This is a genomic window from Streptomyces sp. NPDC015220, assembly GCF_043079345.1.
In the GTDB taxonomy this organism is placed as follows: Bacteria; Actinomycetota; Actinomycetes; order Streptomycetales; family Streptomycetaceae; genus Streptomyces.
On sequence record NZ_JBIBUK010000016.1, the window covers coordinates 114,591 to 170,246 of the forward strand.

Consider the following 55,656-nt stretch of genomic DNA (forward strand, 5'->3'; position numbering starts at 1 on the left):
TCCCGGCCCCGGGCCCCGGTGTCGGCCGCGCCGCCCCCGTCGTCTCCCTCGCCGCTGGTTCCGCTCTCCAGGATGGAGACGATGGAGAACAGCGAGAAGCAGATGCCGCCGAGCCCGATCAGGACTCGGGCCGCGACGAGCACCGCGGGGTCGCCCGACTCGAAGAGGAAGGCCGCGAGGAAGAGGCAGACCAGGGCCGTACCGACCGGGATCAGCGGGACCCGGTTCGCCAGGGGAGCCGTCCGCCGCCAGACGAGTGCGAGCAGCAGTACCTTGCTGAGGATGCTCCAGCAGATGAGCCCGAGCCCGATCACCACGTATCCCGCGGAGAGCTGGGCGGGTCCGCTGTGCACGAAGACGACGATCAGGCCCCACACGACGCCGACGGCTCCGAGGACCGCGGCCGATCCGGTCCACAGGGTGCGTTCCCGCGGCGTGTAGGTGTTCTGGATCTGCCGCAGAATGCCGGCCACCAGTCCGATCAGGCAGGTGCAGACGAGCGCCAGACCGATCATCACGTGTCCGGAGGTGAAACGTCCGTCCGCGGCTCCGCCGCCTCCGCCGGCCAGCAGGGTGATGGCCCACGCCCAGGTGGCCAGCGCCGCGAGGGCGGGAAGTGTCAGCAGGACTCGTACGGCGAGCGTTCCGAACGGCGCGGGCGAGCGCGGTGGTGACCCCTCGGGCAACGCCGAGTTCTCGGTGATCAGGAGGAACCGGGTGGAACTCGTGGCCACGCACGAGACGCACACGCAGACCATGCCGACACCGAAGACCACGTGCCCGGCGATGAAGTCGGGCGGCGGTCGCGGGCTCTCGGTCAGCAGGGAGAGTCCGTAGCCCACGGTGACACCGCTGACCGCGAATCCGAACACCGGGTAGAGCCACCGGTCCAGCGTGGTGTAACGGCCGATGAGCTGCCTGATGATCGTCGCCGCGGTGGCGAACAGACACAGGCAGATGGCCGCCAGGAAGACGAGCACCAGGCCCGCGACTCGCGCGCTCGGCCCCGAGGCGTGGGTGAGTACGTAGCCGCCCAGTGCGGCTGATACGGCGCCCATCAGTACGGGTATGGCGCGGAACAGGACGCTGATTCCGTGGTTCACCGGGCCCCCTGGGACATCGCGTGTCACACCATCATCGGGTCGTCCCGGGCAAGCCGCCACAGGAAGGCCCGGCCGGGGCTGCCACTGCGGCCCCGACAGGGGCTGCACTGCGGCCCGGCACGGGACCGCGGGCGGAGGCCCCGCGCCGTGCGGGGAGGTGAACGTTCCGTCTGGGTGTCGTCGGTCGGGGCGCAACGGGTGGGCGAGGAGCCGCCACCGTGCCGGCAGGTGCCGGCCGGCGGCACGTCGTGGCGGTGCGCCGAGCAGCCGCGCCTCGTCCGCCGACCGGCTCCAGGACGACTCGTCCCCGCGCGGAACCCGGTGCCGCGGCAGGCACCGTACGCCCGTCAGGGGGACTCAGCGGCATCGAACGGCACGCGTTCGTCCCGGTTCACCGCGTCACCGCGGGTCACGACGGGTCAGGGAATCGGGTTCGATTCCCGTCCGCCCGCGTCCCGTTCCTCCGGCCGGCAGCGTCGGCGCTGGTCGTCCACCCGTTCGGTGAGTCGGCGGGCGTCGAGGTACTCCAGCAGTGGCACGGCCACCCGGCGCGTGGTGCCGAGTGCCTTGCGGGCCTCGCTCAGCGTGAACGGCTGCGGCAGCCGGCGGAGCACGGCGGCGGCCCGGACGTCCGCTCCCGGCAGCAGCACGATGGCATCGCTGATCCGCAGCAGTGCGCCGGCCGCGACGGCGGCGGCCAACGCCTTGCGGTGCAGGCCGAGTTCGGCGAGGCGGTCGGCCTCGGGTGCGCGGAACGGCGTTTCGGAGAGCTCCCGCCGTACGGTGTCGACGGCGGCCCGCAGCGGCGGCGGCAGGGTGGGGCCGGCGCCGTCCGGGCCGTACAACCGCCCCTGGCGGAGGTGCAGTTCCGTACCGCCCCGAGTGCGGGCGAGGGCGTCCACCAGGGTGCGGTCGGGCAGGTTCAGCAGCCGTCGGGCCGCCTCGGTGGGCAGGCCGGGCTCCATGGGGTGCTCCCCCGCGTGCCGTTCGACCTCGGCTGCCAGCCGTTCGCGCAGCCTCGTCCAGTGCGCCGTATCGGCCAGCCACTGCCCGGCGACCGGCTTGGCGGGCACCGGCACGCCCATCGCCAGCAGGTCCGGGCGGCGGACGAGTCCTCGGCGGCGCAGTTCCGCCGCGCCGTCGGGGTGCCCGGTCATCGTCGCCAGTTCCGCCGCTCTGGCCCGGCCGGCGCCCCGCCGGGCCAGTCGCGGGGGACGTACGTCGAGCACGGTCACGGCGCAGGGCGGGCGCGAGCCGCCCGGTTCGCGCAGGACCGCCCGGTCCCCGACGCGCAGCGGCAGCCGCCGTTCCAGGCCGAGCCTGGCGGTGTCCTCGCCCAGGGGGCGGACGCTCACCGGGACGGCCGCCGTGCCGATGTGCAGGACGGCCCGGCGGGGCAGTTCGGCGGCCGGCTCGCCGGTGACGCGGGCATCGGCGAGGCCGGTGAGCAGCCAGCGGTCCGGGGTGAGCAGCACCTCCCCGCGGCGCAGCTCGCCGTCCGGGGAACCGTGCACGTTCACGGCCACCCGCGCCACCGCCCGCACGGCCGTCCGCTCCTGCTGGAGGCACTGCAATCCGCGGACCCGCAGCACCGTCGTGCCGTCCCCGGTCACCAGCCGGTCGCCGACGCGCAGGGCGCCGGCCCCGAGCGTGCCGGTCACGACGGTGCCGTGGCCGCGCACGGTGAAGGCGCGGTCCAGCCACAGGCGTACGTCGGCGTCGGCGGGCGGCACCGGCAGCGAGCGGGCCAGCATGGTCAACTCGGCGCGTAGAGCGTCCAGTCCGGCCCCGGTCACCGCGCTCACCGCGACCGACGGGACGGCGCCCAGCGAGGTCCCGGCCAGCCGCCGCAGGGCGTCGGCGCGCACCGGTTCGGGGTCGGCGAGGTCACTGCGGGTCACGGCGAGAACGGCGTGCCGCACACCGAGGGCGTGCAGGATCGCCAGGTGCTCCTGCGACTGGGGCTGCCAGCCCTGGTCGGCGGCCACCACGAACAGCACGGCCGGCACGGGCCCGGCCCCGGCCAGCATGGTGGCCACGAACCTCTCGTGTCCCGGCACGTCCACGAAGGCGAGGTGCTCGCCGTCGGCGTCGGGTCCCGTCCACACGAAGCCGAGGTCGAGGGTGAGCCCGCGGCGCCGTTCCTCCTCGTAGCGGTCGGGTTCCATCCCGGTCAGTGCCCTCACCAGGGCGGACTTGCCGTGGTCGACGTGTCCCGCGGTCGCCAGGACCCGCATGGCGCTCACGGCCGCCCTCCCGCCGACCGGGTGTCCCGCACGGCCGACGGCGGCCGCCCTCCCGCCGACCGGGCGTCCCGCACGGCCGACGGCGGTGTGCTCTTCCCGGCCGCACTTACGTCCGCCGCCGCCGACCGTACGGCCTCCGCCAGCCGTTCGTCGTCCTCCGCCGGAACCGCCCGCAGGTCGAGCAGGCACCGGCCGGCCTCCAGACGCCCGACCACGGGGACCGGGCCGGTGCGCAGTGCGGCGGCGTAGGGCTCCGGCAGGGAGAGCGCCGCGCTGGGCAGGGTCACTCCGGGGGCGCCGCCGCCGCCCACCGTGGCGGCGCAGGCGACGGGCCGGGCGTCGACGCCGACGGCGCTCAGGGCGGCGGCGAGCCGTTCGGCGCGGCGTGTGAGGCCGCGCGGATCGGCGGTCAGCGCCGCGGCGGTCGGTGTCCCGGGGCCGGTGAGGGTCGCCTCCAGGGCGGCCAGGGTGAGTTTGTCCACCCGCAGCGCGCGGGCCAGGGGGTGCCGGGCCAGGGAGCGGACCAGGTCCCCGGCGCCCAGGAGGAGTCCGCACTGGGGTCCGCCGAGCAGCTTGTCGCCGCTCGCGGTCACCAGCGACGCTCCCGCCCGCAACTCGGTGCCGGCGTCGGGCTCCTGGGGCAGCAGCGGGTGGGGGGCGAGCAGCCCGGAGCCGATGTCGACGACCAACGGCACGCCCAGCGCCGCCAGTTCCCGCGTCCCGGGAGTACGGGTGAAGCCGGTGATGAGGAAGTTGGAGGGGTGGACCTTCAGGACGAACGCCGTCCGCGGTCCGATCGCGTCGGCGTAGTCCTCGACGCTCGTACGGTTAGTGGTGCCGACCTCCCGGAGCCGGGCGCCGGTGGAGACCAGCAGGTCCGGCAGCCGGAAGCCGTCGCCGATCTCCACCATCTCGCCCCGGCTGATGAGGATCTCGCGGCCGGCGGCGAGGGCGGTGGCGGCCAGGACGAGGGCGGCGGCGCCGTTGTTGACGACGTGCGCCGCGGCGGCGGACGGCACCCGGGCGCGCAGCGCGTCCAGGGCGGACCGGCCGCGCCGGGCCCGCACACCGGTGCTCAGGTCGAGTTCGACATCGGTCGGTCCCGCCGCGTCCTGCACCGCCCGCCGGGCCGCCGTCGACAGCGAGGCCCGGCCCAGATTGGTGTGCAGCAGGACCCCGGTGGCGTTGATCACCGGGCGCAGCCCGCCGGCCGAGCCCGGCAGCAGCGCCACCGCCGTGTCCGCGACGTCCTCGGGAGCGACGTCCCCTTGGCGCGCCCGCTCCTGCGCCCGCCGGACCGCGTCCTTGACCGGTCCCGGCCCCAGTCGTGCCAGCGCCGCCGCCAGGCGCGGATCCCGCAGGACGGCGTCGGTGCGGGGGACGCGCCGACGGGCGTCGTGCGCCTCCCGGGCGCGCGCCGGACCGTGGCCGGTGTCGCGGGCCCCCGGCGTGTCGTCGCCTTCGGGCGGTTCACCGACGCCGTGCCCGGCGCCCGCTGTGGGCGCCGCCCCGTGGGCCTTGTCCTCCGTCCGCCGGCCCGCGACCCGCTGGTCCACGCAGCTCCTCCGTTCCGAGCCCTGCCCCATGGCCGTCCGGGCGCGTCCCATCGTCTCGCAGTGCCCGCGGCGGTCCGCACGACACGCCGGTACCCCGGCGCTGTCGGCCGATGCGTCATCGCGCCGCCCGCCGTCGTTTCGGGGCCGCCGGGGCGGGAACCCGCCCGGGCGCCGTCCGGCGCGCCGCCACCCGCGGTCCCGGCGCCGACCGCGGTCGCGGTCGGGGCTCCCGACGCGACGGCGGCGACAGCGACGGCGGGGACGAGAGAGGTGCCGGATGAACCGTTGCCGCCGTTCGCCGGGCGGGTCCGGCGGGACCCGCTCCGGTCGCACGCGCTGGGTCTTCGACGGCTTCATCGCGGGGATGGGCACGGCCTCCGGCACCCGCATCGTGCTGGGCCACTGGACCGCTTCGCCGTTCGGGCCGGTCAGCGACGTGATGGTCGAGCGCCCCGACGGCCACCGCGTGCTGCTCGCCCCGGACCCGGAGGCTGCCGACTTCATCGCGCGTACCTACGCCTTCGACGAGGTGCGCGTCGAACCGGTCGTGGTGCGGGCCGCGGCGGGTTCGTGGACCGTCGCCGCGGATTCGCTGAGCCTGCGGTTCACCACCGGCCGGCGGGGGCTGCTGGGCCTGCTGCTGAGCGCCGTGCCGCGGGCGCTCGCGGTCAGTCCGCGCTGGATCGCCCTGGTCGACCGGCCCGCGCGCGTGCTGCGCGGCGTGCGCACCCGCGGCACCGCCGGCGGCGGCCGTCACGAGTGGTACGGAGCACGGGACCTCCGTCCGGTCGTCGCCGCCACGGCCGCCTACGAGGGCGCGGACCTCGGCCCGTTGGCCCCGGTCGCGCCCGCGGTGCGCTTCGGCTTCGGTTCGACTCCGCGCAGGCCCTGCGTCGTCCGGGTCACCACCACGGTGGAGGGATAGCGGACGGTGGCGGCCGGATGCGGTCGGTCACCGTGCGGGCGGCCACGAGGGGACCGGCGGCGCGACACCCCGGCGCGGGTCGTCGGCGCCGGCCCGCCCCGGCGGGCGTCCTGGTGCCGCTCGTGCCGGGCTGATACGGCGAACGGGGCCCGCGTGACGTCGGCAACCGGCGTGTCGGCGCTGCGCCGGGTCTCTTCGGGATTCGACGGCGCCGTCTTCCCCGCCCCGTGGGCCTGGCGCGATTCCCGGTCGCGGCACCGGTGTTGCCGCGGACGCCCGCTCAAGATGCCGACCGGCCAAGCGGCGACTAGCGTCTACCAGTGAGAGCCGCAACCGGGGCACGCCCCGTCCGGCGAGGTCTCCCGAAGGGGGCCGTTGCCGCAGCGTCGGCCCGTGGAAGCGCACGCGGGTCACGTGGCGGCGTCGGAGACCGGGACGTGCTCCCCACTTCCAGCGGCGACGCCTCAGACCGCGCCGCGCGTTCTCATCCGGCGAGCGCGGCCATCATTCTCGCGCTGTCCCGATCGCGCGAGACGATGGAAGGAAAGGTAGACCCATGCGAGCACAGCGCGTAAAGCGCCTCTTCGCCGTGTCCGCGGCCGGCATCATGCTGGCCGGCGGTGCCGCGATCGGCGCAGCGGGGACCGCGTCGGCCCATGAGGGGTCGGGCTACGACTCCAACCACCACTCCGGCTACAGCCAGGGCTACGACGGGCGTGGCGGAGACAACGGCGGACGCGGTGGAGACCACGGCGGACGTGGCGGAGACTACGGCGGACGCGGCGGAGACTACGGCGGACGCGGTGGCGGCTACGGCGGCCACGGCGGAGGCTACGGCGGCGGCGGCCACGGCGGAGGCTACGGCGGCGGAGGCCACGGCGGCGGCTACGGCGGCGGCGGCCACGGCGGCGGCTACGGCGGCGGAGGCCACGGCGGCGGCTACGGCGGCGGCGGCCACGGCGGAGGCTACGGCGGCGGAGGCCACGGCGGCGGCTACGGCGGCGGCGGAGGCGGCCATGGCGGCGGAGGCCGCTGAGGTCACTGCCCCGACCTGAGGAAAGCACGGTGTGCGGTCCGGTCATCGGACCGCACACCGTGCCGTGTTCGTCCCCCCGCTCCCCCGGCGACCGCTCCGCGGCGGCCGCGACGGTAACTCAGCCGGCCGCGTCGTCGACGCGGATCCGTACCTGTTCCTCCAGCCGTCGCAGACTGTCCTCCAGGGCGTCGCAGGCGGCCCGCTCGCCCGGGTCGTGACTGTCGTCGAAGAACGACAGGTGGACGGTCACCTCGCTGGCGCCGCTGCCGATGCCGGCGACCTGGAGCCAGCCGGCGTAGCCGCCCTGCTCCCGGGTGCCCCATTCGATCCGCATCTGGTCGCGTTCGGCGCGCAGCAGCGCGGAGGTGTCCTGCTCGGTCCGGTCCTCGTGCACGGTGACGGCGGGGGGTTCCTCGGCGTGCACGTGCAGGGCGTCCGGCAGCCAGGTGTCCAGCCGGCCGACGTCGGCGGCCTGGTCGAAGACGTGCTCGGGCTGTGCGGGCATCGTGCGTGAACGTTCGTACTCGGACATCGCGGCACCGTTCCTCACACTCGGGGGTCGTACCAGGACCGCGTGCCCCTTCTGCCGCCGGCGAAAAGCCCGGGCCGTCGGCCGGGGACGGCTCACGGCGGACCCGAGCGCAGTGCGCGCAGCACCGCCCAGACGACCGAGACGAACGGCACCGCCACGATGGCGCCGATCACGCCCGCGACGATGCTGCCGGCGATGACGGAGACGGCGACGACGAGCGGGTGCAGACGGACCGCCCAGCTCATCACCAGGGGATGCAGTACGTGCCCTTCGAGCTGACCGATGACGACGATGAGCACGATCACGGCCAGCGCTGTGAGGGGGCCGCGCCCGGCGAGGGCGACCACCGTGGCCACGCCGAGCGCGACCGGCGATCCGATCAGCGGCACGAAGGCGGCGAAGAACTCCAGCAGCGTCAGCGGCAGCGCGAGCGGCACACGCAGCAGGGAGAGCGCCACGCCGACGAGCACGGCGTTGGTGGCGGCCACGATGATGATGCCGCGCGTGTATCCCGCGAACGCGTGCCAGGCGGCGTCCCCGGCCCGGTCCCAGGCCGACCGGGCGCCGCCGGGCAGCAGCTGGTCGCGCGTCCAGCGCCAGAGCCGTTCGCCGGAGTGGATGAAGAAGACCGAGGCGAAGAGCGCGAGCGCGCCCGCGGTGACCAGTTCGACGAGCCGGCCGAGCCCGCTGACGGCACTGTCGACGAGGCTCGCCCGGTGGGCGGAGAGGTAGGAGAGCAACTGGTCCTGGAGTCGGGAGAGCTTGCCCCGGCTGACCCGGAACGGCGGACGTTCGAGCCATTGTTCGATGCGGTGGACGCCGCCGCGGAGCTCGTTCGCCAGCCGCGCCGACTCCCCCGCCACCGTGTTGCCGACGAAGGCGAGCAGCGCCATCAGGAACAGCAGACTGCCCACCAGGGCGACGGCGACGCACAGCGGCCGGGGCAGGAAGCGGTTCAGCAGGTCGGCGAGGGGGTGCAGCACCGAGGTGACGACCAGCGCGACGAACAGGGCGACGGCGATGATCTGGAAGCGGCCCAGGACCGTGAAGACGCCGTAGACGGCGACGCCGACGAGCAGCAGGCGCCAGGCGTAGGCGGCGGCGACGCGCAGCCACGGCACGGTGCGCTCGGCGAGCGGGTGTTCGGCGGCCGGGGCCGCCCGAAGGAAGCGGGCGCGCGGCGGAAGCCGTACCGGACGCGCGGGCCGGCTGCCCAGCACCACGCCGCCCGCCCGGCGCCCGCGGCCCCGCCCGGCCGTCGGACCGCCCGCATCCGTCACCGTGCCTCCCGTTGCCGACCGACGGTCACGTCGTAAGCACGGTACGGTCCGGACCGGGCGCGCCCCGGGCACAACGCGCCCGGTCGCGGGGCATCCCCCGGGCCATGGGGCCCGTACGGCGCACGTCTCCCGGTGCCCGGCGGGTCCCGGCGTCCTCCGCTCGCGGGGCCCGGCCGCGGACGGGAGCGCCTCGGGGGCGGGTCCGTCAGGACACCCGCTCCTCCACCAGGTGCGGCCCGTTGTCGCGGACGTCGTTGACGGCCGGGAGACGGGCCGTGCGACGAGCCGGCCGACCGCCGGTGGGCTCAGCTCGCGAAGGCCGCCGGGGTCCCGGCGGCGCGGGTCGAGCCAGGCGCCGTAGTGGTCGGGGGAGGGCGAGCGACATCCGGGGGTGGACCCGGCCGGCCGCGTCGGTGGCGTCGGTGGTGATGACGGCGCAGGTCGTCAGCCGGGCGGCGGGGTCGTCGTTGCCCGGCACCGCCGGGTCGCGCCAGTAGTCGTACAGGCCGGCGAGCGCCATCACCCCGCAGTCCTCGGGATGGATGGAGTACGGCTGCTTGCGCGTCCCGAGCGCCTCGCGTCTACGCGCTCTTGCGGCCCACGCCCGCGTACACCCAGTACTGCGACGGGTTCTCCGGGATCTCCTCCGCCCGGTCGGGGCGCCACAACGGGACGTAGACGAGGCCCGGTTCGGCGAGGTCGAAGCCGTCGAAGAGGGACTTGATCAGGTCGTGGGAGCGGGCCGTGACCGGTGAGGTGGCCCGGTCGCGGTACAACTGCCCGACGGCGGCGGCCGTGTCGGGTCGGTCCTCGTCCGTGGCGTGACTGAGGGCCAGCCAGCTGCCGACGGGCAGCGCCTCCCGGAAGGCGGCCACGATGCCCGCCGGGTCCTCCTCCGCGGTGACGAAGTGCAGGATCGTTATCATCAGCACGGCGACCGGCTGGTCGAAGTCGATCAGTTTCCGCAGCCCCGGCGCGGCCAGTATGTCGGCCGGGCTCCGTATGTCGCCGGCCACGATCGTGGCGTCCGGGTTGTCGGCGAGCAGCGCCTCGCTGTGCGCGACGGCCACCGGGTCGTTGTCCACGTACACCACCCTGGCGCCGGGGCAGGCGGCCTGCGCGACCTCGTGGACGTTGCCCTGGGTGGGGATGCCCGAGCCGAGGTCGATGAACTGGCGCACGCCCGCGTCCACCAGGAACCGCACCGCACGTCCCAGGAAGGCCCGGTTGGCGCGGGCCAGGGTGCGGACCTGGGGGTCGATCGCGGTGAAGGCCGCCACCGCCTCCCGGTCTATGGCGAAGTTGTTCTCGCCGCCCAGCATGGCGTCGTACATGCGGGCCACGCTGGCCTTGCCCGGATCCACACCCCGCGGCAGACCGTCCCCGTCCGGCATGACCAACTCCCCTGATTCCCGGTGACCTTGATCAGGCATCATATAGTTGCCCACGGCATACGCCACCGCCTCGGCCCGGCCGGACCGGCCTCCTCCGCCCCGACCGGACCGCCCCCTCCGCCGCTACCGGCCCCACCCGGAAGGCAACGACCCTGCGGAACACAGAACGCAGTGAGCGCAGTGAGCAGAGCGAGCCGAGCGGTCCCGGCGAACGGCGGGACCGCGTCCGGCTCCCGGCGCCGCTCCGCCGTCGCGGGTACTTCTCCCCCGCGGCCGACGCGATCGGTTCCGAGCTCGACCTGGAGCTGACCGGCCGTCACGTCGTCCACGCCCTCGCGCCGGGCTTCTGCGACGCGGCCTCGGTCTACCTGCTGCAGCGCTGGCTCCTGGAGGAGCAGGCGCGCATGCCGGCCGATCCGCCGCAGATCGAGGCGCGCCGGCTCGCCCTGCGCATAGGAGCGGACGCCGCCGAGCACTGGGACCGTCTGCTCCCGGTCGGCGAGGTCCTGGTCTTCCCGCGCGAGACTCCGTACGCGCGTGCCATGGCGACCGGGCAGTCCCAGCTGCTCGACGGTATGGACGGACACACCTTCGAACGGCTGCGCAGGACCGGTCCGGAGGACGCGGGCGTGAACGCCCTGCTGCGCAGCGCCTCCTTCCTCATCGTCCCGCTGCGCCTGCGCGGCACGGCCGTCGGTTTCATCGCCTGCACGCGCGGCCCGGACCGGACGCCCTTCACACGCGGCGAGGCGCTGGCGGTGGAGTCGCTCGGTGCCCGGGCCTGCGTCGCCCTCGACAACGCCCGGCGCTACGAACGGGAGCACCGTACGGCACTGGCCATCCGCCGCAGCCTGCTCCCGGAGACCGGTCAGACCTTCGAGGGCTGCCGGGTCGCCCACGGCTACCGGCCGGCCGGGCAGGACACCGTCATCGGCGGGGACTGGTACGACGTGCTGCCCCGGGCCGGACGCCGTCTGGGCATGATCGTCGGCGACGCGATGGGTCACGGTCCGGAGTCCGCCGTCGCCATGATCCAGCTGCGTACCGCGGTCCGTACCCTGGCGACGCTCGACACCGGCCCGGCCGAGCTCATGCGGCGGCTGGACGCCGTCGCCGGTGACACGCCGGGCGCCTCGTTCGCCACCTGTATGTACGCGGAGTGGGACGCGGAGCTCCGCACCTGCACCTTCGTCGGGGCGGGCCACCCGCCGCCGCTGCTGCGCGGGCCCGGCGGCCCGGCGGCGCCGGTCGTCCTCGCCACCGCCGGTCTGCCCCTCGGGCTGGGCCCGGGCCGCTACGAACCCACCGTGCTGCACCTGTCCGAGCCGGCCCTCCTGCTGCTGTACAGCGACGGGCTGGTCGAGTCCCGTGCCCGTGACATCGACGAGGGCATCGCCCGGCTCGCCGCGGCTCTCGACACCGGTGCCGACGAACTGCCGGATCCCGGGGGTCCGGACGCCCTGCCGTCGCTGTGCCGTCGGCTGCTGGCGGACTCCGCGCCCGGCGACGTCTGCGACGACCGGACGCTGCTGCTGGCCGAGCTGACCCCAGGGAAGAACTGAACCGGCCGCCGACGGCCACGGCGTCGGGGCGACGGTGGGGCCGGGCCCGTCCCGCCGATCGGCCGGGTGGCCGTCCGGACCGCTTGTCGGATGAGCGGAGGCGGCCGTTCGGGCGATGTCCTCACCCGATGTGGTGAGGGGGTGGCGCATGAGGCGTACGGAGGGGGCGTGCACGCCGTTGCTCCGGCATGGACAGCACTTCGCGGGCCGTGCCGGCGCCCCCGCCCGGACGCCCCCGCGTGGACCGGGCCCCCGCCGAACCGGCCGGTGGGCCCTTGGACCGTCCGGCGGCCGCGGACGCCGGTCCGCCCGAGCCGCAGGGCCCGGCGGGGCGCGCCGCCGGGGCGCCGCTGCTGCGCCCGTGGGGCACGGGAGCGGGCGGGCTCCTGCCGTCGGCGGCGCCGGGCGGGGAACCGCCGGCCGGGACCGGGGCGGTGCCGGCGGTGCCCGTGCCCCGGGGGATCCCCCTGCGGTGAGGCCGCACGTCCCGGGGAGGCCGGCCGGCGCGGGCGCCGGGCCGGGCCGCTCGCGGCAGGCCGAGCCGCTCGTGTGGGCGTGGGCACCGCTTGCTCACGGCCCGGTGACGGCGGTGTCACGATGGCGGGCGGAGGCGTTGCCGAGGCCACGGCCCGTCGTTGAGCGCGGCATGGACGCATGGGAGGACGACGACTGTCCCTGGTGCCACTCGCTTCTCGGCCCCGGCCGCGCCCTCGCCGCGCCGGACGCCGAACGCCCCGGATACCCGGGCGCGGAGCTGTCGGCCTGGGTGGCACGCGCACACCTGGTCATCCTGCCGATGGCGACGCTCACGGTGGTGGCCGCGCTCATGATGGCCCTGACGTGACCGGCGGGGCGGCCCCACGCGGTTCCGCGTACCACGGCCTGCGGCCACCCGCCCCCGCTGCCGCGCGGGCACCGCGCCCGGCGGGGAGGCGAGCGGCCCCCGGAACTCGCCCATGCGGGCAGGCAGCGGGCCCGGGCGGGCCGGGCGGCTCAGTCGCGGAAGCCGAGGTGCAGGGGTCGTGGTGCGTGGCGTCGCCGAAGAACTGGTCGGGCGCGGCGCCGCCGGCCGGCCGTACCGGCACGGCGCCCGGCCGGCCGCGCAGCGCTCCGCGGCCCAGGGGTCATGCGCTCCAGTGTCCGTCCCCGGTGCGGCGCGCGCCCGCCGGGCGCGGCGGGCCGGGGTTGTCATGACGGTTGTCATGGACGATGCTGCTTCATGACAGTCGTCATAACCGACGGCTGTCGTACCGGGGAGCGACGGGGAGGAATCCGGGCGATGAGCGATGTCCTGGCACGGACACTGTGGGAACGGTACGAACCGGTCCATGATCTGGTGTACTTCGCGCCCGAGGCACGCCGGGCGGCGGACGGGCTCGGGCTGCGGGGCTTCTGGATGGGTTACTTCGCGCTGCGCGCCGCCCCGCTCGGCCCGGTGGCCGCGCCGGCCGTCACGAGCTCCTTCTACGTCTTCCACCCGGACCGGGTGGCGCGGGCCGTGCCGGACGCGTGGCGGTACGCCGCTCCGGCGGACGTCCTGGCGGTCCGGGAGCGGGCCATGGACGCGGCCATGACGCGCCTGTTCGGCCGGGACACCGTCACCGGCCCGGACCTGGCCGAGGCGGCCGACCTGGCATGGGAGGCGGCCTCGGCCGCCGACACCGCGGGGCGGGTCCTCGCCGCCGCCAACCAGGCCCTCGACCGCCCCCGGCAGCCGCACGTCCGGCTCTGGCAGGCCCTGACCACCCTGCGCGAGCACCGCGGCGACGGGCATGTGGCCGTCCTGGTCGCGCACGGTCTCGGACCGGTGGACGCGATGGTGCTGAAGGCGGCCGCCGAGGAGTCGGACGCGACGCTGCTGCGGGAGACCCGCGGGTGGGACCTGGGGGCCTGGCACGCGGCCGAGGCCGACCTGCGCGAGCGCGGCTGGCTCGGCGAGGACGGCGCCCTGACCGCCGCCGGTGCGGCCGTCCACGTCGAGGTGGAGGCACGCACGGACGCGGCCGCCGGCCGGCCCTGGGCGGCCCTGGGCGCGGACCGCGGCGCGCGCCTGGCCGGCCTTCTGGAGCCCCTGGCCAAGGCGGTGCTGGGCACCGGTCTGATCCCCGCGGGCAACCCGGTCGGTCTCACCGGCGCCCTGTGGCGGTCCTCTCCCGGCGTCACCGCGGCCCCCGGCGGCGCCTGACCGGCCCGGACCCGCCGGCCGGCCGACCGCGTACACCCTTCTGCCACGCATCCTCACGAACCCCTGACATCATGGTCACCGATCCGCTGGCCATGGCCAGGCATTCACGAGAAGTGAGGGAAGAGTGGCAGAGACCGAGGGAGCGCCGGTGCCCGAACGGCTGCTGATCACCCGTACCACGGTCGAGGACGGCACCCGCGTCGTGACGCTCGTGGGGGAGGCCGATCTCGACAGCAGCGCGCGGCTGCGCGAGACGCTGCTGTCCTGCCTGGCGACCGCGCCCGTCACGGTGGCCGACCTCGGCGGCCTGACCTTCATGGACTCCAGTGGCATCAACGCCCTCATCTCGGCCCACCAGGCGGCGCAGGAGTCCGGAGCACGGCTGTGCCTGGCGGCGCCCCAGGAGGCCGTCCTGCGGGTGCTGCAGCTCGTCGGCGTCGACACGCTCATCCCCTGGTACCCGAGCGTGGAGGCCGCCCTCACCGCCTGACGGCCGGCTCACGCCCTCCCGTACAGCTCCCGCGTGTTGGGGCGGGGCGCCGGCCGGTGCCGGGCGGCGGGGCCCTCGGCGAAGGCGCGCAGCAGGTTCTCGGTGGTGCGGGTGACGAAGGCGCGGGTGCGGGCGTCCATGCCGTGGTCCCGGCCCAGTTCGCCGGTGCCGGCCAGCAGCGCCTCCACCCAGCGCATCGTGCCGGTGGCGAAGACGCCCGCGCCGCCGGGGACCGTGTAGTACGCCGAGTCGCTGTGACTGCGGGCGCCCGCGCACACCAGCGGCGAGTGCGCGGTGATCTCCAGCGGTCCAGGGGTGGGCGCGCCGGGGGTGACCCGGTCGTACTCGACTCCGACCAGGTGCGCGAAGCTCTCGCCGGGACGCGCTCCGGTGCCCTCGTGCAGCCAGTGGCCGGCGGCGTGCACGACGTAGGGGGCGTCCACCGGGTAGCCCTCGTAGAGCACTCCGGTGAGGGAGGACTCGGGGTCGGCCGCGGGGGCCTGCCGGAAGTCGGTGGTGACCTGCGTCGGCCGGGACGGGTAGCACGGGTCGGTCCGGTACGCGGACTTGTAGCACACCACGGTGCGCCCGTCCCCCGTCCCGCCGTCCTCCAGACGGACGCGCCGGAAACAGGTGTTGGCGCCGAGGAAGGCGACGTTGGTGCCCGAGTCCCGGGCCTCGGCGACGCTCCGCCGCTGCTCGGGCGTCCAGTACTCGTCGTGCCCGAGACAGACCACGGCGGTGGCGCCGCGCAGCACACCTGGATCGTGGTGCACGTCCGGACCGGTGGTGTACGCCAGGGGGATGCCCAGGCGTTCGGCCAGGACCACGGCCGCCCACTCGTACACCAGGAACTTCTCGGCGCCGTCCGCGTCGTAGGGCCGGTCGAAGCTGACGGCGAGGGAGCGGGTCCCGTACGCCCCGGTGGGGCCGGCGTAGAGGCTGTGCCCGCCCCACCGGTTGTACGCCTGCCAGGTCGCCGGGGCGTGCAGCAGCACCGTGCGGCCCGCGCCGTGCGTGGAGCGCACCACCAGCGGCACGTACCGCTGGTGGCCGTCGTCGGCGTCCAGGCGCAGGAGGTACGCCCCCTCGGGCCAGCCCCGTGTGCCCAGGGTGAGCGTGCGCGGCCAGTCGGCCCGGGCGGTGCGCGTGGCGGCCAGCACCCGGGCGGCCGGCCGGCGTCGCCCCCGCACCGGTTCGGAGCGCCACACGAGCCGGGCGCACGCCCCGCCGTACCAGCCCACGCGGAAGGCCGAGACGCGGAACGAGGACGCCGTGGTCGACACGTGCAGGCCGCACTCCTGCCCCGGTGCGACGCTCACCCGGTCGGTGTACCCGGCCACCGCGTCCGGCGGGCCCGGCGAGGCGATCCGCCAGTCGCGGGCGCCGGGGCGGTCCCGTTCCGCCTCGGGCCTGGTGCTGTCCGCGGAACGGGGGGCACGGCGATCGGCCGCGTGGTCGCAGGCCGCCACGGCCGTGCCCAGCACGGTCGCCCCCGCGCACACGCCGAGGAAACCCCTGCGGCCCAGCCCGGGGCCGCCGGCACGACCGTGACCGCGGTCGCCGCCGGAGCCGCCGGCCTGTCCGCCGTGCCCGTCCCGCCCGCCGTGCGGGTCCGCCGCGCCGGCGTGCTCCGGTGGCCTTGGCTGTGGCTGTTCCTGCTGCGGGCTCACGTGAACCACCTCCCTGAGCCGCGGCCGTCCGCGGCCGCGGCGCGGGTCGGCGCCGCGCCTCCTCGCGCGGCCGACACGAGCGGGTGCGCTCGCGGGGCCGTCCGACCACCGCGGTCGGGACGGTCCCGCGAACACGGGTCCCCGGCGCCCTGTCCGCCGGCGGGGCGTCAGCCGGTCTTGCCGCGGCCGGACAGCGCGTCCCTGATCCGGTCGACCATCCCGGCGCCGGGGGCGAGGAGCTTGTTCGCGGGGGGTGTGTCCGGGGCGGCGGGGTGCGGCCGGGTCGGCGCGGTCTTCTTCGCCGTGCGCACCTTCTCGCCGAGCTTCTCCAGGTCCTCCGGGCTCGCCGCCTGCCGCAGTCGCGGGAAGAGGTTCTGCTCCTCGTCCGTGACGTGCTCGCGGATCTCCCGCATCAGCCTGCCCATCAGCTGGTCGAACCGCGGGTCGTCGGCCTGGCAGCCCTCCAGGTCCTTCATGGTCCGCTCCGCCTCGGAGTGGTCCTGGATCTCACGGTCGGCGATCGCGTCACCGTCCGGGAGGTACCGGCGCACCGCCGGGTACAGGTGCATCTCCTCGGCCACGGAATGGCGGACCAGCTCGATGGTGGCCTGGTCCGCCAGGTCCTTGCGCCTCTTGTCCCCCACCGGGAGCGCTTCGATCTGCGCGAAGATCTCCTCCACCTCGCGGTGGTCGGTGGTCAGTTCCTGGATGACGTCTCCGCCGTGTCCCATGGCAGGGCTCCTCGCTGTTCCGTCGCTGTTGCCGGCAACCGTCCGTCGAGTTCCCGTGGCGTCGAGTGCCACACCGGCGGGAGCGCGATTACGCCGAACGGACGCCTCCGGGTCGCCGTGCGCCCGCTTCCCGCGTAGCGGGGCGGTGCGCGACCCGGCGGCTCGGCATCGGCCGGCCCGCGCGCCCGGCCGGACGCCCCGCGTCGGCGTCCGCCGGCCGGTGCCCGGCTCAGTGGCCGAGGTCCGTACCCACCGCCGCCGCGGCCGGCGCCGCGCGCTGCCCGGGCGTCCGGACCCCGGTGATCACGAAGCCGCTGCGCGGTCGGGTCGGGATGCGCCGCAGCGGAATCCGGAGGTCCTGCTCGGGAACCTCGTACTCCAGGCGGGCCAGCCGCACCGCCAACGCCTCCAGCAGCCCGAGGGTCACGCCCTCGCCGGGACACCGGTGGCCGGTGCTCGGATCACCGCCGCCCTGCGGGATCAGTTCGTCGCGTTCGGCCGGGCGTTCGAGGAAACGCTGCGGACGGAAGGCGTACGGGTCGCCCCAGAGCTCCGCGTCGTGGTTCTGCCCGTGAACGTCCAGCAGCACCATCGCGCCCGCCGGGACGGACCGCCCGCGCCAGGACAGGTCCCGGGCGGCCAGGCCGCCGAGGAAGGGAGCGAACGGATAGAACCTGCGCACCTCCTGGGCGAACGCGGTGGCGTACGCCGCGTCGCCGGCCCGTAGCCGGTCCCGCAGCCCGGGCCAGCGGAGCAGGGCGTGCGCGGCGAAAGCGACGAACCAGCCGACGGCCGCCGTCGGCCGCAGGACGTTGAGCAGTTCCACCGCGGCCGTCCGCGCGTCCAGCGGTTCGCCCGCGGCGTCCCGGTGCCCGGCGATCCGCTCCAGCATGGAGCCCGGCTCGGCCCGGGCGCGGCCCGAACGCACCTCCCGCACCAGGCCTGCCAGCCGCTCCTCCTGACGGCCTCGGGCGCGCCGGGCCCGCCAGTGGCGCGGTCCGGCGGTGGCGAAGCCGTCGACCATCGCGATCAGGTCGCCGGCCACCGCCTCGGCGTCGTCGTCCGCCAGGGGCACGCCGGCCCAGCGGTGCGCGCCGCGGGTGAGCACCACGGCGGCCGCGTCGAACAGCACGACGCGCGGCCGCCGCGCCCACTCGGCGACGGCCGTGTCCCATGCCGCGGTGACCTGCTCGACCACGCCCTCGATCCGGTCCGCCCGCAGCAGGGGCAGGAACAGGGCCTTGCGCTCACGGTGGGCGGCGCCGTCCAGGGTGTGCACCGCGCCGTGGCCGAAGAGCGTGCTCTGGACGAATCCGGGGATCGCTCCGTGCCTGCGGACGTTCCGCTCGTCGTAGAAGAACCGCACGGCGTCCGGCCCGCGCACGGCGAGGGCCGGACGGCCCATCAGGCGGGTGCGGACCACCTGGTCGGTACTCTCCCGCATGCGCCGCGGCAGCCAGGCGTATCCGCCGGCGAGCAGGGCGAGGGTCTGGTCGGCCAGGTGATTCGGGGGGCGTCGATCGGCGTCCATGCCGGCCGAGTGCCCCGCGCCCGCGCCGCGCAACCACGAGGTGGCCCGGACGGCCCGGACAGTCGGGGCGGCCGGGACCGGGCGGTGCGCGGCACCTTGTCCACGGCCGGAGCCCGCCGTGCCGCCGAGGCCCGGTGCTGCGCCGGGGTGCGGCCTCCCGCCTTCCGGTTCGTGCCCTCGGCTCCCGGGGTACGCTTCCACGGCGGGCCGGCGCCGGCCCGCCGCCCTCGCTCCCCCGACGGCCGGGGCCCGCGATCGCGACGCCGTGTCCGTGCCGCGTAGGCCGCAGTGCCCCGCCGAGCAGGCGGTGGGCGGCGCACCAGGACCGCCCGCCGCCCTCGCTCCCCCGACGGCCGAGGCCCGCGATCGCGACGCCGTGTCCGTGCCGCGTAGGCCGCAGTGCCCCGCCGCCCGCCGCCCGCCGCCCGCCGCCCGCCGCCCGCACCGATTGCATCCGGCCGTCCAGGGAACCCGGCCGGAGCCGCACATTCCCACACACCTGGAGAGGGCCATGAGTCTGCTGCGCCTGGCCGGTCGTCCCCTGCTGGCCTCCATGTTCGTCGCCGGAGGCATGAGTTCCGTCCTCAGTCCCGAGAACGTGGCGCCGCTCGCCGAGCCCGTCGTACGGCCGATCAGGGAACGCGTGCCGGTGCTGCCCGACCGCACCGAGCAGGTCGTGCGGCTGAGCGGCGGCGTACAGGTCGTCGCCGGGATCATGCTCGGTCTCGGGCGCATGCCGCGGTTCGCCGCCCTGGCCCTCGCGGCGACCCTGGTGCCGACCACGATCGCCGGGCACCCCTACTGGCAGGCCGAGGATGCCGGTGACCGCGCCCAGCAGCGCATCCACTTCCTGAAGAACCTCTCCATGCTGGGCGGGCTGCTCATCGCGGCCGACGACACCGGCGGCGCCCCCTCCCTGCTGTGGCGCGGCCGGCACTCGGCGCGGGAACTCCAGCGTCACGTCGCGGTGATGGGCCACTCGGTGCGCGCGACGGCACGTCCGGCCGCCATCGCCGGCGGCATCCGGGCCAAGCTGCCCGGCTGACCGGAGCCGAGCGGCCGTACAGCTGTGCGGCCGACCGGCGACCACGCGGGGCCGCGGGGCGCGCCGCTCGCTCCTCCCCGGGCGATCCGCCGCCCCGGCACCACCGCCCTCCGCCCGGCGCCGCGGGCGACCGATCGCGCCCGACCGTGCGCCCTGACGGAGAAGGACACCGATGAACGACCAAGGACGCTCCGACACCCTGGTGGCCGGGCTCACCGGGCAGAGCGGGCACACGCTGCTCGGGACCCGCTGCCCGCTGACCGCTGGTTCGCCGCGTTCCTCGGCTTCCTCGGCGACATCCCCGTCGCGCACCCGCCCGGCCCCGGCGGGATCTTCGCGCGCCTGCCGGCGGCCCGGCGCCCGGCCCTGACCGGGCACACCTTCCCCGGCGCTCGGTGTCCGGCCCGTCCCGTCACGGCCTGACGATCGTTTCGGCGTCGCCGCCGGCACAGCCCTCGTCGCCGCGACCGCCTCCGCACCGCGGGGCCGCCACCGCCTCCCCGAGGAGCCCTTCCCCGGCGGCCCGCAGCACCACCGGACGCCCGCGGGGTCCCCGAAGACGCCGACGGGGTCCCCGCTCGCCGAGCGGGGACCCCGTCGAAAGATGGTCGGGGCGTGCTGAAGGACGCGTCAAGGCTTGAGGGTGTCCTTCGCCTTCTCCTTGGTCTGACGGGCGTCACCCTTCGACTTCTCGGCCTGTCCCTCGGCCGTCATCCGCTCGTTGCCCACCGCGCGGCCGACGGTCTCCTTGGCCTTGCCCTTCATCTGTTCCTTCTTGGCCTTGGCCTTCTGGTCACCAGCCACTGTCGCTCACTCCAAGCCCAATCGACGTCGCTGTCATCGCACCGGGTGTCCGGCGCGGCGGCCGCCAAACCCCGCGTCCCGGCGCCGTTGCCCGCACGGCGCCCCTGGGTACCCGGCGCCGAGGAGCCGGAGAAGGAGCCCAGCCATGCACGAGCCCTTGACCGTCGACGCCCGCGAGCGCGGCCTGGCCGGCGACGGGACGACCAATGACCAGCCGGCCCTGCAGCGACTGGTGGACGCGCTCGGCGCGGCCCGCGCGGCTGACGGACGTCCGCGGGTGCTGCGCGTGCCCGCGGGCCGCTACCTGATCCTGGACGAGCCCACCGTCTGGCGCAGCGGAGTCTCCCTGATCGGCGCCGGGCGGGGCGCCACCTGCTTCGTGCTGGCCAATCCCGGCGACCGCACGACGCCCGTGCCGCTGACGTGGTTCACCGCCGCCCAGCACGGAGCCGGGCGGGAGGACCGCCTCGCGGACCTCACCTTCGCCCACTTCGAGATCGACGGCTCCGGCGTGACGACCGAGGAGTACGACCCGCTGGCCAAGGGGCTCGGTCTGCAGTACGTGCTGCGCGGCCGGTTCAGCGACCTGTACATCCACGACACGGCGGCCACCGGCTTCGGCTGCGACTTCCTCCAGGACACGGTCGTGGAGGGGGTGCTGGCCGAGCGGTGCGGACGGCAGGACAGCGGCGAGCAGATGGGCGGCGCCGGAATCGGCATCGGCATCGGCGGCTGGGGCCGGGTCGAACGGCTGACCGTCACCACCTGCACCGCGACCGGCAACGGCACCAACGGGATCTTCCTGGAACTGCAGAACGAGGACTGGGCGCCGCCCAGCGGCATCCGCATCACCGCCTGCCACGCGGAGGACAACCGCTTCGGCATCTCCGACTGGGGCGCCGACGGCCTGCTGGTCACCTCCTCCACCATGCTCGGCAACCACGAGGCCGGGTTCGACGTCTCCTCCCAGGGCACCACGCGCGTCGGCGGCCGGGGCGGCATCGTGACCGGCTGTGTGATCGACGGCAACGTCCGCGACGGGGTCGGGCTGGGCAACACCCCCGGCCCCTACGCCCTGCGCGGCAACCGGATCAGCAACAACGGGCGGTACGGCTACTGGCAGCACAACCTGGTCGGCGGGGACGCCGAGCCGGCCTCGGACATCGTGCTGGAGGCGAACGACATCCGGGACAACGCCCTGGACGGCGTACGCGTCGACGCGGCCGTGCGGGACACGGCGGTCCTGACCAATCGGATCCGCAACAACGGCCGCCGGGGCGCGGGCGCGGTGCGGGGCGGCGGCGACGGGGTGCGCTTCACGGAGCTGAGCCTCACCGACGCGACGGCCGACTGGCCCACGGACGGGCACCGCGGCAAGCAGGTCTCGGTGGGAGCGCAGACGGCCGTGGTCACCTACAACACCCCCACCGAACTGTCCCTGGCGCCCCTGCGGCCCGGCGCGGGAACCGCCTGGCCGGACGGTGTCCCCGGGCCGGGCTCCTCCTACCGGCTGCCCGCCGCCCCGGACGTGCGCGCCGGGCTGACCGTGGACTCCGCCGTGGCCGGGCCGCAGATCCAGGGCAACCGGATCGGCGACGACCAGCCCGCCAAGACGCAGACCCACGGCGTGTACGTCACGCCGGACGGCGACTGGACCGGCGGCCGGGTCCTCGACAACGACTTCGGCGGGAACGCCGTCGCGGCCACCCGCTTCGACACCCCGCCCGCCGGCGGCCGGTGGCGCGACAACGACGACTGAGCCCGTGAGGCGGGCGACGTTCGCCCGTAGCCACGCCCGGTACCCCTCCTTCCCCGGCTTTTCGAGCAGCGGGGGCTCCTCGACGGGAAACGTTGCCTGCCGCGGCACTGGCCGTACCAGCCCGGCAGCAGCACCGGTTCCGCGAGAGGGGGCGCGTCCCGGTGCGTGTCACCCCCGTCCGGCCTCCCGGCAGGCGGGCGCGGGTTCGCCGGTGGATCGCCGCGGGGGGCGCGGCGGCCGGTGGACGTGGTCGCGACGCCAGTCGAGGGCAGCGACCGCCAGGGCGGCCAGCACGGCCACCAGGGCGGCGCCCACCGAGAGCGCCACCGCGCCGCGGTAGTCCCTGCCGGTCGCCCCGAGCACCGTGTAGAACAGCCCCGGCAGGGCGGCCGTGCCGATGGCTCCGCCCAGGCGCTGGCCCGTCTGGAGTGCGCCGCCGGCCGCCCCGGCCATCCGCACCGGCACGTCTCGGAGCGTCATGGTGACGTTCGGGGAGATGACGCAGCCGCTGCCCAGCCCTCCGACGAACAGGGCGGGCGCCGCGAGCCAGGTCAGCGCGCCGGTCGGGGCGGACCACAGGACCCACGCCGCCGCGCCCAGCCCCGCCACCACTCCCACCAGCCCGCACACCGTCAGCAGCCGCCCCAGCCGTTCCACCAGCCGCCCGGACACCACCGCGGCGACGGCCGAGCCGATCGCGAACGGCGTCACCGCGAGTCCGGAGCGCAGCGGCTCGTATCCGAGGCCGTTCTGGAAGAAGAGGGCGAACACCAGCCACACTCCGCTGAACCCCACGAAGTACAGCGCGCCCACCGCCGTGCCCGCCGCGTAGCCGCGGGTGCCGGTGAGCAGCCGCGGATCCAGCAGGGGCTGCCCGTCGCGGGCCGCGACCCGGCTCTCCCAGCGGGCGAAGCAGGCCAGCAGTGCCGCACCCACCGGGAACAGCCACCACAGCCGGCGCAGTCCCCCGTTCTCGGCGAACACCAGGGGCAGCATCAGGGCCAGCACCCCCGCGCCGAGCAGGGCCACGCCCGGCAGGTCGAGCCGTTCCCGGCGGCCGGGCCCCACCCGCGGCAGCAGCCGCAGCCCCAGCACGAGCGCGAGCGCCCCCACGGGCACGTTGACGTAGAAGATCCAGCGCCAGCCCTGGGCGCCGTGCGCCAGCGCCAGGATCAGGCCGCCGGTGATGGGCCCCACCGCGCTGGAGACGCCCACCGTGGCGCCGAAGAGGCCGAAGGCCCGGCCGCGTTCCGCGCCGCGGAACATCTGCTGGATCAGCGCCGAGTTCTGCGGGGCGAGACAGCCGGCGCAGGCGCCCTGCGCGAGCCGGGCGACGACGAGCCAGACGATCGTGGGCGCGGCCCCGGCAGCCGCGCTGCAGATCACGAAGCCGGCGAGCGCGCACAGGAAGATCCGGCGCCTGCCCATCGCGTCGCCCAGCCGGCCGGCGGGCACCAGGGCCAGGGCGAACGCGAGCGCGTACCCGGACACCACCCACTGCACCGAGGACGCCGAGGCGCCGAGGTCGCGCTGCATCGAGGGCAGGGCCACGGCCACGATCGTCACGTCGAGCAGGCTCATGAAACCGGTCGCCAGGGTGACCCACAGGGCCTTCCAGCGCCTGGGGTCACGGGTTCCCGCCGGCTCGCCGCCGGGTCCGCCCGGCCGCGTGTCCCTGTTCACGAACGCTCCTCCCGTCACGGCCCGAGCTCGCGGCGCACCCGCAGGCCGCCGCGGTTCCGCGCCGAAGTGGCGCGTTCCCCCCTGACGCGGGCCGGAACACCTCATCGGTACGGTCCGCGGTCCCGAGGCCGGGGCCGGCGCGGCGCGGGCCCCGTGGGTGTCGCGCTCCTCCGGGCGGCTTCGACGGCCGCACACCGGGTAGCCGTAGCGAGGCCGGAGAGCACGAACCATGACGATCAATACAAAACGGTACTCCTATGATCACCTCGTCAGGCAAGAAGGCACCGGACCAGCGGGAGCGGAGCCGCGCCGCCGCCGCGTTGCGCTACGGCGCCTCCTGGGTGACCGGGGCCGCCCGCACCGCCGACGCGCGGCGTGCCGTGCACGCCTTCCTCGTCCGGGCGGCCCGCGTCGCCCAGACCCGTGTCACCACCCGTGGCGCGCAGGACGCCCAGCTCGTCGTGAGCGAACTGGTCGCCAACGCGGTGCGGCACGCGCCGGGCCCGTGCGGCCTGGTGCTGGAGCTGTCCGCGGACCGCGCTCGGCTCGACATCACCGTCTGGGACACCTCGCCCGTGCTCCCCCGGGTCAACGAGCGCGACGGCGCGCGCGTCGGCGGGCACGGTCTGTACCTGGTACAGGCGTGCAGCCGGGCTGTGCAGGCCGTCACCCGGCCCGGCGGCAAGCAGATCACCGCGCAGGTGGCGCTGTAGCCGGGACGCGGGCGGCGCCGGGGCGCGTACCCGCATGCCCGGCGGGGTACTCCGCACAGGTCCGGACGGACCGGAACCCGGACCGGCGCCCGGAAGGGCACCCGGCGTACGGGTCCGCGCGGGCTCCGAGGAGTCCGGCCGGTACCGGCACAGCCCCCGAGACACCCCGGACGGGCCCCGTCCCGCCGGGCCGAGGAGACTCATGGCTGCCTTCGACGACGACGCCGTCGACCTGCACTTCATCGGCAACGCGACGGTCCTGCTGCGGTACGGCGACCTGACCCTGCTGACGGATCCCAACTTCCTGCACCGCGGCGAGGCGGCCCACCTCGGGTACGGCCTGGTGAGCAGACGCCTCACCGAGCCGGCCCTGGACGTCACCGAGCTGCCGCGCCTGGACGTCGTGGTCCTCTCCCATCTGCACGGCGACCACTGGGACCGGCAGGCCCGGCGGCACCTGGACCGCGGCGTCCCGATCGTCACCACCCCGCACGCCGCCCGGCGCCTGCGCGCCTGGCAGGGGTTCCGCCTGGCCGGCGGGCTGCGCACCTGGGAGAGCGGCGTCTTCCGGCACGGCGCGTCCCGGGTCCGGGTCACGGCGCTGCCCGGCCGACACTCCCTGCAGCCGGTGCTGCGCCGGATGCTGCCGCCCGTGATGGGCACCATGCTGGAGTTCGGGCCCCTGGACGGGCCGGTCCGGCAGCGGCTGTACATCTCGGGCGACACGCTCCTGTACGACGGTCTGGACGAGATCGCCCGCCGCTTCCCCACCGCCGACCTGGCCGTGCTGCACCTCGGCGGCACCCGGCTGCCCGGCGGCTTCGTCGTCACCATGGACGGGGCGCAGGGAGCCGAGCTCGCGCGCCGGCTGGACCCCCGGCGGGTCATGCCGGTGCACTACGACGACTATCCGGTCTTCCGTTCCCCGCTCAACGACTTCCAGACCGAGGTGCGCCGGCTCGGCCTCCAGGAGCGGTTGGTCCACTGCCCGCGCGGCCGGCACGCCCGGCTGCTGCCCCACGGCGACCGGCCGATGGTCCACTGACCGCCGCGGAAGCGGCCGGGCCGTCCGTCCGACGGCCCCCACCGGATCGGCAGCGGCTGCCGGACGGCCCCGAAGGTGTTTTCCTCATGGGGTGAAGGCAACCCGGCCCGCGCGTCCGCCCGGACCGTCCTCGCAGACCACCTGCCCACGGAACGGGAGTTCCGGATGACCACCTCACAGCACCGGCCGCCCCGCTCGGGGGCCCCGCGCATCGGCCTGCTGGGCTCCTACGGCGGCTACAACATCGGCGACGAAGCCATCCTCCAGTGCGTCCTGGGCTGCCTGCGCGGCCACCGGCCGCAGGCCCGGCTGACCGTCTTCAGCCGCGACGCCGAGCACACCCGCGCGCACCAGCCGATGGCGGACGAGGTGGTGGGCTGGGAGGGCGTGCCGCAGAAACAGGTCACCGACGTGCTGGCCGGTCTGGACCTGCTGGTGCTCGGCGGAGGCGGCATCCTCTACGACGGCGAGGCGCGCCGCTACCTGAAGCTGGTGCGCGCGGCGCAGATGCGCGGGGTGCGCACGTTCGCCTACGCGGTCGGCGCGGGACCGCTGCACGAGCCCGACGACCGGGAGGCGGTGCGCACCGTGCTGCCGGACATGGACGAGGTGGTGGTGCGCGACCAGGAGTCGCGGCTCGTCCTGGAGGAGGTCGGCGTCGAGCGGGACCTGGTCGTCACCGCCGACCCGGCGCTGCTGCTGCCGCCCGAGCCGTTCACCGCCGACATGATGCGGCAGGAGGGCGTGCCCGCGAACGCCCGGCTGGTGGGGATGTCGGTGCGCGAGCCGGGGCGGGCGGCGGAGAAGCTGGACGAGGGCGACTACCACGCGCTGCTCGCCGATGTCGCCGACTTCCTGGTGCGCCGCCTGGACGCCCACGTGGTCTTCATGCCGATGGAACGCCACGACGTCCGCCACGCCCACGCGGTGCTGTCCCGGATGACCGCGCCGGACCGGGGCCGGATCCTGCACAGCGCCTACACACCCGGACAGGTGCTGGGGCTGATGAGCCACCTGGACCTGGTGGTCGGCATGCGTCTGCACTTCCTGATCTTCGCGGCCCTGTCCGGGCTGCCCGTCCTGCCGCTGCCCTACGCCGGCAAGGTCTTCGACTTCGCCCGCCGGCTGGGCGCGCCGGCGCTGGTCGGCGTGGCCCGGGAGCAGGTCGGGCTGCTGCTGGCGGAGGTGGACCGGCTGTGGGACGAGTTCCCGCAGCGCCGGGTGGACCTGGGCGCCCGGGTCAGCGCCCTGCGGGAACTCGCCGCGGAGACCTGCGCACGCTGCGGGGCGCTGCTCGACGACATGGACCGGCGGGCGGACCGGGCGGAGGACACCGCCGCCGGGGCCGACCCGGTCGGCGGCCCCGCTCTGCCGGCGCCGCACGGCCTGCACCTGCTCGAAACGGGACCCGAGGACGGCGCCGTGCGCAGCGGCGGCGCCGGACAGGAGGCGTGATGCCCGTCCTGCACCGCCCCGAACAGCCCGAGACCGTCACCCTTCCGCCGCGCCCGGCCCAGCACGCGGGCCGTACGGACGTCCTCGTGGTGGGAGGCGGCCCGGCGGGCACGGCCGCGGCCTGGGCGGCCGCCGACGCCGGCGCCGACGTGGTCCTGGTCGAGCGGTACGCGTTCCTCGGCGGCAACGCCACGGTCGCGCTGGTGATGCCGCTGATGTCGTTCCACAACGAGCACAGGCAGGCGGTGTTCGGCGAGGACGGCGCACGGGACCGGCTGCTGCCGACCGACCACGGCGAGGGCGAGCCGGTGGTCGCCGGGTTCCTGTGGCGCCTGCTGGACCGGCTCACCGCGCGCGGCGGCTGCATCCCGCCGTCCCTGGAGACCGGTTACACCGTGCCGTTCGACCCGGAGATGTTCAAGCTCGTCCTGCTGGACCTGATGGACGAGGCCGGGGTGCGGATGCTGTTCCACTCCTTCGCCTCGACCGCGCTGCCGCTGGAGGACGGCTGGCGGGTGGTCTTCGAGACCAAGTCCGGCCCGGTGGTGATCGACGCGGGGGTCGTGGTGGACGGGACGGGCGACGGGGACGTCGCCGCCGCGTGCGGGGCGCCGTTCGAGGTGGGGCGTTCGGAGGACGGCCGGGTCCAGCCGATGACGCTGATGTTCCGGATGGCCGACTTCGCCAGGGAGCACTTCGCCGAGTACGTCCGCGCCCACCCCGACCAGTGGCGGGGCGTGCACGGGTTGTGGGACCTCGTGCGGGAGGCCACCGAGGCGGGGGAGCTGCGGCTGCCGCGCGAGGACATCCTGTTCTTCGGCACCCCGCACCCGCGCGAGCTCGCCGTCAACAGCACCCGGGTCACCGGGGCGCTCGGCATCGACGTGTGGGACCTCAGCCGGGCCGAGTGGACGGCCCGGCGCCAGCTCGCCGAGATCGACCGGTTCCTGCGCTCCCGCGTGCCGGGCTTCGAGGAGGCGTACGCGGTGCAGAGCGGAACCCAGATCGGGGTGCGCGAGACCCGCCGGGTCATGGGCGACTACCGCCTGACCGGCTACGACATCCTGGACGCCCGCTCCTTCCCGGACGTCGTCGCGCACGGCGCCTACCCCATCGACATCCACAACCCGGAGGGCGCCGGAACCGTGATCAGGCGCGTCCCCCGGGGCCGCTTCTACGACATCCCGCTGCGCTGTCTGCTGCCGTCCGGCACCGACCGGCTACTGGTCGCCGGCCGGTGCATCTCCGGCTCGCACGTGGCGCACTCGTCGTACCGGGTGATGCCCATCGCGATGGCCACCGGCCAGGCGGCCGGGGTCTGCGCCGCGCTGGCGGGCCGGCTGGGACGCGGCCCGCGCGAGGTGCCGTACCCCCTCGTCCAGCAGGAACTGGCGCGCCAGGGCGCCCGTCTGCGGCTGCCCGAGGGCGGTCGCGGCGCCGCTCAGCGGGTGTAGGCGTCGGTGTCCAGGTCGCACCGGCCGCCGCGCAGCTCGAACCGCGCGCGCAGCGCGGCCGCCGCCTCCTCGCGGGCCACCGCGACCAGCCCGAAGTGCTGACGGGCGTACTCCAGGACGTCGTCGACGGTCACCCGTCCCCGCAGGACGCGCTCGTCCGGGCCGTGGTACGCGGCGGTCAGCTGTTCGGCCAGTGCGCGCCGCCGCGCCGTGATGGCGATGTCGGCCGCCACTCCGAGCTGCGCCCGCTCGTGCCGGGCCTGCCGTGCCGCCCGCTCGTGCGGCGACCGGCCGCCGCGTCGCTGGACCAGACGTCTCATCCCGACCCCCTGTCGGTACGGCGCCGCGCACCCGGTCCGGGCGCGGCGTGGTGATCATGTGATGCGTGCCGGATACCCCGGGGCGCGCCGTTCAGGCCCGGTGGCGCGCCCCGGGGTGCCCGGCGGGGTCCGGCGGCGCACCGACCGGGGTTCGCGGAGGCGTTTCGCGGCCGGCCGAGAAATAATGTGTGTGAGCGCTCGGGACGGGGGTAGACGCTGCCAAGTCCGCCCGTGATCACGGGGCGGTCACGCTACGGAACAGGCTTCGGCTGAAGGAGGACCGCACGATGGCGGCGACGACAGAGGTGAAGGCGACTCGGGCTCGGACGGAGCTGCCGGAGGTGGCCGACCCCTGCCAGGTCGCGCCGACCGACGCGCGGGCACTGTCGCGGGTGTTCTTCGACCGGCTGGCGCACCTGGAAGAGGGCACGCACGAGTACCAGTACGCCCGCAACACGCTGATCGAGATGAACATGTCCCTCGTCCGCTACGCGGCCGGCCGGTTCCGCAGCCGGGGCCCGCAGGAGATGGAGGACATCGTCCAGGTCGGCATGATCGGGCTGATCAAGGCGATCGACCGGTTCGAGCTCGCCCGCGAGGTGGAGTTCACCTCCTTCGCCGTGCCGTACATCGTCGGCGAGATCAAGCGCTTCTTCCGCGACACCTCCTGGGCGGTGCACGTGCCGCGGCGGCTCCAGGAGGCCCGCGTGGAGCTGGCCAAGGCCACGGAGGAGCTGAGCAGCCGGCTGGGGCGCAAGCCCAGCACCAAGGAGCTCGCGGAGCTGATGAACCTCCCGGAGCCGGAGGTCGTGGACGCGATGGTGGCCTCCAACGGCTACACCTCCGCCTCGCTGGACGCCGCCGTCAGCGGCAGCGAGGACGGCGAGAGCGTCCTGGCCGACTTCATCGGCGCCGAGGACACGAGCATGGAGCTCGTGGAGGACGTCCACAGCCTCGCCCCGCTCCTCGCCGAGCTCGACGACCGGGACCGGCAGATCATCCACATGCGGTTCGTGGAGGAGCTCACCCAGGCGCAGATCGGCGAGCGGCTGGGGATCTCCCAGATGCACGTCTCCCGCCTGCTCAACAAGCTGCTCGCGCGGCTCCGCCAGGGTCTGCTGACCACGCGCTGAGCCCGCGGGCGAGGGCCGGACACCGCCGTCCTGGGGAGGTGGGCGGCGTCCGGCCCTCGCGTGCGTGTGCCGCGCCGGGTCAGCGGGTCACCACGTACCGTTCGTCGGGGACGCAGTGGGTCATGGTCAGGCCCTCGACGTCGCGCGGCGGGTTCTTGCCGAGGTTCGCCAGGCGCTTGCGGTCCTCGTCCGTGAGGTCCTGGCCGGCCAGGGGCTCCAGCTGGGCGACGTCCTCGGGCGAGATGCCCAGGCCCTCGCCGACCCTCAGGCCGAGCTCGTTCTCGACCAGCAGGAAGTGCCACACCATGCGTTCCCGCACCGGGCGGTCGCACTGGGAGAGCAGGGTGACGAAGTTCTTCACCAGGTCGTCGCGCTCCCACTGCTCCATCAACAGGTACCGCTGTCCGGCCTGGAGGTAGTCGTTGGCCCGCGGGATGCGCTTGCGGGTCAGCCGGCCGCGGATCTCGGGCCCCTGCTCGTCGTGCGTGGGGTACCGGCCCTCGCGCAGACCGCCGGTGATCGACGGTTCGTAGTTGACGATCGGGTTCTCGCCGCCGCCGTCCACGTGGTAGGTCATCTGGCCGTCGCGCTGGTTGGTGCGGACCTGGGCGTGCTTCGCCTGGTTGACCGGCAGTTGCAGGTAGTTGGGTCCGACGCGGTGGCGCTGGGTGTCGCTGTAGGAGAAGGTCCGGCCGACGAGCATCTTGTCGTCGGAGAAGTCGAGACCGTCCACGAGGACACCGGTGCCGAAGGAGATCTGCTCGTTCTCGGCGAAGAAGTTCTCCGGCATCCGGTCGAGCACCATCCTGCCGACCGGCCTGGGCGGGAAATCCTGCTCGGGCCAGGTCTTGGTGTCGTCCAGCGGATCGAAGTCCAGTTCCGGATGGTCGTGGTCGTCCATCATCTGCACGAGCAGTTCCCACTCGGGGTACTCACCGCGCTCCACCGCCTCGTACAGGTCCTTGGTGGCGTGGCCGAGGGACTGCGCCTGGAGTTCGGCGGCGTCCTGCTGGGTCATGCTGCGCACGCCCTGCCTGGGCATCCAGTGGTACTTCACCAGGACGGTGCGGCCCTCGTCGTTCACCCACTTGTAGGTGTTGACCCCGAAGCCCTGCATGTGCCGGTAGTCGGCGGGGATGCCACGCGGGCTGAAGAGGTTGACCAGCATGTGCATGGACTCCGGGGTCTGCGACATGAAGTCGAAGATCCGCCGGGGCTGCTGCTCGAAGGTGACCGGGTCGGGTTTGAGGGCGTGGATGACGTCCGGGAACTTGATGGCGTCCCGGATGAAGAAGACGCCGAGGTTGTTGCCGACGAGGTCCCAGTTTCCGTCCTCGGTGTAGAACTTCACCGCGAAGCCGCGCGGGTCGCGGGCCGCCTCGGAGGAGTCCCGGCCGCCGATCACGGTGGAGAAGCGGACCGCGACGTCGGTGCGCTTGCCGCGTTCCTGGAAGAGCCGGGCCCTGGTGAACCGGCCGATCGGCTCGTCTCCCCAGGCGCCGTACGCCTCGAAGAAGCCGTACGCCGTCACTCCCCTGGCGTGGACGACCCGCTCCGGGATGCGTTCGCGGTCGAAGTGGCTGATCTTCTCCAGGAACTGGTAGTTCTCCAGCGTCGCCGGCCCTCGGGCGCCCACGGTCCGCTGGTTCTGGTTGTCGTAGACAGGATGGCCCTGCCGGTTGGTGAGGACCTTCCGGTCGTCGCCCGGAGCGGGCCCCCTGCTGGATACGTCCGTCATGCCCGTGGACTCCTTCGACTTCGACTCGTCCCCGCGTCCGGACGCGGACGCGGGCCGCGCGGCGGTCGCCGTCCGGCGCGGCGGGCCGGCCGGGCCGCCGATCGTCGGATGCCCGGTTCGCCCTGTCTTATGCTGATGCGACAACCTTCGCACCGCTGAGTCGGGGCCACGGCCGGGGTTAGGCCGAACGGCGCGGCGCCTCCCGGCCCGGGTGCTCCGTCCACAGCCGCCAGGCCGACCACAGCCACAGGCCGGTGAAGGACGCCAGCAGGGCGAGCAGGAGGAGCACCTGACGCACGTCGGCGTCGTGGCCGAGGACCGCCGCGAACAGCGACACGGTCCACAGGCCCGTACCGGCCGCGTACACGTCGTGCATCCGGCGCAGCCGGTCCGCGGCCGACGCGTCCGGCGAGGAGGGAACCGCCTCAGGAGTCATGGGCAGTCACTTACCCACCACCGCCGTTCGTATGACCGTCCGACCGCTCCGGTCGCGCGAGGCCGGGTGGGCGGTCCTCGGCCGGCCGGGCCGTCCGGTCGTCGGCCCGGCCGTCGCCGACCAGGGTCTGCTGGGCGTGCGGGACGACCCGGATCAGCCGGACGACCCCCCACGCGATGAGCCCGGCGCCCAGCAGCTCCGGGACCAGCCAGACGCCGGTGCGGATGTGCTCGCCGAAGAGCATGACGCCCAGCAGCAGGCTCACCGTCGCGTCGCCGATGGTCAGCGCCGGCTGGGAGGCGGCCAGCGAACCGGCCTGCAGGGCGTTCTCCAGCAGCAGCAGCGAGCAGATCCCGAGGACGGCGAATCCGTACGTCTGCCAGGTCGCGAGGAAGGCGGCGAAGCCGTCGGACTCCAGGGTCGCGCTCGCGGACTTCAGCATGGCGGCGGTCAGGGCGTTGCCGATCGCGGCGGCGGCGGCCAGCACGGCGGCCCGGAACAGCGGGGAGCGCGCGGTGCGCGCCAGCACCACCGCCGTCGCCATCATCCCGAGGCACAGGACCAGCGCGGGCACCCACCGCACCATGGGCGCCTGCTCGTGGGATCCGGCAGGGTCGGCGGCGACCAGGACCATCGCCAGGCCCCCCACCACGCCGCCGACGGCCGCCCAGCCGGCGCCCGGCAGGTTGCGGCGCATGAGCAGGCCGGCGATGAACAGGGCGAACGGCAGCTCCATGATGAACAGCGGCTGCACCAGCGCCATCGGACCGTTGACCAGCGCGAGCGCCTGGAACATCGCGGAGCACACCACGCCGCCGATGCCGGCCAGCCACACCGGGTGCCGGGCGAGCGCGAGCAGCAGGCGCAGTCCGCCGCCGGCGGGTACGGTGGCGGCCGCCTTGCGCTGGCAGGCGGTGCCCATGGCGTTGCTGGCGGCCCCCAGGAGGGCGAAGCACGCGGCCAGTTCGATCACAGATCCACCATGCCCGACCGAACGCGTCCCGTCCTGCCGCGGCACCGCCGCCCATCACCACGCCTTTGGGAAGTCATAACTCAACCTTATGACCTCATAGACCGGACCCGCGTACCAACTTAGGCTTGCCTTAATTTAGGGTTGCCGTCGAGTCGTCCGTCATCGCTCGAAGGGAACCTGATCATGCCCCGCCCCCTGCGGGTAGCCATCGTCGGAGCCGGCCCCGCCGGTATCTACGCCGCCGACGCCCTGCTCAAGTCCGGCGTGGCCGCCGAGCCGGGCGTGTCCATCGACCTCTTCGAACGGATGCCCGCCCCGTTCGGCCTGATCCGCTACGGCGTCGCCCCCGACCACCCCCGGATCAAGGGCATCGTCACCGCGCTCCACCAGGTGCTCGACAAGCCGCAGATCCGGCTGTTCGGCAACGTCGACTACCCCAACGACATCGGCCTGGACGACCTGCGCGCGTTCTACGACGCCGTGGTCTTCTCCACCGGAGCCACGGCCGACCGGGCGCTGTCCATACCCGGCATCGAGCTGGACGGCTCCTACGGCGCCGCCGACTTCGTCTCCTGGTACGACGGCCACCCGGACGTTCCGCGCACCTGGCCCCTGGAGGCTGAGAAGGTCGCCGTCCTCGGCGTCGGCAACGTCGCCCTCGACGTGGCCCGGATCCTCGCCAAGACGGCCGACGAACTGCTGCCCACCGAGATTCCGCCGAACGTGTACGACGGCCTGAAGGCCAACAAGGCGCTGGAGATCCACGTCTTCGGCCGGCGCGGCCCCGCGCAGGCGAAGTTCAGCCCGATGGAGCTGCGGGAGCTGGACCACTCCCCCAACATCGAGGTGATCGTCGACCCCGAGGACATCGACTACGACGAGGGCTCCATCGCCACCCGGCGCGGCAACAAGCAGGCCGACATGGTCGCCAAGACACTGGAGAACTGGGCGATCCGCGACGTCGGCGACCGTCCGCACAAACTGTTCCTGCACTTCTTCGAGTCCCCCGCCGAGATCCTCGGCGAGGACGGCAGGGTGTCCGGCCTGCGCACCGAGCGCACCGAACTCGACGGCACCGGCGGCGTCAAGGGCACCGGTGTCTTCAAGGACTGGGACGTCACGGCCGTCTACCGCGCCGTGGGCTACCTCTCCGACCGGCTGCCGAAGCTGCCGTGGGACGAGGAGTCGGGCACGGTTCCCGACGAGGGCGGCCGGATCATCGGGGAGACCGGCGAGCACGTGCGGTCGGCGTACGTCACCGGCTGGATCCGCCGCGGACCGGTCGGCCTGATCGGCCACACCAAGGGCGACGCCAACGAGACGGTCGCCAACCTCCTCGACGACTACGCGGCCGGCCGGCTGCACACCCCCGCCTCACCCGCGCCGGAGGCCGTCGACGCCTTCCTCGCCGAGCGCGACGTGCGCTTCACCACCTGGGAGGGCTGGTACCGGCTGGACGCCGCGGAGAAGGCGCTGGGCGAGCCGCAGGGCCGGGAACGCGTGAAGATCGTCGAGCGCGAGGACATGCTGCGGGAGAGCGGCGCCTAGGGTCCCTCGTCAGGCGTCCGGGGCCGGCGGCCGTACGGCAGCCGGCCCCGGGTGCTGCGGCCCGTACGGACGCCGCCCACCGCACGCGGGGCGCGGTGCCCATGAGGGGCGCGCGCCCCGTGCGCGTCGCCGGGAGCGGGGGGGGGGGGGGGGGGGGGGGGCGCCGCCCCCGCCCCCCCCCCCCCCCCCGCTCCCGACGATCCGGCCCGCGCGAATACGCCCGGAGGAACACCCACGCGTGTTCGCGGGCTGCGGGGACACCCGGACAGGCATGAACCGTCTGCGCCTTCCCGGTCACCGGGACCACTCAGCCGCCAAGGACGCCCGGAAGCCCGGCGAGCACGCCGTGCGCGACGAGGTCGAGGGGCGGGAGCGCGACCCCGGTCCCGGGAAGGCGTCCGACGCGAGGCCGGCCGAGGCGGCCGGGCCGGACGCCTCGACCGAGCGGGAGGCCCCCGACTCGCCCGCCGAACTGCCCGGCCGCTCCTGGCTCGCGGTACTGCGGCGCACCGTCGCGGAGTTCCAGGACGACGAGCTGACCGACCGCGCCGCGGCGTTGACCTACTACGGGGTGCTGTCCCTGTTCCCGGCGCTGCTCGTGCTGGTCTCGCTGCTCGGTGTGGCGGGCCGGTCGGCAACCGACCAGGTGCTGGACAACCTGCGCAAACTCGCTCCCGGCCCCGCCCGGGACATCATCTTCGACGCGGTCCACCAGTTGCAGAACAGCGCCGGCCTCGGCTCGGTGCTGGCGGTGGTCGGCGTGCTCGCGGCGGTGTGGTCGGCCTCCGGCTACGTCGCGGCGTTCATCCGCGCCGCCAACGCCGTCTACGACGTCCCGGAGGGCCGCCCGGTGTGGAAGGTGCTGCCACTGCGGGTGGCGCTGACCGTGTCCCTGATGGTGCTCGCCGCGGCCAGCGCCCTGATCGTGGTCTTCACCGGCAGCCTGGCCCGCCAGGCGGGCACCGCGCTCGGTCTGGGCGATCTGGGGATGACCGTGTGGTCCATCGCGAAGTGGCCGGTCCTCGTCGTCCTGGTCACGATGATGATCGCGCTGCTGTACTGGGCCACGCCCAACGCCAAGCTGCGCGGCTTCCTGTGGGTCACCCCGGGAAGCGTGCTGGCCCTGCTGATCTGGCTGGCGGCCTCGGCGGGCTTCGCCTTCTACGTGGCGAACTTCGGCTCGTACAACAAGACGTACGGCGCGCTGGCCGGCGTCATCGTCTTCCTCGTGTGGCTGTGGGTGAGCAACCTGGCCATTCTGCTGGGGCTGGAGTTCGACGCGGAGATGGCCCGGCAGCGCGTGATCGCCGGCGGGCACCCGGAGGACGAGGAGCCCTATGTGGAGCCCCGGGACACCCGCGCCTGGGACGAGGAGGACCAGCGGCGCATGGACGAGGGCTGCTGAACCCCGAGCGGCGCGCCGCTGCCCGCGGCCCCGGCGGCACGCCTCCCGTGCGCCGCGCCGGCCGGGAGAGGCGGACCGTGTCGCGGACAGGGCGGCGGCCGGACGACGGCGCGGCCGGGCCGGCCTCGGACGCGGACCGGCGGAGCCGGGCGCGGCCGACGGGATCGGTACGGCCGACGCGATCCGTACGGCCGACGGGTACGACACGGGGCCCCCGCCAACCGATCATGATCGGTTGCGGCGATACTGTGGGCGTACGCCGTCCCCGCCCGCAGAGTGGCCCATGTCGAACTCTTCCTCCCCCCGCCCCGCGGCGCCGCCCACCGTGTGGGCGGCGCGCGGCCGCCACACCGGTACCGCCGCGGCGGACGCCGTACGGCGCAACCTGGAGAAGCTCAAGGCCGACGACGTCATCCACAGCCACCTCGAACCGGACGACGCCGACCCGGCCGACGGGCACGTGTTCGAGGCCCGCTGGTCGGCTCCCGGCGAGGTGACCGTGCGCGCCCGGCTCACCCTGCCGCCACGCCACAACGCCGCCGCGGAACAGCAGTGGGTGCTGGTGGCGGAGGCGGAGGAGCCCTGGGACCCCCGGTGGCCGTCCCCCGCCACCGTGTTCTGGCCGCCGGAGGCCGGCTCCGGCTGGGCCCACGAAGCCGGCACCGGTCTGCGGCTGGGGGAGGTCAACCCCCTCCCCGACGACGACAAGGAGCTCCGGCGGGTCCTGCGGCACGCGGTGCGGGACACCTGGTGCGTCCACCTCGTCGTGCACGAGGCCATGACGCCGGACGAACGCGGCCGCGGCACACTGGTGCGGCTGCTCCCCGAGGGACTGCGGCACCGGGTCGTGGAGCACCGGGCCGCGCCGCACCGGCTCAGGGCCGTCAACTGGGTGCTGGACGACTTCGGGACCCGGGTGCCCCGGGGCGGCGCGGTCGTGCTGCCGGGCGCTTTGGCCGCGCCCGGCTACGACGCGCAGGAGTTCTCCGTGCGCAGCGTCTTCCTGGACGGCAACGAGCCGACGGAGGTCCTCGACGCCGTCACCCGGTTCGCCGCACTGCCGCGGCCCCTGCCGGACGGCGCCGACGCGGCCCTGACCGCGCTGCGCGAGCAGTGGCACCTGATGACCCTCGAGGAGGAACTCGCCCGCGCGCGGGAGCTCGTCGCCATGTACGCCGAGGCGCTCGACGCCATGACGAAGTCGCGGGACCTGTACCGCGAGGCGGCCGAACGGGCCAACGAGGCCCTCGCCGCCTACCGCGAGACCGGGGCCGCGGGGGCGCTTCCCGCGCAGAAGCCGGGGCGCGCCGCCACGGGGTCGCCGTTCCAGCAGCTGGCACGCGGCCTCGAACGACTCAAGGGCACGGCCCTGTCGCTGCGTCCGGGTTCCGCCCCGGTGGAGGGCGTCGCGGCCACGCCCCGGGACGCCGCCCAGCCGGAAGACGGCGCCGCCCGGTCGGCCGACGGTCCCGGCGCCCCTCCCCCGGCCGGGGACTGAGCCCGGTTGGCAACCACGCCCGACGCGACGTCGCGCCCGAGCCGGAGCGGGGCGTGTTCGAGGCCGGGCGTCTCCGTGGGCGCCGGGCCCGGGTGCCCGGCCCGGCGTGCCGGGACGTGTCAGGTGCCGCAGTCTGGATACGCGGACTGCACTCAGCACCACGGCCCGTCCGGAAGGTCATCCACGCCATGGGCAGCGACACTCACCGTTCCGAGACGACGCTCCGGGTCAACGGCAAGCCATACACGCTCGTCGTGGACCACCGGCGCGTCCTGCTGGACGTACTGCGCGAGGACCTGGACCTCACCGGCGCCAAGAAGGGCTGCGACCACGGCCAGTGCGGCGCCTGCACGGTCCTGGTCGACGGGCGCCGGATGAACAGCTGCCTGCTGCTCGCGGTCGCCCTGGACGGCTGCGAGGTGACCACGGTCGAGGGCCTGGCCGGCGACGGCGAGGAACTGCACCCGCTGCAACAGGCCTTCATGGACCGGGACGCCTTCCAGTGCGGGTACTGCACCCCCGGCCAGCTCTGCTCCGCCGTCGGCGTCCTCGCCGAGGCCGGGGCCGGGCATCCCTCCCACGTCACCGACCCCGCAGCGCCGTCCGGCCGGCCCGTCCCGCTGGGGCCGGACGAGATCCGCGAGCGGCTCAGCGGCAACCTGTGCCGGTGCGGCGCCTATCCGCGTATCGTCGAGGCCGTCGAGGACGTGGTCCGGTGAAGCCCTTCGGATACGTACGGGCGACGAGCGTCGAGGAGGCGACCGAGGCCTGCGCCGCGCACCCCGGCGCCCGCTACCTCGGCGGCGGCACCAACCTCGTCGACCTGATGAAGCTTGGCGTGGAGCGGCCGGCCGTGCTCGTCGACGTCACCCGGCTGCCCCTGGGCACGGTCGAGGAGCTGCCGGACGGTTCGCTGCGCGTGGGCGCGATGGTCCGCAACAGCGATCTCGCGGCGCATCCCCTGGTCCGCGACCGCTACCCGGCGCTGTCCCAGGCGCTGCTCGCGGGCGCCTCCGGCCAGTTGCGCAACGCGGCGACGACGGGCGGCAACCTGTTGCAGCGCACCCGCTGCCCCTACTTCCAGGACCTGTCCAAGCCCTGCAACAAGCGGGAACCCGGCAGCGGCTGCGGCGCCCGGGAAGGCGTGCACCGCGACCACGCGGTCCTCGGGCACTCCGAGCAGTGCATCGCCACCAACCCCTCGGACATGGCGGTCGCCCTGGCCGCGCTCGGCGCGCGCGTGGAACTGCACGGCGAGCGGGGCGCCCGCAGCGTCCCGGCGGCCGAGTTCCACCGGCTGCCCGGGGACCACCCCGAGCAGGACACCGAGATCCGCCCGGGCGAGCTGATCACCGGGGTGGTTCTCCCGGCCGCCGCGGCCGGACTGCCCTCCGCCTACCGCAAGGCCCGCGACCGGGCCTCCTACGCGTTCGCCCTCGCCTCGGTGGCGGTGGTGCTGCGGGTGTCGGACGGCGCCGTGGCGCACGCGGGCATCGCCTTCGGCGCCCTGGCCCACCGGCCGTGGCGGGCGGTCAGGGCGGAGGAGGCGCTGCTGGGCGGGCCCGCCACGCCGGCCGCCTTCGCGCACGCCGTCGAGCTGGAACTCGCCGCGGCCCGGCCGCTGCGGGACAACGCCTACAAGGTGCCCCTCGCCCGCAACCTCGCCGTGGACGTCCTGACCCGGCTCGCGGCGCCCGCCGGCGCCTGAAACCCCGCGGGGCCCGGCCCCGCCCTACCCCGCGACCGGGCCCCGAACCGCCCGGGCCCGTCCGCCGGGCCCGAACCGTCATGTCACAGGAGGATCTCCATGGCCGGCACCGGTACCGCGCTGGGCGCTCCCGCCGAGCGCCGCGAGGGGCGCCTGAAGGTCACCGGCGGCGCCCGCTACGCCGCCGAGCACCCGCTGCCGAACCGGGCCCACGCCCGGCCCGTGCCGGCCTCGGTCGCCCGGGGCCGGGTGACGGCGGTCGACGCCGCGGCGGCCCTGGGCCTGCCGGGCGTGCTGGCCGTGCTGACCCACGAGAACGCCCCCCGGCTCGCCGAGCCGGACGACCCGACGCTGGCCGTCCTGCAGACCTCCGACGTGCCGCACCGGGGCTGGTTCGTCGCGCTGGTCGTCGCCGAGTCCCTGGAGGCGGCCCGCGCGGGCGCCGCGGCGGTCCGTGTCGAGTACGCCGAGGAGGAGCACGACGTCGTCCTGACACCGGACCATCCCGGGGCGTACGAGCCGGAGACCGCCAACGGCGGTTATCCGGGCCGTCGCGAACACGGCCACCCGGAGAGCGCCTTCGGTTCCGCCGCGGTCCGCGTCGACGTCTCCTACCGCGTCCCGCCCCTGCACAACCACCCCATGGAACCGCACACCACCACGGCGTACTGGGCGCCGGACCACCTGACCGTGTACAACTCCAGTCAGGGCGGCAGCGACGTACGCGACACGCTCGCCGCGCTGTTCGAGCTGCCCGCGGAGCGGATCACGGTCGTCGCCGACCACGTCGGCGGAGGCTTCGGCTCCAAGGGCACCGCTCGCCCCGACGTGGTGCTGGCCGCCATGGCCTCGAGGGTGACCGGCCGGCCCGTCACCGTGGCCCTGCCCCGCCGTTTCCTGCCCGCGGTGGTCGGGCACCGGGCGCCCACCCTGCACCGGCTCCGCCTCGGGGCCGAGGCGGACGGCCGCCTCACGTCCCTGACCCACGAGGTCGTCACGCACACCTCGCGCGTCAAGGAGTTCGTGGAGCAGGCGGCGGTGCCGGCCCGAGTCATGTACGCCGCGCCGCACAGCCTCACCGCCCACCGGGTGGTCCGTCTCGACGTGCCCTCCCCCTCCTGGATGCGGGCGCCCGGCGAGGCGCCGGGCATGTACGCCCTGGAGTCCGCCCTGGACGAGCTGGCGACCGAGCTCGGCATGGACCCGGTGGAGCTGCGGGTGCGCAACGAGCCGGAGCGGGAGCCCGACAGCGGCAAGCCGTTCAGCAGCCGCCACCTGGTGGAGTGCCTGCGGGAGGGGGCGCGGCGGTTCGGCTGGGCACGGCGCGACCCGCGGCCCCGGTCCCGCGCCGAGGGGCCCCTGCTCGTCGGCACCGGCGTGGCCGCGGCCACCTACCCGGTGCTGGTGCAGCCGTCCACCGCTGAGGCGCGGGCCCTGCCCGACGGCACGTTCGAGGTGCGGGTGAACGCCACCGACATCGGCACCGGGGCGCGTACGGTGCTCGCCCAGGTGGCGGCGGACGCGCTCGGGGTGCCGCTGGAGCGGGTGCGGACCGAGGTGGGCGACAGCGACCTGCCGCCGGCGTCGCTGGCCGGCGGCTCCTCCGGGACGGCGTCATGGGGCTGGGCTGTGCACGAGGCGTGCGTCCGGCTGGCGGCGCGGCTCGCCGACCACGCGGGGCCGCCGCCCGGGACCGGACTCAGCGCCCGCGCGGACACGGCCGGCCAGGCCGACGCGGAGAGCTCCTACGCGCGGCACGCGTTCGGGGCGCACTTCGCCGAGGTGACCGTGGACACCGTGACCGGCGAGGTCCGGGTACGCCGGATGCTCGGCGTGTTCGCCGCGGGACGGATCCTCAACGCCCGCACCGCGCGGTCCCAGTTCATCGGCGGCATGACCATGGGGCTGGGCATGGCGCTGACCGAGGGCAGCACGATGGACGCCGCGTTCGGCGACTTCGCGGAGTCGGACCTCGCGTCGTACCACGTGCCCGCGCACGCCGACGTGCCGAGGATCGAGGCGGACTGGATCGACGAGGCCGACACCCATCTCAACCCGATGGGGAGCAAGGGCATCGGCGAGATCGGCATCGTGGGCAGCGCGGCCGCCATCGGCAACGCCGTCCACCACGCCACCGGCGTCCGTTGCCGTGAACTGCCACTGACGCCGGACAAGGTGCTCGCGCTCCTGGGCGGCTGAGCACGGCGCGCCCGGCGGGGAGCGTCTCCCGCGCTCCGCGGCGGGGCGGCCCCGCGGGACGGGGCGACGGGGCCCGCGCCGCGGGACGGGACGACCGGGGGGTTCGCGCCGCGGCGGCGGCGGCCAGGAAGGGCGAGCGGCGAACCGGCCGGCCGGCGGTGCGTTCGCCGGCCGGCCGGTCGCGGGCCGTCCCGAGCCGTGGTGCGGTCAGTCGGTGGGCTCAGTCGGTGGCCGCCGCGCCGGGTGCCGCTCGGCCACCTGGACCATCAGCAGCAGGGAGAGGGCGGCCAGCGAGGCCAGCGAGGCGCACACCGCGGTGAGCCCGGCGCTCGCGGGCGGGGCCATGGTGATCGACAGGGTGTGGGACAGTTCCCTCGGCGCGAACCGGCCTTCGGCGTACCCGAGTCCGGCGAGCGCCGCCGGTACGACCGACCCGGCGACCAGGGCCGCGACACCGGCCCGCAGGGCCAGCGCGAGGGCCAGAGCTCCGCACAGCCCCGACGCCGCCAGGGCGAGGCCGTAGACGAGGAGGGGCGCGCCCTCCCGGCGCAGCGGGAAGTGGGCGGCGCCGCACACGACCAGTGCCGCCGCCGCGACCCAGCCGGGCCAGAAGAGGAGCCGTGCCCCCGGCGCGGCGCGGTGCTCGACGCCCGTGGCCGGGTCGGCCGCCTCCGGCGTACCGAGGCGGCCGTCGAGGCCGGCCGTGCCGGTCATCGGCTCCTCCCCCACCGGGAACGGCTCGCCGCTCGCGCCGAACGGCTCCCGGTCCGCGCCGAACGGCTGTCCGACAGCATGCTCCCCGGACAGCCGCCCGATCAGTTCCACGAGTTCCTCCACGCCCAGCGAGCCGACCGCCGCCCGGACCGCCGTCCGGGCGCAGTGCGGCCGCTGGGGCGCCCGGTGCAGCAGCGCCACCAGCCGGGTGACGTCCTCGACGCAGCGGTGCTCCACCGCGGCCCGGATCGTGTCGTCGGCGCCGTCGGCCGGGCGCGGCGGACGGGTCAGCTCGGCCACCAGGCGGGCCACGTCCTCCACGGGGCGGTCCAGCGCGACCGCGCGCAGCACCGGGCCGACGGCGTCCGCGTGCCGCGGGGACTCCTCCAGGAGGTCGACCAGCCGGAGGACCTCCTCCAGGGGCCGCTCGCCCGCGGCGGCCCGCACCGGTCCATGGGCCGGGTCGCCGTCCGGGCGCCCGCCCCCGCCGCCGCCCGCGGGCCCGCCGGGCGGACCGGCCCGGTGGACCTCCTCGGTGAGGGCGACGGCGGACCGGTTCGACCGGGGTGGTGAAGAGCGGGTGGTCATCTGGGCTCCAGGGCAGGGGTGCGGCCGCTCCGCGCCCCCGAAGGGCGGCACGCCACTTACCCTGACCATTACTGGGGCGGCCGCCGACCGCTCGCCACCCGGGGTGCGCCGCGGGAGTGACCGCCGCCACGGCGGCAAGAAGCACGGAAGGCAAGCCGGCCGGGAAGAAGGGGAAGCACAGCTGTGGACCTCACCTCCAAGACGCTCCTCGTCGCGGCCGTCCTCGCCGCGCTCGTGCTCGCGGTGGCCGCCTGGCTGCTGGTGCGGCTGGTCCGCGCCCGGCGGGACCTGCGCCGCGCCGGGCTGCCCACGGGGCCGCGCTGGGTGTTCTGGGGGGCGGTCCTCTACTTCGTGCTCCCCGTCGACCTGCTTCCCGACCCGGTGTACCTGGACGACATCGGCGTCCTGCTCCTGGCGCTGCGCGCGCTGCACGGGGCGGGTGGCACGGGCACGCCCCTGCCCGCCCGTCGGCCGAAAGTCCTCGGGGCCGGGCAGCCGGGCGCAAACGATCACGCTCCGTAAGGAAACCATTCACCCGTTCGATTCGTATAAGTCTCGGGAACCCGAAACGAAGTCAGCGGGCCAAGCGACGCCGCAAGGGCGACCACCGCTTGATCGCGGCTGCACCGACAGGGGAGAGACGATGCAACCGTTCGCGCTCAACTACGCACGGCCCACCGTGGAGAGAGAAGCCGTGCTCCCGTACGTCTACGACTCCGGACTGCAGTTGAACGTGCTCCTCGACGGCCGGATCGCCGCCTGTGACCAGGCGCTGCTGAGGGAGCTGGGCACCACGACCTCCACGGCGGGTTCCAAGACGCACTTCGACGACTGAACGCCCGCGACGATGACCGTTCTCATCCTCACCGGCGAGGAGGACGTGACGGCGGACATGGTGGTGGTCCACCTGAACGCCTCCTCGGTTCCGGTGGTCCGGCTGGACCCGGCCGGTCTGACCGCGGGCGTCGCCCTCTCGGGCGAGTACGTGCACGGGTCCTTCCGCGGCCATCTGTCCGCGGGAGGACGGCTGGTGAGCGTGAACGGCCTGCGGTCCGTCTGGGTGCGCAGGCCGGGAGTTCCGGCGTCCCGGGCGGCGCAGCCCTCGGCCTGGCTCACCGAGGAGGCCACGCAGGCCCTCTACGGCATGCTGCGCGGCTGCGGCGCGCGCTGGATGAACCATCCCGACGCGGCACAGCGCGCCCGGCACAAGCCGTGGCAGTTGCGGCTCGCCCAGCGGTGCGGCCTGCCGGTGCCCGCCACGCTCATCACGACCTTCCCGCAGGCCGCCCGGGAGTTCGCGGCCCGCTTCCCCGACCTGGTGGTCAAGCCGGTCTCCGGCGCGCACCCGCAGGAACCGCCGAGGGCGGTGCCGACCAGCCGGGTCGCCCCGGACACGGACTTCGGGGCGGTCGCCTACGGTCCCACCCTGTTGCAGCGGCGCGTCGCCAAACGGGCCGACATCCGTCTGACCGTCGTGGGCGGGACCCTGCTGGCCGCCCGCAAGGAGACCCCGGCGGACGCCGATCCGGACGAGGTGGACGTCCGCTTCGCCGCGTCCACCACGCCGTGGCTGCCGTGCGAGGTCCCGCCGCGGGTGGCCACGGCCGTGACCGCGTACCAGCGGGAGGCCGAACTGGCTTACGGCGCTTTCGACTTCGCGGAGGACGCCGACGGTACCTGGTGGTTCCTGGAGTGCAACCAGTCCGGGCAGTTCGGGTTCGTGGAGGTGGAGACGGGCCTGCCGATCGCCCGGACGATAGCCGAGTGGCTGGCCCGTCCCGCGCCGCGGGAGTCCGGACCCGCCGACGACCGGCGCACCGCGGTCCCATGACCCTGTGTCGGCCCGGCCGGGTGGCCGACACCCATGGCCGAATCCTGACCAGGCGTCGACCGGCTTCTCGGCACGCAGTGCCAGGAAGATCGACGGGCGTCCCACCCACCCCGGCCCGGGGATCAGACTGCCAGCGACAGGCCGTTCTCCCCCTCGGCGTCCGAACCGACGCCCGCCGGGCGGGCGGCGGCGAGAAGCAGCGCGTCGGCCCGGGCGATGGCGTCGTGGATGCTGGTGGTGCCCGTCATGACGCACAGGGTGTAACTGACGTCCTCCAGCTCCCGAGCCGTCTCGGCCCGCTCCCTCTCCGCCTGAGCGATCTTCAGCGATGCGTACCGAGTCAGCAACGTCCTGACGACCTTCGGGTCCGGTACCAGCACGGAGCGCCCCTCTCTCGAATTTTTTCTGCGTATGCCCCAGGCACGCCGTGCCATGCATACCGACCGCTCCAAGCCAGGTGATTGGCCGGATTCAGTCGGTTTGTGGTGAATCCCTCGCGGTTCGACGCCGGAGCCCGCGCCCCCCGGCCGTCACCGGCGGCGGTCCTCGGACCCGCTGTGCGCCGCGGCGCGGCGCTCCCGCGCGGTCATGCCGCCCCAGATGCCGTCGTACTCGCTGTTGCGCAGGGCGAAGGCCCGGCACTCCGCCAGCACGGGGCACCGACGGCACACCGCGCGGGCCTGCTCCATCCGGAGCAGCGACAGCGCGCCCTCGCCGGGCGGGAAGAACAGTTCGGGGTCCTCGGAGCGGCACGCGCCGCGCTCGAGCCAGTTCATGCCGGCCGCCCGGGCACGGGCCCGGCACCGGGGGTGCGGGGCGTCGCGTGGCGGAGCCGCCCGCCGTGCTGGATTCGCTGGGTGACGTTCACCGGAACCTCCGCAGAACACTCGGCCGCACATGCCCGGGCAGCCCCCGTCCGCGGCGGCAGGGCGCCGCACGACCCGGCTGAGGTATCCGCAATATAGGTGCTTTTCCGGCCTTCGGCCAAGATTGGAGCAGCGGCGCGCACCACGAGTACCGCAGAACCCGGCGCCGCGAGCCGCCTCCCGCGAACGGCTTCCGCCCGGGCGGGCGGTCAGGCGGTGGATTCTTCTTGGGCGTGGCCGGATCCGGGCGGGGCCTCGCGCTCGGCGGGTGCCCGCCCGGTGGATGCCGCCACCGAGGGGGTCGGTGCGACGGTGTCCGCGGCGGCGTCGGGCCGGCACGGGGCGCAGCCCACGACCGGGGCGACTTGGCCCGGTGGTGCGCGGCGAAGGCGCTCAGCCGGTGCCGGTGTGGCCGTGGTCCATCACTCCCGCACGTCCGGCGCCGGCGGGTTCGCCGCACCGGCGGACAGCAGTCTCTCCGCCAGGACGCGACAGCGTCTCCCGAGCTCCGGAGGGTCGAGGACCTCGAAGTCGTGCCCCAGCAGAAGCACGTGCATGAGCACGGCGTCGAGACTTGCGGCGCCGCTGAGCACCTCGCAGAGCTCGTCCCCTCGCCGTCGTACGACGGCCGCCGACGCCGGGACCTGCGCGCGCACCGTGTCGGCCGACGCGTGCACGAGGAAGCGCGCCCGGTGCGGGTAGACCCGGCTCGCCACCCCCTCCTGCACGTACGTCGCCGCGTCGGGCGCCGGGCGCGGACCGAAGCGCCAGGTCCGTGCGGACGCGCCGGTCATCCGATCGACGCGGAAGCTGCGCCAGTCCTCACGGTCGAGGTCGTAGGCGAGGAGGTACCAGCGCCGGTCGGAGGCGACCAGCCGGTAGGGCTCGACCCGCCGCCGTCGCACCTCGCCCCCGGACGGGTAGTCGAAGCCCGCCTCGACCTCGTCGCGGCAGGCTCTGGCCAGCGTCATGAGCACCTCGGGGTCGACCGGCGTGCGGCCTTGGCCGAAGGACTCCACCGCGCCGGAGAGGGCGCGCACCTCGTGCCGGAGCCGGGCGGGCAGCACCTGGTCGAGCTTGGTCAGCGCCCGGAGCGCGGCGTCGCCGGCGCCGGCGACCGCGTCACCCGCGCCGGCGAGCAGTGAGACCGCGGTGGCGATCGCCTCGTGGTCGTCGAGGAGCAGCGGCGGCAGGTCCTGCCCCGGGCCGAGTCGGTAGCCGCCGCCGACACCCTGGTCGGCATGGACCGGATAGCCGAGCGCGCGCAGCCGCTCGACGTCGCGCCGTACCGTGCGCGGCGTCACCCCGAGCCGGGCGGCGAGCTCGGGGCCGGTCCAGACCTGACGTTGCTGCAGCAGCCCGAGCAGGGTGAGCACCCGCTCCGTCGTGCCCCGCTCGTTACCGCTCGCCACGTCCATGCCGCCCACTCTCTCAAAAGACAGTCGCCCACCAGATAGCGGACCGGTACTGTCCGCCAGGGCTGACACGGTGGCTCCATGGACGCAGACGAACCCGACTGGAACCGAACGTTGCGCGAGCAGTGGGAGGCCCACTGGAAACACCAGCTCCGAGCCCGGCTCGGCGGCCTCACCGACGACGAGTACTTCTGGTCGCCGGTACCGGACGCCTGGAGTGTGCGGCCGCGCGGCAGCTCGACGGCGCCCGTGCAGGCCGGCACCGGGGACTTCACGATCGACTTCGCCTTCCCCCAGCCGGTCCCGGCGGCCTTCACCACGATCGCCTGGCGACTCGGCCACGTCGTCGTCGGCGTGCTCGCCGCCCGCAACGCGGCGCACTTCGGCGCGCCGGCGGCGTCGTACGAGAACTGGGAGTACGCCGGCAGCGCGGCCACCGCCCTCGAACAGCTCGACACCCAGCTCGACGTCTGGCTGGCCGGGGTACGCGGCCTCGGAGACGACGGGCTGCGGGTCCCGGCCGGTGAGAAGGAGCCCTTCCCCGAGGCGCCCATGGCCGATCTGGTGCTGCACATCCACCGTGAGCTGATCCACCACCTGTCCGAGGTCTGTCTGCTGCGTGACCACTACCGGCACACGCATCCCGCCGCGAACGGAGCAACCCGATGAGCCGTCACGTCCAGGTCACCTTCGACGCCCACGACCCGCGGGCGCTGTCGTCCTTCTGGCGCGACGTACTGGGCTACGTCCACCCCGGCCCGCCCGGGGTGGACCTGCCCGAGGGCGCCGACCCGCTGGCGGCGTGGGAGGACTTCCTCGCGGGGGCCGGCGTACCGGAGGAGCTGCGCGACTCGAGATCGGCCATCGAGGACCCCGACGGGCACGGCCCACGAGTGTTCTTCCAGCGGGTGCCGGAGGGCAGGACCGCCAAGAATCGCGTCCACCTCGACGTCCGTGCGGCTCCCGGGCTGCGGGGAGAGGAGCGGATGGCGGCGCTGGAGGCCGAGTGCGACCGGCTCGTCGCGCTGGGAGCGACCCGGGTGCGTCGCCACGAGCCCGCTCCCCCGATGAGCGCCGGCTTCATCGTGATGACCGATCCGGAGGGCAACGAGTTCTGCCTGGACTGACGCGGCTCGCGCGCCGGCGCCGCGCGGCGCCGGCCGGACGCCCGGTTCACTCGGCGAGCGCGTCGGCGAGTTCCGTCGTGGCCCGCGCGATCTCCCCGTCCGGTTCCGCCAGCAGCGTCCGCAGGGCGCCGCTGCGGGCCCGGACCGCCTGCCGTGCCCGCCGCTCCCAGACCGCCGGGTTCTCCCGGTGGTTGAGGAGTTTGGGATAGACGGCGGCGACGGACTCCCACTGCCGGGCGTCGGCGATGCTCCTGAGCAGCTGGATGATCTGCGCCCGGCAAGTCACGTGCGGCAGTTGGGCGAGTTCCCACAGGAACGGGACCGTGGCGGCGGTCGCCTGTTCCACGACGAAGCCGTACTGGCAGATGCGCCCGCGCAGTTCGTCCAGCGCCGCCCGGGCGGTCCGGGCGTCGCCGCGGGCCACCCCGCGGAGCAACCGCGGGATGTCGGCGGCGGAGCCGGTGGAGTCCCTGATGTCGCTCCAGGGCACCTGCCCCAGGGCCGCGAGTGGCGTGGTGGCGGCCACGCCGGTCGGGGGGGTCGCGCGGTCGGTGCGCTGGGTGCTCGGCTGCTCCGTCGGTGCGGTGGGCATGACGTGGGGCCTTTCCGCGGCGGTCGTATGGGGGGACGGCGGCTCGGTGGGGGGCCGGAAGACGGGTGCGGGACTCACGGCCCGTGGGGCGCGGACGCGGGACGCGTCCGGCTCCCGGCGGGGCATGGTGCTCGACAGGGCGGTTCGTGCTCCGTGCGCGGACCCGGACGCGCCCGCCGGTCCGTCCACGTCACGACCGCCTCGGCCGTGACAGGCGTTCCGGTCGTCGGGCTCGCGGGTGAGCGCACGGCATCTCCCTGCTGTGACCTGACGCTTTGTCACTCACTGGCGTCTACCGCGAGGTTGACGCCCTCGCTATTATCCACCCTGTCAGCGTCCGCGTGCAATTGCACGCGAAATTTCTCGTGAATGTGCGCGGGAACCGCGTGGGTCCAGTCGGACACGGCCGGTCTCCGACCCGGTCCGGGCGGCCTCACGACGGAACGGGAACAGCAGGGAGAGTGCGGTGCCACCAGTGCGCAACGGAGTGCGGGCCAGCTCGTTGGAGGTCCGCTGGATCAAGAGCAGGCACAGCAACGCCGAGGGCAACTGCGTGGAGGTCGCGGCCCTGGCCGGCGGCGGCATCGCGGTACGCAACTCCCGCGATCCGGACGGCCCCGCGCTGGTCTACACGCCGGCGGAGGTGGCGGCGTTCCTGGCCGGCGCCAAGGACGGCGAGTTCGACCACCTGCTGTGACCGGTCCCGCGTGACCGCTCGCACGACCGCCCGACGTCACCGGCGGGGCGCGACCGCCCCGTGCCCGTCCGGAGCGGGCTCCGGAGCCGCGCGTCCGGCCGCCGCCCGGGCTCGGCCGGCCCGTCCGCCCCGGGCGCGACGGACCGCGCGACGGACTCACCGGCTCGCCCGAGGGGTACCCGGCGCGGCGGACCGGTACGATAGTGTAGGCCTCAAGTCTGCCGGTCCACTGGGGAGTCATGATGTCCGCCGAGCCGCATCGCCTCTCCCGCCTCGAGCCCTACCTCGACCGGTCCGAGCCGGCCCCCACACTGCTGAAGATGCTGGTCGGCGTCCAACTGGCGGGGTTCCGCGACGACGCCCGGATGTCCCAGGAGCAGGCGGCCCGCGAACTCGGCTTCAGCGCGGCGAAGTTGTCGCGCATCGAGTCGGGCAAGGGCCGCCGCCCTCCGGCCGAGGGAGACGTACGCGCCCTGCTGCGGCTGTACGGAACCGACGAGTACGAGTCCTCCGTCCTGCTCAAGCTGTTGCGGCGCGCCGGCGAGCCGGGCTGGTGGCAGCGTTACGACAAGCGGCTGATGCCCGAGTGGTTCGACCGGCTGGTCGGGTTGCAGGAGGCGGCAGCGGCGATCCGCACCTTCGAGATCCAGTACGTTCCCGGTCTGCTGCAGACCCCGGCCTACGCCCGGGCGGTGGTGGAGCGCGGCCTGCCGACCGCCTCCGCCGGTGAGGTGCAGCGCCGTGTCGAACTGCGCACCCGCCGCACCGAGTTGCTGACACGGCAGGACGCCCCGCAACTGTGGGCGGTCGTCGACGAATCGGTACTTCTGCGGGTGCTGGGCAGCCGGGAGGTCATGCGGGAACAGCTCGCGCGCCTGGTCGAGATGGCCCAGCGCCCCAACGTGACCGTGCAGATCGTGCCGTTGGACGCGACGAACGCGTCCGCGCCCGCCATACCCGTCACCTACCTCCGCTTCGGCGGACTCGACCTGCCCGACGTCGTCTACCTCGAGCACATCAGGAGTGCCAACTTCCTCGAGGACCGCGACGAGACCGAGGAGTACCGGGTCGCCCTGGACCGGCTCGCCGACGAGGCGCTGACTCCGGCGGAGTCCCTGGCGTTGCTGCGCAAGACCATGAAGGACCGCTACCCGGCGCCCTGAGCCCGCACCTTGACACGCTCTCCGGCACGGACGCGGCGGCCACCTCCACCTGCGGCCGCCGGAACCACTGTCGCTGGTCCCGGAGGGTCTTGCCGCCCCGGTGGCCGGTCCTAGCGCAGCACCCCCACACCGCCGTACTCCACCCACTCGTGAGTGAGCTGACGCGGCGCCACCTCCGTGTCCGGCCGCCAGGTGGACACCTCCACCAGCCCCGGATCGAGGATGTCCAGGCCCTCGAACCACTCGGCCACGTCCTTCTCCTGACGCACCCGGCCCCAATGGCCCTGGGTGGCCTGGTCCATGAAGTCCGTGACGAAGTCACGCACCTCGGCGTCCTCGCTGACCAGTTGGCACATGAGCATGACGCTGCCGGGCGCGAGCCGCTCCCGGACCCGCCGCACGAGTGCGAGCGGACCGTCGGTGTCACTGTCCGGGATGCAGTGGAAAACCGAGTTGAACAGCACGGCCACCGGCTGGGAGAGGTCGATGAGCCGTTCGGTGTCGGGGTGGGTGAGGATCCCGTCGGTGTCGCGCATGTCGGCGTGGACGACCGCGGTGCGCTCGTCCTGCTGGAGCAGGGCCCTGCCGTGGACCAGCACCATGGGGTCGTTGTCCACGTAGACCACGTGTGCCCGGGGGTCGACGCGCTGGGCCACCTGGTGGACGTTGTCCTGGGTGGGCAGGCCGGAGCCGTGGTCCAGGAACTGCCGTATGCCGTGTTCCTCGGCGAGCGTCCGCACGGCCCGCTGGAGGAAACGGCGGTTGTTCAGGGCCAGTCGGCGGGTGCTGGGGACGACCTTGTCGAGCTCCTCGCACGCCGCGCGGTCGGCCGCGTAGTTGTCCTTGCCGCCCAGGTAGTGGTCGTACATGCGTGCGGCGGTCGGCACCTTCTGGTCGATCGTCGTGGACAGCTGGTTCTCCGCAGGCACCGTTCCCCCAGATTCGCCGGATCCACCGGGCCGACCGCCCGGCCGGTCCGATGGAGATTACATCCTATGGAACTCCGATCAGCCCGAACCAGCCCAGGAGCAACGGGAGTTGGTGACTTCCCCGGGACCCGCCACGATCCTCACGAATCCTTCACGCCGGCGTGCCCATCAACGACGCGGTTCGGAGCACCCGCTCCCTGAACCGGACAAGGGGGCGTCGTGGTATTCGTCGCAGTGCTGTTGCTGCCGCTCGTGTCCGTGCTCCTCATGGTCATGGACCGCGTGGAGCAGCGTGTGTTCCGGTCCGCTGCCGAGCGGGGCCGGCACGCCGGGCACCGCAGGCACCTGCGGCTGATCCCGGGCGGCCGGCGGGACACCGGAACGGAGCCGGCGTACTCGCGCGAGGGCTCGCCGCAGGAACGGCGGCGAGCGGCCTGAGCCGTCGGACGTCCCGGCCCCGGGACGTCCGACGGTCCTCGGCGTCACGTCCCGCCGAGGCCGCCGCCGACCTCACGCGGCCTGGGCGCCCGCTTCCCGCGCCGCCGGGTCCGGGCATCCGATCCCCGTCCTCGCGCCCGCACGGTCCCGTCCCGCCCCCGCCTGTCCCGTCACCCGGCCGCCATGACACGCTCGGGCCTGACCGGCCCACCGGGGTCCGGTCCCACCGTGTCCGGCAAGTGGAGAGGCATCGGCATGCGCATCGGACTGCTCGGCACCGGCCCCTGGGCCCGGATGGTCCACGCTCCCGCCCTGAGCGGGCACGGCGAGCTGGACTTCGCCGGTGTCTGGGGGCGGCGTGCGGCGGCCGCCGGGGAACTCGCCGCGGAGCACGGCACGCGCGCCTACGACGACGTGGACGCGCTGTTCGCGGACGTGGACGCGGTCGCCGTCGCCCTGCCGCCGGACGTCCAGGCCGAGCTCGCGGTGCGCGCCGCGCACGCCGGGTGCCACCTGCTGCTCGACAAGCCACTGGCGGCCACGGCCGAGCGGGGCCGCGCCGTGGCCGAGGCCGTCCGGGAGACCGGGGTGGCCTCGGTGGTCTTCTTCACCACCCGGTTCCAGACCGGCCCGGAGTCCTGGATCACCGAGCAGGCGGGCCGGGGCGGGTGGTTCACGGCACGGGCCGAGTGGCTCGGCGCGGTCTTCGGCGGACAGAGCCCGTTCGCCGCCTCGCCGTGGCGGCGGGAGAAGGGCGCGCTGTGGGACGTGGGCCCGCACGCGCTGTCGGTGCTGCTGCCCGTCCTGGGCGACGTCCGGGCCGTGACCGCCGCCGCGCACGGCCCGGGGGACACCGTGCACGTCGTTCTCGACCACGTCGGCGGCGCCTCCAGCACCCTGACGCTGAGCCTCACCGCTCCCCCGGCGGCGGCCGGCGCCGTCGTGGAGCTGAGGGGCGAGGCCGGGGTGAGCGTCCTGCCGGACAGCACCGAGGCAGCGGTCTCCGCCTTCGCACGGGCGGCGGACGCGCTGCTCGCCACCGCCCGCGACGGACGCCCGCACCCGTGCGACGCCGCGTTCGCCCTGCGGGTCACCGAGATCCTCGCGGCGGCCGAGGCCGCCCTGTAGCCCCCTCGGCGCCCGCGGACCCGCGGGCGCCGAACGCGCGACCGGGGCCGGAAACCGACGCCGATGCCGAGCCGGAAGCCGACGCCGAGCCGGGATGCGCCGGATGGGGCCGGACCGGACCGGACCTGGCGGGGCGTCGCTCTCCGGACGGCGGCGGGCCGGGCGTCCGGCGTGCGGGACGGGTTCGAAGGGAGCAGCGTGGTGGTGTGCTGAAGCTGCCTGTCCCGGCGCCGCGCAGGGATCCCCACCGGCGGGGCTGGCTGCGCGGTGCGCCGCCGCCCCGCTGGGTGCGGGTGCTGCCGGTCGCGCTGGTCGCGGCCGTGTGCGTGGCCACGCTGGCCAGCCCCTACCCGCTCGACATCGGCTTCCTGCTGGGAGCCATTCCGCCGCTGGCCGTGCTGTCGTACGGGCCGCTGGCGACCGCGTTGCTGGGCTGCGTGGTGGTGGCCCTGCTGAGCGTGCCGGTCTTCCGTCTCGGCCACCCGGGCAACACCGACCTGGAGACGGTCTGCTTCGTCGCCGTGCTGAGCGTCCTGCTGTCCTTCGTGCGCAGCCGCCGCGACGCGCAGCTCGACCTCGAGCGCACGGTCGCCGAGGCCGCGCAGCGGGCGGTCGTCCCGCCGCTGCCCGAGCGGGTGGGACCGGTGTGCTGCGTGGGCCTCTACCGGGCCGCGCAGCGCGGGACGCTGGTGGGCGGGGACTTCTTCGACGTGCGGCGCGGCCCACAGGGCGTACGGGCGGTCATGGGAGATGTGCAGGGACACGGACTGGCGGCGGTGTCCACGGTCGCCGCGCTGCTGGGGAGCTTCCGGGAGGCGGTGCTCGACCGGCGGGATCTGACGGCGGTCGCCGGCGCCCTGGACCGCCGGCTGGTGGTGGACTCGGCCGAGGTGCGGCACGCGGAGCTGTTCGCGACCGCCGTGCTGCTGGAGTTCTCCGCCGACGCGCGCTCGGTGCGCGTGGTGACGTGCGGGCATCCGCCGCCGATCCTGCTGCGGGACGGGAAGGCCGCGGAGGTCGAGGTCGTACCGTGCACCCCGCTGGGGCTCGGCCTGTCCGACGGCGTCCCGCGGCAGGACGGGCGCACCGTGCTGCTGCGCCGCGACGACGTGCTGTTCCTGGCCTCCGACGGCGTCACCGAGGCCCGCGACGCCCAGGGCGCGTTCTACCCCCTGCTGGACCGGCTGCCCCGCATCGCCGACCACGACCCGGCCGCCCTCGCCGACCGCGTGCTGGCCGATCTCCTCGCGCACTGCGGGACCGTCCGCGACGACGTGACGATGCTCGTCCTGACGCCCTGCCCGCCGAACGGCCGCTGACTCGCGGCCCACGCCGGGGGGGTGGGCGGCGCGGCGAGCCGCCCGCGACGCGGACGCGCCCCGCCTCCGTGTGCGGGGAGGGCGGGTACGGCCGGGCGGGCACGGCCGCGACGTGTGCGCGCCGTGCCCGCCCGTGGGAGGGGAGTGGGCCGCGACTCAGACAGCCGTGGCGCACCCCGCGGCGCAGAGCTCGCCGTGCCCGGGGACCACGCAGCCGACGGGCGCGGGAGACGCCGGGCGCGCCACGGGCAGCGGCGCCCAGGCGACGGCGGCGGGCTCCGGGGGGACCGCGGCCACGGAGGCGCGGCGAGTGCGCCGGGCGCGCAGGACGGCGCCGGCGGCGATCGGGCCGGCGATGAGGACACCGCCGATCACCAGGGCCCCCCGGGCGCCCGCGACCTGCATCAGCAGCCCCAGCAGTGGCGGCCCGACCAGGCTCCAGCCGGTGCTCACGGTGCGCCACACGCCGAGGACCCGGCCCCGCAGGTGCGGCGGGGGGTCGGTCTGCAGGACCGTGGTGCCGGCGGTGTCGGAGACGGACTCCACCACGGCCATCGGGGCGACGAGCAGCAGCAGGACCCACAGGCTCGGCGACAGGCCGGCGCCGATCTGCAGCACGGCTCCGGTCGCGGCGAGCGCGCCGACCATGCGTACCGAGGGGCTGCGCAGGCGTCCGGCCAGCACCGCGCCGGCCACGCCGCCCACGGCCAGGACGGTGGAGACCGTGCCGAAGGCTCCGGCGGCGCCGCCCAGCGGGCCGGTGACCAGCACGGCGAGGGTCAGGGCGTAGTTGCGGCCGAAGACGCTGCTGATCGCGGTGATGCCGGCCAGGGCGACGAGCCGCGGGCGGCGCAGGAAGAAGGCGAGGCCCTCGCGTGCTCCGGTGCCGCGCCGCGCCGACGCGGGGGCGGGCGCCGCAGCGGGGGCGGCCGCGCGCGGCCGGACCGCCTCGGCCGGCCGTTGCCGTCCGGCGCCGGGGTGCGGGCGCAGGAAGGGGATCACCGCCGCGACCGCCAGGAAGGACAGGCCGTTCGCGGCGTACGCCGCGCCGGGGCCCCACAGGCCGACGACCACGCCGGCCAGGGCGGTGCCGCCCACGCGGCCGGCGCCGCTCACCATCGAGCCCAGCGCGATGGAGGAGGGCACGTTCTCGGGCGGCACGAGGTCGTTGCCGAGCAGCGCGCAGGCGGGCGCGTCGACGGTCGCGATCAGCCCGGTGACGGCCGCGAGCGCCATGAGGACCGGCACCGACAGGTGGTCGGTGAGGACCAGCGCCGCGGTGAGGAAGCCGACGAGGGCGAGCAGTGCCTGGCTGACCGTGGCGGTCAGCCGGCGCGGCCAGGCGTCGACGGCGGCTCCGCCGAGAAGGCCGAGCAGCAGGCCGGGCGCGGCCTGTGCGGACAGTGACAGACCGGTCGCGGCGGCGGATCCGGTGAGGTGCAGCACCAGCAGGTTCTGGGCGGTCAGCTGCATCCAGGTGCCCGCGTTGGACACCAGGTTGGCCGCCGACCACCAGCGCATGGCGGGGTGGCGCAGCGCCCGCCACGGGGCGCGGTCCTCCCCCGTCGCGGTCCGGCGGTCCGGACGGCGGAACGAGGGCGGGGACGGGCGGCGCCCCGCGGTCGCGGGCGGGGCCGGAGAGGCAGAGGAGGGTGAGGCCACGGAAGGTCGCTTTGCGTGAGGGGCCGA

Annotated in this window: 51 protein-coding genes and 1 pseudogene (1 of these 52 cut by a window edge); 29 read left to right on the plus strand and 23 right to left on the minus strand. The window is 75.0% G+C overall.

Annotated features, from left to right (window positions below):
* From ACF061_RS27205 to selA, 3 genes are all read right to left on the minus strand, one after another.
* Positions 1 to 1,103, minus strand: the 5' portion of a protein-coding gene (locus ACF061_RS27205; protein WP_392269608.1) for a DUF2776 family protein. The gene continues 58 nt to the left of window position 1, outside the view; 1,103 of the gene's 1,161 nt are visible here — the first part of the coding sequence; it begins with the start codon at positions 1,101 to 1,103; the stop codon falls past the left edge of the window.
* Between the two features lie 419 nt (positions 1,104 to 1,522).
* Positions 1,523 to 3,340: a SelB C-terminal domain-containing protein gene (locus tag ACF061_RS27210; protein ID WP_392269676.1), complete on the minus strand. Its 1,818-nt coding sequence runs from the start codon at positions 3,338 to 3,340 to the stop codon at positions 1,523 to 1,525.
* Positions 3,341 to 3,345: 5 nt separating this feature from the next.
* Positions 3,346 to 4,905, minus strand: coding sequence for an L-seryl-tRNA(Sec) selenium transferase (selA, locus tag ACF061_RS27215; RefSeq protein WP_392269609.1), 1,560 nt, complete (start codon positions 4,903 to 4,905; stop codon positions 3,346 to 3,348).
* 277 nt (positions 4,906 to 5,182) lie between these two features.
* Between selA and ACF061_RS27220 the strand changes: the two genes are divergently transcribed.
* Both ACF061_RS27220 and ACF061_RS27225 read left to right on the plus strand, forming a co-directional pair.
* Entirely contained in the window at positions 5,183 to 5,830 is a 648-nt protein-coding gene (locus tag ACF061_RS27220) for a hypothetical protein (RefSeq protein WP_392269610.1), read from the plus strand.
* 556 nt (positions 5,831 to 6,386) lie between these two features.
* Entirely contained in the window at positions 6,387 to 6,866 is a 480-nt protein-coding gene (locus tag ACF061_RS27225) for a hypothetical protein (protein ID WP_392269611.1), read from the plus strand.
* A 118-nt stretch (positions 6,867 to 6,984) separates the two neighbouring features.
* On the opposite strand, the gene ACF061_RS27230 is transcribed toward ACF061_RS27225, so the two are convergent.
* From ACF061_RS27230 to ACF061_RS27245, 4 genes and pseudogenes are all read right to left on the minus strand, one after another.
* On the minus strand, positions 6,985 to 7,398 hold the full coding sequence (locus tag ACF061_RS27230; protein WP_392269612.1) for an SRPBCC family protein: 414 nt from the start codon (positions 7,396 to 7,398) through the stop codon (positions 6,985 to 6,987).
* Between the two features lie 92 nt (positions 7,399 to 7,490).
* Complete coding sequence (locus ACF061_RS27235; protein WP_392269613.1) at positions 7,491 to 8,678, minus strand: AI-2E family transporter; 1,188 nt, start codon at positions 8,676 to 8,678, stop codon at positions 7,491 to 7,493.
* A 205-nt stretch (positions 8,679 to 8,883) separates the two neighbouring features.
* Positions 8,884 to 9,240, minus strand: a pseudogene (locus ACF061_RS27240) (SOS response-associated peptidase); the annotation flags it as partial.
* Positions 9,241 to 9,259: 19 nt separating this feature from the next.
* The gene (locus tag ACF061_RS27245) at positions 9,260 to 10,072 is read right to left on the minus strand and encodes an SAM-dependent methyltransferase (protein ID WP_392269614.1); all 813 of its coding nucleotides are present in this window, start codon (positions 10,070 to 10,072) and stop codon (positions 9,260 to 9,262) included.
* Positions 10,073 to 10,476: 404 nt separating this feature from the next.
* On the opposite strand from ACF061_RS27245, the gene ACF061_RS27250 reads away from it, so the two are divergent.
* From ACF061_RS27250 to ACF061_RS27265, 4 genes are all read left to right on the plus strand, one after another.
* Positions 10,477 to 11,634 (plus strand): PP2C family protein-serine/threonine phosphatase, encoded by a 1,158-nt coding sequence (locus ACF061_RS27250; RefSeq protein ID WP_392269615.1) that lies wholly within the window; start codon positions 10,477 to 10,479, stop codon positions 11,632 to 11,634.
* A 646-nt stretch (positions 11,635 to 12,280) separates the two neighbouring features.
* Complete coding sequence (locus ACF061_RS27255; RefSeq protein WP_392269616.1) at positions 12,281 to 12,478, plus strand: hypothetical protein; 198 nt, start codon at positions 12,281 to 12,283, stop codon at positions 12,476 to 12,478.
* A 435-nt stretch (positions 12,479 to 12,913) separates the two neighbouring features.
* Positions 12,914 to 13,819, plus strand: a complete 906-nt coding sequence (locus tag ACF061_RS27260) for a hypothetical protein (protein WP_392269617.1) — start codon at positions 12,914 to 12,916, stop codon at positions 13,817 to 13,819.
* 124 nt (positions 13,820 to 13,943) lie between these two features.
* Positions 13,944 to 14,309, plus strand: a complete 366-nt coding sequence (locus tag ACF061_RS27265; protein ID WP_392269618.1) for an STAS domain-containing protein — start codon at positions 13,944 to 13,946, stop codon at positions 14,307 to 14,309.
* A gap of 8 nt (positions 14,310 to 14,317) precedes the next feature.
* On the opposite strand, the gene ACF061_RS27270 is transcribed toward ACF061_RS27265, so the two are convergent.
* The 3 genes from ACF061_RS27270 to ACF061_RS27280 form a co-directional block, all read right to left on the minus strand.
* Positions 14,318 to 15,982 carry a N,N-dimethylformamidase beta subunit family domain-containing protein gene (locus ACF061_RS27270; protein WP_392269619.1) on the minus strand — a complete coding sequence of 555 codons (1,665 nt, stop codon included), beginning with the start codon at positions 15,980 to 15,982 and terminating at the stop codon, positions 14,318 to 14,320.
* Positions 15,983 to 16,149: 167 nt separating this feature from the next.
* The gene (locus tag ACF061_RS27275) at positions 16,150 to 16,713 is read right to left on the minus strand and encodes a hemerythrin domain-containing protein (protein WP_392269620.1); all 564 of its coding nucleotides are present in this window, start codon (positions 16,711 to 16,713) and stop codon (positions 16,150 to 16,152) included.
* Between the two features lie 229 nt (positions 16,714 to 16,942).
* On the minus strand, positions 16,943 to 18,244 hold the full coding sequence (locus ACF061_RS27280) for a cytochrome P450 (protein ID WP_392269621.1): 1,302 nt from the start codon (positions 18,242 to 18,244) through the stop codon (positions 16,943 to 16,945).
* Positions 18,245 to 18,755: 511 nt separating this feature from the next.
* Here ACF061_RS27280 and ACF061_RS27285 point away from each other — a divergent pair.
* Positions 18,756 to 19,289 carry a DoxX family protein gene (locus ACF061_RS27285; protein ID WP_392269622.1) on the plus strand — a complete coding sequence of 178 codons (534 nt, stop codon included), beginning with the start codon at positions 18,756 to 18,758 and terminating at the stop codon, positions 19,287 to 19,289.
* 630 nt (positions 19,290 to 19,919) lie between these two features.
* Here the strand turns inward: ACF061_RS27285 and ACF061_RS27290 are convergent.
* Positions 19,920 to 20,093: a CsbD family protein gene (locus ACF061_RS27290; protein ID WP_392269623.1), complete on the minus strand. Its 174-nt coding sequence runs from the start codon at positions 20,091 to 20,093 to the stop codon at positions 19,920 to 19,922.
* Positions 20,094 to 20,238: 145 nt separating this feature from the next.
* On the opposite strand from ACF061_RS27290, the gene ACF061_RS27295 reads away from it, so the two are divergent.
* On the plus strand, positions 20,239 to 21,852 hold the full coding sequence (locus tag ACF061_RS27295; protein ID WP_392269624.1) for a right-handed parallel beta-helix repeat-containing protein: 1,614 nt from the start codon (positions 20,239 to 20,241) through the stop codon (positions 21,850 to 21,852).
* A 168-nt stretch (positions 21,853 to 22,020) separates the two neighbouring features.
* Here the strand turns inward: ACF061_RS27295 and ACF061_RS27300 are convergent, their stop codons facing one another.
* Complete coding sequence (locus ACF061_RS27300; RefSeq protein WP_392269625.1) at positions 22,021 to 23,640, minus strand: MFS transporter; 1,620 nt, start codon at positions 23,638 to 23,640, stop codon at positions 22,021 to 22,023.
* A 152-nt stretch (positions 23,641 to 23,792) separates the two neighbouring features.
* Here ACF061_RS27300 and ACF061_RS27305 point away from each other — a divergent pair, with 152 nt between their 5' ends.
* From ACF061_RS27305 to ACF061_RS27320, 4 genes are all read left to right on the plus strand, one after another.
* On the plus strand, positions 23,793 to 24,248 hold the full coding sequence (locus tag ACF061_RS27305; RefSeq protein ID WP_392269626.1) for an ATP-binding protein: 456 nt from the start codon (positions 23,793 to 23,795) through the stop codon (positions 24,246 to 24,248).
* 202 nt (positions 24,249 to 24,450) lie between these two features.
* Positions 24,451 to 25,293, plus strand: coding sequence for an MBL fold metallo-hydrolase (locus ACF061_RS27310; RefSeq protein WP_392269627.1), 843 nt, complete (start codon positions 24,451 to 24,453; stop codon positions 25,291 to 25,293).
* Positions 25,294 to 25,458: 165 nt separating this feature from the next.
* Entirely contained in the window at positions 25,459 to 26,748 is a 1,290-nt protein-coding gene (locus tag ACF061_RS27315; protein ID WP_392269628.1) for a polysaccharide pyruvyl transferase family protein, read from the plus strand.
* The gene (locus ACF061_RS27320; protein WP_392269629.1) at positions 26,748 to 28,202 is read left to right on the plus strand and encodes an FAD-dependent oxidoreductase; all 1,455 of its coding nucleotides are present in this window, start codon (positions 26,748 to 26,750) and stop codon (positions 28,200 to 28,202) included. Before ACF061_RS27315 ends, ACF061_RS27320 begins: the two co-directional genes overlap by 1 nt.
* On the opposite strand, the gene ACF061_RS27325 is transcribed toward ACF061_RS27320, so the two are convergent.
* Positions 28,190 to 28,522 carry a hypothetical protein gene (locus ACF061_RS27325; protein ID WP_392269630.1) on the minus strand — a complete coding sequence of 111 codons (333 nt, stop codon included), beginning with the start codon at positions 28,520 to 28,522 and terminating at the stop codon, positions 28,190 to 28,192. The two genes, ACF061_RS27320 and ACF061_RS27325, sit on opposite strands and share 13 nt — an antisense overlap.
* 287 nt (positions 28,523 to 28,809) lie before the next feature.
* On the opposite strand from ACF061_RS27325, the gene ACF061_RS27330 reads away from it, so the two are divergent.
* A complete protein-coding gene (locus tag ACF061_RS27330; RefSeq protein WP_392269631.1) occupies positions 28,810 to 29,655 on the plus strand; it encodes an RNA polymerase sigma factor SigF in 846 nt (281 codons plus the stop codon).
* A 79-nt stretch (positions 29,656 to 29,734) separates the two neighbouring features.
* Here ACF061_RS27330 and ACF061_RS27335 read toward each other — a convergent pair whose 3' ends face one another.
* From ACF061_RS27335 to ACF061_RS27345, 3 genes are all read right to left on the minus strand, one after another.
* Positions 29,735 to 31,393 (minus strand): catalase, encoded by a 1,659-nt coding sequence (locus ACF061_RS27335; protein WP_392269632.1) that lies wholly within the window; start codon positions 31,391 to 31,393, stop codon positions 29,735 to 29,737.
* Positions 31,394 to 31,571: 178 nt separating this feature from the next.
* Positions 31,572 to 31,829 carry a hypothetical protein gene (locus ACF061_RS27340; RefSeq protein ID WP_392269633.1) on the minus strand — a complete coding sequence of 86 codons (258 nt, stop codon included), beginning with the start codon at positions 31,827 to 31,829 and terminating at the stop codon, positions 31,572 to 31,574.
* Positions 31,830 to 31,839: 10 nt separating this feature from the next.
* The gene (locus tag ACF061_RS27345; RefSeq protein WP_392269634.1) at positions 31,840 to 32,802 is read right to left on the minus strand and encodes a DMT family transporter; all 963 of its coding nucleotides are present in this window, start codon (positions 32,800 to 32,802) and stop codon (positions 31,840 to 31,842) included.
* 183 nt (positions 32,803 to 32,985) lie between these two features.
* Between ACF061_RS27345 and ACF061_RS27350 the strand changes: the two genes are divergently transcribed.
* From ACF061_RS27350 to ACF061_RS27375, 6 genes are all read left to right on the plus strand, one after another.
* Positions 32,986 to 34,350: an FAD-dependent oxidoreductase gene (locus ACF061_RS27350; protein WP_392269635.1), complete on the plus strand. Its 1,365-nt coding sequence runs from the start codon at positions 32,986 to 32,988 to the stop codon at positions 34,348 to 34,350.
* Positions 34,351 to 34,621: 271 nt separating this feature from the next.
* Positions 34,622 to 35,755, plus strand: coding sequence for a YihY/virulence factor BrkB family protein (locus ACF061_RS27355; RefSeq protein WP_392269636.1), 1,134 nt, complete (start codon positions 34,622 to 34,624; stop codon positions 35,753 to 35,755).
* Positions 35,756 to 36,038: 283 nt separating this feature from the next.
* The gene (locus ACF061_RS27360; RefSeq protein ID WP_392269637.1) at positions 36,039 to 37,253 is read left to right on the plus strand and encodes a hypothetical protein; all 1,215 of its coding nucleotides are present in this window, start codon (positions 36,039 to 36,041) and stop codon (positions 37,251 to 37,253) included.
* A gap of 188 nt (positions 37,254 to 37,441) precedes the next feature.
* The gene (locus ACF061_RS27365; RefSeq protein WP_392269638.1) at positions 37,442 to 37,972 is read left to right on the plus strand and encodes a (2Fe-2S)-binding protein; all 531 of its coding nucleotides are present in this window, start codon (positions 37,442 to 37,444) and stop codon (positions 37,970 to 37,972) included.
* Entirely contained in the window at positions 37,969 to 38,961 is a 993-nt protein-coding gene (locus ACF061_RS27370; protein ID WP_392269639.1) for an FAD binding domain-containing protein, read from the plus strand. The genes ACF061_RS27365 and ACF061_RS27370 overlap by 4 nt, the downstream gene beginning before the upstream one ends.
* Positions 38,962 to 39,060: 99 nt before the next feature.
* On the plus strand, positions 39,061 to 41,160 hold the full coding sequence (locus ACF061_RS27375) for a xanthine dehydrogenase family protein molybdopterin-binding subunit (protein ID WP_392269640.1): 2,100 nt from the start codon (positions 39,061 to 39,063) through the stop codon (positions 41,158 to 41,160).
* A gap of 207 nt (positions 41,161 to 41,367) precedes the next feature.
* Here the strand turns inward: ACF061_RS27375 and ACF061_RS27380 are convergent, their stop codons facing one another.
* Positions 41,368 to 42,462: a hypothetical protein gene (locus ACF061_RS27380; RefSeq protein WP_392269641.1), complete on the minus strand. Its 1,095-nt coding sequence runs from the start codon at positions 42,460 to 42,462 to the stop codon at positions 41,368 to 41,370.
* Between the two features lie 183 nt (positions 42,463 to 42,645).
* On the opposite strand from ACF061_RS27380, the gene ACF061_RS27385 reads away from it, so the two are divergent.
* From ACF061_RS27385 to tgmB, 3 genes are all read left to right on the plus strand, one after another.
* The gene (locus ACF061_RS27385; protein ID WP_392269642.1) at positions 42,646 to 42,984 is read left to right on the plus strand and encodes a YkvA family protein; all 339 of its coding nucleotides are present in this window, start codon (positions 42,646 to 42,648) and stop codon (positions 42,982 to 42,984) included.
* A 121-nt stretch (positions 42,985 to 43,105) separates the two neighbouring features.
* Entirely contained in the window at positions 43,106 to 43,297 is a 192-nt protein-coding gene (gene tgmA, locus ACF061_RS27390; RefSeq protein ID WP_392269643.1) for a putative ATP-grasp-modified RiPP, read from the plus strand.
* 12 nt (positions 43,298 to 43,309) lie between these two features.
* A complete protein-coding gene (gene tgmB / locus ACF061_RS27395; protein ID WP_392269644.1) occupies positions 43,310 to 44,293 on the plus strand; it encodes an ATP-grasp ribosomal peptide maturase in 984 nt (327 codons plus the stop codon).
* 122 nt (positions 44,294 to 44,415) lie between these two features.
* Here tgmB and ACF061_RS27400 read toward each other — a convergent pair whose 3' ends face one another.
* The 3 genes from ACF061_RS27400 to ACF061_RS27410 form a co-directional block, all read right to left on the minus strand.
* Positions 44,416 to 44,673, minus strand: coding sequence for a DUF5133 domain-containing protein (locus tag ACF061_RS27400; protein ID WP_392269645.1), 258 nt, complete (start codon positions 44,671 to 44,673; stop codon positions 44,416 to 44,418).
* A gap of 150 nt (positions 44,674 to 44,823) precedes the next feature.
* Positions 44,824 to 45,069 carry a WhiB family transcriptional regulator gene (locus ACF061_RS27405; protein WP_392269646.1) on the minus strand — a complete coding sequence of 82 codons (246 nt, stop codon included), beginning with the start codon at positions 45,067 to 45,069 and terminating at the stop codon, positions 44,824 to 44,826.
* A gap of 512 nt (positions 45,070 to 45,581) precedes the next feature.
* Positions 45,582 to 46,577: a helix-turn-helix transcriptional regulator gene (locus ACF061_RS27410; RefSeq protein WP_392269647.1), complete on the minus strand. Its 996-nt coding sequence runs from the start codon at positions 46,575 to 46,577 to the stop codon at positions 45,582 to 45,584.
* Between the two features lie 78 nt (positions 46,578 to 46,655).
* Here ACF061_RS27410 and ACF061_RS27415 point away from each other — a divergent pair, with 78 nt between their 5' ends.
* On the plus strand, positions 46,656 to 47,243 hold the full coding sequence (locus ACF061_RS27415) for a DinB family protein (protein ID WP_392269648.1): 588 nt from the start codon (positions 46,656 to 46,658) through the stop codon (positions 47,241 to 47,243).
* A complete protein-coding gene (locus ACF061_RS27420) occupies positions 47,240 to 47,701 on the plus strand; it encodes a VOC family protein (protein WP_392269649.1) in 462 nt (153 codons plus the stop codon). The genes ACF061_RS27415 and ACF061_RS27420 overlap by 4 nt, the downstream gene beginning before the upstream one ends.
* A gap of 46 nt (positions 47,702 to 47,747) precedes the next feature.
* On the opposite strand, the gene ACF061_RS27425 is transcribed toward ACF061_RS27420, so the two are convergent.
* Complete coding sequence (locus tag ACF061_RS27425) at positions 47,748 to 48,293, minus strand: hypothetical protein (RefSeq protein ID WP_392269650.1); 546 nt, start codon at positions 48,291 to 48,293, stop codon at positions 47,748 to 47,750.
* A 466-nt stretch (positions 48,294 to 48,759) separates the two neighbouring features.
* Between ACF061_RS27425 and ACF061_RS27430 the strand changes: the two genes are divergently transcribed.
* The gene (locus ACF061_RS27430) at positions 48,760 to 48,990 is read left to right on the plus strand and encodes a DUF397 domain-containing protein (protein ID WP_392269651.1); all 231 of its coding nucleotides are present in this window, start codon (positions 48,760 to 48,762) and stop codon (positions 48,988 to 48,990) included.
* Positions 48,991 to 49,232: 242 nt separating this feature from the next.
* Complete coding sequence (locus tag ACF061_RS27435) at positions 49,233 to 50,153, plus strand: helix-turn-helix domain-containing protein (protein WP_392269677.1); 921 nt, start codon at positions 49,233 to 49,235, stop codon at positions 50,151 to 50,153.
* 110 nt (positions 50,154 to 50,263) lie between these two features.
* On the opposite strand, the gene ACF061_RS27440 is transcribed toward ACF061_RS27435, so the two are convergent.
* Positions 50,264 to 51,082, minus strand: coding sequence for an SAM-dependent methyltransferase (locus ACF061_RS27440; RefSeq protein WP_392269652.1), 819 nt, complete (start codon positions 51,080 to 51,082; stop codon positions 50,264 to 50,266).
* A gap of 219 nt (positions 51,083 to 51,301) precedes the next feature.
* Between ACF061_RS27440 and ACF061_RS27445 the strand changes: the two genes are divergently transcribed.
* The 3 genes from ACF061_RS27445 to ACF061_RS27455 all read left to right on the plus strand — a co-directional run bounded on the left by ACF061_RS27445 (position 51,302) and on the right by ACF061_RS27455 (position 53,967).
* Entirely contained in the window at positions 51,302 to 51,520 is a 219-nt protein-coding gene (locus ACF061_RS27445) for a hypothetical protein (RefSeq protein ID WP_392269653.1), read from the plus strand.
* Between the two features lie 255 nt (positions 51,521 to 51,775).
* The gene (locus ACF061_RS27450; RefSeq protein WP_392269678.1) at positions 51,776 to 52,648 is read left to right on the plus strand and encodes a Gfo/Idh/MocA family protein; all 873 of its coding nucleotides are present in this window, start codon (positions 51,776 to 51,778) and stop codon (positions 52,646 to 52,648) included.
* 206 nt (positions 52,649 to 52,854) lie between these two features.
* Positions 52,855 to 53,967 carry a PP2C family protein-serine/threonine phosphatase gene (locus tag ACF061_RS27455; RefSeq protein WP_392269654.1) on the plus strand — a complete coding sequence of 371 codons (1,113 nt, stop codon included), beginning with the start codon at positions 52,855 to 52,857 and terminating at the stop codon, positions 53,965 to 53,967.
* Positions 53,968 to 54,123: 156 nt separating this feature from the next.
* On the opposite strand, the gene ACF061_RS27460 is transcribed toward ACF061_RS27455, so the two are convergent.
* Entirely contained in the window at positions 54,124 to 55,488 is a 1,365-nt protein-coding gene (locus ACF061_RS27460; protein WP_392269655.1) for an MFS transporter, read from the minus strand.
* Positions 55,489 to 55,656: the final 168 nt, after the last annotated feature.

Bases quoted from the DNA above. Each gene is read 5' to 3' on its own strand.
- ACF061_RS27210 (WP_392269676.1), bottom strand. From the start codon at position 3,340: ATGCGGGTCCTGGCGACCGCGGGACACGTCGACCACGGCAAGTCCGCC.
- ACF061_RS27220 (WP_392269610.1), top strand. From the start codon at position 5,183: ATGAACCGTTGCCGCCGTTCGCCGGGCGGGTCCGGCGGGACCCGCTCC.
- ACF061_RS27225 (WP_392269611.1), top strand. From the start codon at position 6,387: ATGCGAGCACAGCGCGTAAAGCGCCTCTTCGCCGTGTCCGCGGCCGGC.
- ACF061_RS27230 (WP_392269612.1), bottom strand. From the start codon at position 7,398: ATGTCCGAGTACGAACGTTCACGCACGATGCCCGCACAGCCCGAGCAC.
- ACF061_RS27245 (WP_392269614.1), bottom strand. From the start codon at position 10,072: ATGCCGGACGGGGACGGTCTGCCGCGGGGTGTGGATCCGGGCAAGGCC.
- ACF061_RS27250 (WP_392269615.1), top strand. From the start codon at position 10,477: ATGCCGGCCGATCCGCCGCAGATCGAGGCGCGCCGGCTCGCCCTGCGC.
- ACF061_RS27255 (WP_392269616.1), top strand. From the start codon at position 12,281: ATGGACGCATGGGAGGACGACGACTGTCCCTGGTGCCACTCGCTTCTC.
- ACF061_RS27260 (WP_392269617.1), top strand. From the start codon at position 12,914: ATGAGCGATGTCCTGGCACGGACACTGTGGGAACGGTACGAACCGGTC.
- ACF061_RS27275 (WP_392269620.1), bottom strand. From the start codon at position 16,713: ATGGGACACGGCGGAGACGTCATCCAGGAACTGACCACCGACCACCGC.
- ACF061_RS27280 (WP_392269621.1), bottom strand. From the start codon at position 18,244: ATGGACGCCGATCGACGCCCCCCGAATCACCTGGCCGACCAGACCCTC.
- ACF061_RS27285 (WP_392269622.1), top strand. From the start codon at position 18,756: ATGAGTCTGCTGCGCCTGGCCGGTCGTCCCCTGCTGGCCTCCATGTTC.
- ACF061_RS27295 (WP_392269624.1), top strand. From the start codon at position 20,239: ATGCACGAGCCCTTGACCGTCGACGCCCGCGAGCGCGGCCTGGCCGGC.
- ACF061_RS27300 (WP_392269625.1), bottom strand. From the start codon at position 23,640: ATGAGGTGTTCCGGCCCGCGTCAGGGGGGAACGCGCCACTTCGGCGCG.
- ACF061_RS27305 (WP_392269626.1), top strand. From the start codon at position 23,793: ATGATCACCTCGTCAGGCAAGAAGGCACCGGACCAGCGGGAGCGGAGC.
- ACF061_RS27310 (WP_392269627.1), top strand. From the start codon at position 24,451: ATGGCTGCCTTCGACGACGACGCCGTCGACCTGCACTTCATCGGCAAC.
- ACF061_RS27315 (WP_392269628.1), top strand. From the start codon at position 25,459: ATGACCACCTCACAGCACCGGCCGCCCCGCTCGGGGGCCCCGCGCATC.
- ACF061_RS27320 (WP_392269629.1), top strand. From the start codon at position 26,748: ATGCCCGTCCTGCACCGCCCCGAACAGCCCGAGACCGTCACCCTTCCG.
- ACF061_RS27325 (WP_392269630.1), bottom strand. From the start codon at position 28,522: ATGAGACGTCTGGTCCAGCGACGCGGCGGCCGGTCGCCGCACGAGCGG.
- ACF061_RS27330 (WP_392269631.1), top strand. From the start codon at position 28,810: ATGGCGGCGACGACAGAGGTGAAGGCGACTCGGGCTCGGACGGAGCTG.
- ACF061_RS27335 (WP_392269632.1), bottom strand. From the start codon at position 31,393: ATGACGGACGTATCCAGCAGGGGGCCCGCTCCGGGCGACGACCGGAAG.
- ACF061_RS27340 (WP_392269633.1), bottom strand. From the start codon at position 31,829: ATGACTCCTGAGGCGGTTCCCTCCTCGCCGGACGCGTCGGCCGCGGAC.
- ACF061_RS27350 (WP_392269635.1), top strand. From the start codon at position 32,986: ATGCCCCGCCCCCTGCGGGTAGCCATCGTCGGAGCCGGCCCCGCCGGT.
- ACF061_RS27355 (WP_392269636.1), top strand. From the start codon at position 34,622: ATGAACCGTCTGCGCCTTCCCGGTCACCGGGACCACTCAGCCGCCAAG.
- ACF061_RS27360 (WP_392269637.1), top strand. From the start codon at position 36,039: ATGTCGAACTCTTCCTCCCCCCGCCCCGCGGCGCCGCCCACCGTGTGG.
- ACF061_RS27365 (WP_392269638.1), top strand. From the start codon at position 37,442: ATGGGCAGCGACACTCACCGTTCCGAGACGACGCTCCGGGTCAACGGC.
- ACF061_RS27375 (WP_392269640.1), top strand. From the start codon at position 39,061: ATGGCCGGCACCGGTACCGCGCTGGGCGCTCCCGCCGAGCGCCGCGAG.
- ACF061_RS27380 (WP_392269641.1), bottom strand. From the start codon at position 42,462: ATGACCACCCGCTCTTCACCACCCCGGTCGAACCGGTCCGCCGTCGCC.
- tgmA (WP_392269643.1), top strand. From the start codon at position 43,106: ATGCAACCGTTCGCGCTCAACTACGCACGGCCCACCGTGGAGAGAGAA.
- tgmB (WP_392269644.1), top strand. From the start codon at position 43,310: ATGACCGTTCTCATCCTCACCGGCGAGGAGGACGTGACGGCGGACATG.
- ACF061_RS27405 (WP_392269646.1), bottom strand. From the start codon at position 45,069: ATGAACTGGCTCGAGCGCGGCGCGTGCCGCTCCGAGGACCCCGAACTG.
- ACF061_RS27410 (WP_392269647.1), bottom strand. From the start codon at position 46,577: ATGGACGTGGCGAGCGGTAACGAGCGGGGCACGACGGAGCGGGTGCTC.
- ACF061_RS27415 (WP_392269648.1), top strand. From the start codon at position 46,656: ATGGACGCAGACGAACCCGACTGGAACCGAACGTTGCGCGAGCAGTGG.
- ACF061_RS27420 (WP_392269649.1), top strand. From the start codon at position 47,240: ATGAGCCGTCACGTCCAGGTCACCTTCGACGCCCACGACCCGCGGGCG.
- ACF061_RS27425 (WP_392269650.1), bottom strand. From the start codon at position 48,293: ATGCCCACCGCACCGACGGAGCAGCCGAGCACCCAGCGCACCGACCGC.
- ACF061_RS27435 (WP_392269677.1), top strand. From the start codon at position 49,233: ATGTCCGCCGAGCCGCATCGCCTCTCCCGCCTCGAGCCCTACCTCGAC.
- ACF061_RS27450 (WP_392269678.1), top strand. From the start codon at position 51,776: ATGCGCATCGGACTGCTCGGCACCGGCCCCTGGGCCCGGATGGTCCAC.
- ACF061_RS27460 (WP_392269655.1), bottom strand. From the start codon at position 55,488: ATGCGCTGGTGGTCGGCGGCCAACCTGGTGTCCAACGCGGGCACCTGG.